This window comes from Paenibacillus sp. FSL R10-2796 (assembly GCF_037965315.1).
In the GTDB taxonomy this organism is placed as follows: Bacteria; Bacillota; Bacilli; order Paenibacillales; family Paenibacillaceae; genus Paenibacillus_AQ; species Paenibacillus_AQ odorifer.
Genome location: NZ_CP150178.1, coordinates 5,128,393 through 5,186,063, shown reverse-complemented (window position 1 = coordinate 5,186,063; position 57,671 = coordinate 5,128,393). Strand labels below are relative to the sequence as shown.

Genomic DNA, 57,671 nt, shown 5'->3' with positions numbered 1-57,671 from the left:
ATGAGCAGGATGGAGAACGCCCGGTTTAATTTTCTTTTCTCAAGGATTCTTACTAACGGACGCAGCAGGTAGTACATGAACCCTGATAACATCATGGGAACAAGTAATAATTTGAAAATGGCACCCAGTGGGGCGAAGAGAAACATTACTTTGGAGCCTAAGTACAAAATCAGTAAAAAGGCGATAATAGCAAGGCTTGTCCGAAAATACTTCTGTTGTGGCAATAAAAACATCCCCCAAAATTCAAATTTATGTCTATGTAGTTTAATAACCCTAATTTACAAGTATTGATTCAAAAGCGGGCAATTCCTTTTAGGTAGTTCTTGGCATACCCATATAGAGGTTCTAGTTACAAAGGTTACGCCAAGTAAAAAGTTCGCAATTTAACAAGGGGATATAACTATTTCTCTGCTTTTTCACAGATTATCTTGACTTTCGTCTATGAGATTTTCTAGTGGATAAAGTGAAGATTTCAGGAACTACATCTTCGCCTCCGGTTTCTTTGGTAACTTGTCTTGCTTTAACAAGAGATAAAAAGGAAAAAATCTCACCTAAGGCTACAAGTCCAGCTGCGATGATCTCATAATCCTCAGCGCTAAGTTCTGCGGATTCCACTGGATTATTGTTATTGGTGGTCCCATTCTTATTAGCATTTCTGTTGCCTTTATTTCTCCCGCTGTTTCTTCCATTGGCCATTTCTGATCACCCGCTTTTCCCGGTATGTATTATTAATATGTTATAAATGCCGCATATGAGATAGGCAATTCGGATGTAATTTTGCACTGTCTCTTTTTAGCACTTTACACAGGATGAAAACGCTGTTAAAATCATAAACGAGCACAAACGATCAATAACGGTCACATATAATCAATTAACGGTCAAGAAAATTCATAGATGAGCGCAAGGAATTGCACAGGTCGCGCTGTCACATAAAGGAGCGAGCCACGATGATGTTTGAGGAAGAGAGAAAACAAAAAATCGTGCTTTTTGTGGAAAAGAACTCCAGAGCTTCTGTACAGGAGCTAAGTCAGGAAATGGGCGTATCTGAGTCTACTGTGCGCCGTGATCTGAAGGAGCTGGAAGAAGCCAAGCTATTAAAGCGTACTCATGGCGGAGCGGTTTCCCTGCAGAGCGTCAATTTTGAAGCGGCTTATCCTGATAAGGAAGACCATTTATTGGATGAGAAGCAACGGATTGCCCGTAAGGCCGTGGAGATGATTCAGGAGGGGGACGCAATACTGCTTGATGCAGGAACAACAACACTGCAGATTGCCAGAGAGCTGAAGAACTTTTCGAATATCAAAGTCATTACGAACTCGATTATGGCGCTGAATGAGCTGCGGGATTGCCGCAATATCGAAGTCTCAATTACAGGCGGTATGCTTCGCCCGGATACGATGGCTTTTGTTGGACCGATGACAGAACGTTCCTTAGATATGGTGAGAGTAGATAAAACTTTTCTTGCCACTAATGGACTGGATTTGCGGGAAGGCATCACAACTCCGAACATGTTAGAGGCAGCTACAAAACGCAAAATGATCGCAGTCGCCAAGCAAGTTATTCTACTGGCAGATCACAGTAAGCTGGGGCAGATATCCTTTAGCAAGGTTGCAGATGTGACGGAAATGGATCATTGCATTATAGATTCAGGAGCGTCTGACAAATTCATCCGTGAGATCACGCAATTGGGTGTGGATTTCACGCTGGTATAAATTTTATATAGGATAAGCAATTATGAATTACCGTGTGATCGTTTGGAGAAATTACAGATGCCGTACTTGTGATCGGTAATCTATGGCTTAGAAAACCAACATAATTGAGGGATAATCATGATCTATACTGTAACGCTTAATCCTTCCATTGATTATATCGTGGAAGTGGAGGATTTGAGACTGGGTGACTTGAACCGGATGAAACGTGATTTGAAGCTTCCGGGAGGGAAGGGAATTAACGTATCCCGAGTGCTTAATCAGCTTGGGGTTCAGAATAAGGCTATGGGATTCCTTGGAGGCTTCACCGGCCGATATATTGAGGATTGGTTACACGAAGAGTCAATTTCAAGCGATTTCGTGTTTGTTTCTGATGATACGCGGATTAATATCAAGCTCAAGCATGGAGAGGAAACGGAGATTAACGGTGTTGGACCCGTCATTCATGATCCTGAAGCCGACGCACTATTGCAAAAGCTGGCTGCTCTGAACGCGGAGGATGTAGTGATTTTGTCGGGAAGCGTTCCCCCATCACTGGGTGCAGATTTCTATGACAAGCTTATAGCTGTGTGCAAACAGAGCGGAGCGGAATTCGTCATTGACACTACTGGTGCTGCACTTCAAAAAGCACTGGCGTATCAGCCATTGCTGGTTAAACCGAACCATCATGAGCTCGCAGAGCTGTTCGGCGTAACCATAGATACGAGGGAAGAGATTATTACTTATGGACGCAAGCTGCTGGATGCAGGAGCGAAAAATGTACTGGTTTCCATGGCGGGTGAAGGGGCTTTGTTCATTACGGAGCAAGGGGTATACCACGCCAACGCACCATCAGGTAAAGTGAAAAATTCTGTAGGTGCAGGAGATTCCATGATCGCTGGTTTTGTAGGGACACTGTCTTTGACAGGAGACTTGTTGGAGGCGTTCCGTGCAGGCGTTGCCTCGGGCAGTGCAACCGCATTCTCTGATGACTTAGCGGACAGAGAATTCATTGAACAGCTGAGACCGCTGATCCAAATCTCAGAAGTGTAAGCCGACAGCATTCAAAGTACTTAAGGGAGTTGAGCATGATGAGAATAACGGATTTAATGATAAAAGAAACGATGATCATGGATCTAAAAGCTACAACTAAGGAAGCTGCAATTGATGAATTGATTGCGAGTCTTGCTGCAAGTGGCCGAATTAATGATCCGATCCTTTTTAAAGAGATGATTCTGAAGCGCGAAGAGCAGTCCAGCACTGGGATTGGCGGCGGCATTGCAATGCCGCACGCTAAGACTAAAGCGGTAAATGAAGCGACGGTTGTATTTGCTAAGAGCGCAAAGGGAGTGGAGTTTGAATCCCTTGATGATGAGCCAGCACGTATCTTCTTTATGATTGCCGCTCCAGAAGGAGCAGGCAATATGCATCTTCGTACACTGGCCTCATTGTCCAGACTACTGATCGATAGCGAGTTCATTGAACAGCTTATGAATACTCAGACTCCTGACGAGGTATCAGCTTTGTTTGATGCCAAGCAGGCGGAAGGTGAAGCTAAGGAGAAAGAGAACGAAGCTGCTGAAACTGCCGCGAAGTCAGAGCCTGAACGTGTAATCGTGGGCAACCCGGATTCCCAAGCTTTTGTCGTAGCTGTAACTGCTTGTCCTACAGGCATTGCACACACTTTTATGGCTGAAGATGCCCTTAAGAAAAAAGCTCTGGAAATGGGAGTTAATATCCGTGTAGAGACGAATGGTTCAGAAGGGGCCAAAAACGTACTTACCCCTGATGAGATTCGGCGTGCAAGCGGTGTAATTGTTGCAGCTGATAAAAAGGTGGAAATGGCCCGTTTTGACGGTAAGCCTGTACTGCAAAGACCTGTAAGTGATGGCATCCGTAAGCCGGAAGAGCTTATTCGTAAAGCTATGAATGGGGAAGCGCCGATTTATCACAATGAAGGTCGCGGTGGCAATGACGAAGGGTCTAAAGAGAAATCTGGCAGTATCGGCAGTAAAATATATAAGGACTTAATGAATGGGATCTCCCACATGCTCCCGTTTGTAGTTGGTGGCGGTATTCTGCTAGCAATCTCCTTCCTGATTGAACAAGTAGGTGGAGCAGATCATCCGCTGTTCCAGTTACTGCAGACAATTGGTGGTGGAGATGGAGCCTTCCATTTCCTAATTCCAGTCCTTGCTGGATTTATAGCGCTTAGCATTGGTGATCGTCCGGCTCTGATGCCAGGTATGGTTGGGGGTTACATGGCCTTGAATTCCAACGCTGGGTTCCTCGGCGGGCTGGCTGCTGGTTTCTTGGCGGGTTATGTAATTATCGGATTACGTAAAGTATTTGCAGGACTGCCTAAAACACTTGACGGACTGAAGCCGATCCTGTTATATCCGGTATTCGGGCTTCTAATTACCGGTGGATTGATGTATTACCTGTTCGATCCGGTCTTTAGCTGGATCAATGTAGGACTGATTGATTGGCTTAATGATCTTGGAACTGTTAATGCTGTTATTCTGGGTCTGGTTCTCGGTGGCATGATGGCCATAGATATGGGTGGACCTTTCAATAAAGCTGCTTATACTTTTGCCATCGGTGTATTCACTACCAGTGGCAATACCAACGGCTTCATGATGGCTGCTGTAATGGCGGGGGGGATGGTGCCTCCACTTGCAATAGCACTGGCTTCTACTTTCTTTAAGAATAAATTCACGGAAGAAGAACGTAAATCAGGCTTAACGAACTATGTGCTGGGCTTGTCGTTCATTACGGAAGGGGCCATTCCATTCGCCGCAGCCGATCCGCTTCGTGTCCTAACCTCTTGTATTCTTGGTTCGGCCGTTGCTGGAGGTCTTACACAGCTTTGGAATATCAACGTGCCGGCTCCGCATGGCGGGATCTTTGTAGCTGCCCTTTCAAGCCACGCGCTGTTGTTCCTCTTAGCTGTTCTGATCGGTTCGGTCATCTCCGGATTGATGCTCGGATTATGGAAGAAACCGCTTGAAGCAAAGTAACTTTATAAATAAATTGAACTGCTGGGTGCCAGAATTTTCATTCTGGCACCCAGCAGTTTTTGCATGGATTTTAATCACCCACCTCCTCGCCCATAGGTAGATTTATCTCCATAAATGAGGTTTAATTTTATATAATTGAAAATATATATAATCAGAAGGAAAAGGAGCGAGCGAGATGATATTACATAAGGGGGAAGTCTTGTTCCGCCAAGGAGACAGCTGTGATTTTTTATTTAAGGTAAAAAGCGGGCTGTTCAAGGTCACAAGACTTCATGAGAATGGGAACATGGTGTTATTCAACATCCTGTATCCCGGTGAGATGGTTCCCCATCATTCACTCATTTCGCCAAAGGAGGCGCATGGAACGGCAGTTGCGATGATGAAGAGCGAGGTGGAGGCAGTTCCATCAGCAGAATGGTATCAACAACTGCGGGATGATTCTGGTCAAGCGATGGAAATCGCCAGACTGCTTCAGGAGAAGGTGCGGTTTATGCAGACACGGCTGGATCATCTTACTGTAGGTACACCTGCAGAACGTATGGAATTGCTAACCCGCTGGTTTAATGACTACTCTCATGGCGCAGCGCTAACAGAGTTATTGACCCAGGAAGAAATAGGACAATTGATCGGTGTAAGACGTGAAACAATCAACCGTTTGCTGCGGAGTACAGAGTGATTCCTGCTTTTTTCTGGCAAACTGTTTAGAGTAGGGTGGCTCCGTGGTATAATGTAAACAGAACTTATCAAATTAGAGAAAGGATCAGGATACCATGTGTCCCCGAAGGACGATTCCCCAAAGGACGATTTGGAAACGTTATGATCTGTCTTATACTTAGCTTCCCTGTAGAAGGTGCGTAAACCGTTGTTACTTGACGAACCGCCTCTGCGAGGGGAAGGAGTATATATATGCGAAGGAGCAATACCTCCGGTTTTACCCGTCGTAGAGGTTGGTGGGACGTCTAGCCGCCATATACGATAAGGGGAGACCTGTATGAGGAACCACAATTACGGAGTGAATGTACTGCTCCGATTGACAGTCATTTTGTTTGGAACATTTTTGCTTGCATTTACTTATTATCACATCAATTTTCAGAATCATTTGTCAGAGGGCGGATTCGTAGGATTATCGCTGCTCGGCAAATACGTATTAGGAATCTCACCTTCGATTTCAACTCTGCTTCTAGACGTTCCAGTACTCTTGATAGCATGGATGTTCAAAGGGAAAGCGTTCGTGTGCAACACCTTTGTTTCTGTAGGAGCTTTTACAATCTTCTATGGTCTCATGGAACGTTATTCCGGTTTGGTCATCAACTTGCAGGACAATTTGGCATTAGCAGCTCTTTTGTCCGGCGTACTGACAGGTTTAGGAGCGGGAATTATCCTGCGGAGTGGCGGGGCTAGCGGTGGAGACGATATTTTGTCGCTGCTGGTTAGTGAATGGAAGGGAATCAAAGTAGGTACGGTATTCATCATGATGGATGTAATCGTTCTGGCACTATCACTCTTTTATATGCCTGTTAAAGAAACGATGTATACAGTGATGGCAGTAGTCGTAGCGGGCTATGTGATCACCTTTACAACCTCTTTAGGCAAACCAAAGCTAGTGAAGGCGCCAAAGATTCAATCTACACTACGTAAACCGCATGATGGTACGGTAATGTGAAGAAGGCTGGTATAAACAGCTTATTCGGGGATATACTACATTTAAGGTCAGCCAGAGTTTCTGGTTGACTTTTTTTTGCTGGATATATCGTAATTTAAAGGGTGCAGTCCTTAGGGGAGTTGCTCGGACGTTTCGCTCATAACAAAAGGTGACGTACAGTGAAAATCCTGTACGCCACCTTTTAGTTAACTTAAGACTCACTAGTGCTCGTCTTTGAATCGTGTAGAAACATTTGCGGCCAGCTTGTCCTTTTATTTAGCCCACGGCATTCGTGATTGCTTCGCATTCGTCCGAGCAATGACCACTGTGCTGTGTTTCACAGTCCTCACAGCAAATATGCTGAAGATGACAAGCATCGTTAGCACAATTGATAAATTGGTCAGCTGGCTGACCGCAGTGATGGCAACGTCCGACAACGATATCCTCGTCGGTATGATTAATCTGTACGGAAATCCGCTCATCGAAGACATAACATTTTCCATCAAACAGTTGGCCCTGTACCTCAGGGTCTTTACCGTAAGTCACAATGCCGCCATCCAGCTGGTACACCTGTCCAAAACCTTCCTTCATCATAAACCCGCTTAATTTCTCGCAGCGGATCCCGCCTGTACAGTAGGTCAGGATTGGTTTATCCTTAAGGTCGCTCATATTCTCGCGAATCCAGTCCGGGAATTCTTTGAAGCTGTCTACTTCGGGGCGGATGGAGCCGCGGAAATGACCAAGATCGAATTCGTAACCGGTACGACCATCCAGAATCACCACATCGTCGCGCTGCATCATTTCATAGAAATCTTTAGGCGCCAGATGCTTTCCGGTAATCACGTTAGGGTCCAGTTCATCCTCGACCCGGAACGTCACGAGTTCTTTTTTATAACGAACGAAGATCTTTTTGAAGGCATGACCCTCAGCCTCATCGATCTTGAAGACGATATCGCTAAACAGAGGGTTTGCGCGCAAATCCTTCATATATTGCTCGGTTTGGGCAACCGTACCTGATAGTGTTCCGTTAATGCCTTCATCTGAGATGAGAATTCGTCCCTTTACATCAAGCTCTTTGCAGTAAGCCAAATGCTCCTGGGCGAATTGTTCTGCATCCGGCACTTTTACAAATTTATAGTATAGCAGAATTGCATATTCCGATTGTGGATTCATTCATTTCACCTTTATCATTAGAATTAGACTACTAAATAAACATTTAAGTATAAAAAGTATTGTAACATATTATCAAGTATTGACAAGAGATGTGGTACAGTAACCTGAAGAAAGCTGGAATAAATAACATTTTTCAGGGATACCGGATTAAGGTCAGCCAGAACCTCTGGTTGATTTTTTTGCTGAATATATGCGGTTTTCATGGATAGTTAGGATTTGCGAAACCGTGAATCGCCACGCACGTATATATTTTCATTCATAAGTCACATGTTGACTTTAATTATAAGGAGGAACTGCGGGATGAGTGCTCATGAGATTGATTATGCCATTATGGGTGAGGAAATACAGTGTGTAGAGGTGCAGCTTGACCCAGGAGAGAGTGTAATTGCCGAAGCCGGGAGCTTCATGATGATGGATCAGGAAATAACAATGGAGACGATATTTGGCGACGGCAGCGGAGGCTCGCGTGGAAGTGGCTTGATGGGGAAGCTGATGGGCGCGGGCAAACGTCTGTTGACAGGTGAAAGCTTGTTTATGACTGTCTTTACACACAGTGGTTCTTATGGACGTAAAAGTGTCACCTTTGCTGCTCCGTACCCAGGCAAAATCATCCCGCTCGACCTGCAGCAATACGGTGGAAAAATCATCTGTCAAAAGGATTCATTCCTTTGCGCGGCAAAGGGCGTTTCAATCGGTATTGAATTTCAGCGTAAGCTGGGTACCGGCTTTTTTGGTGGTGAAGGTTTTATTATGCAAAAGCTGGAGGGTGACGGACTTTCATTTGTACACTCTGGCGGTTATGTTATGGAACGCACACTTCAACCGGGAGAGACGCTTAAGCTGGACACTGGCTGTCTAGTCGCTATGACGTCTTCGGTGGAATATAATATTGAGTTTGTAAAAGGGGTCAAAACCGCGCTGTTCGGCGGCGAAGGCCTGTTCTTCGCAACGTTGCGCGGACCCGGCAAGGTGTGGGTACAGTCGCTGCCATTCAGCCGAATGGCCGATCGCATCCTGTCCGCTGCCGGCAACAGCGGTCGGAAAGAAGAAGGAAGCGTACTTGGCGGGCTCGGCAATCTGCTGGATGGTAGATAAGTCTGCGTGAGCGCATTGCACAGCGTGGAAGTAGAGGATATATAGAATGTGGAGTGAGCGTGTGAAGTGCTGAGTAGATGAGGCAGAGAGCGTGCGAAATATGGAGTGAGCGTGGAAATGCTGAACATATGAAGCAAAGAGCGTGCGAAATGTGGAGTGAGCGTGGAAATGCTGAGTATATGAAGCAAAGAGCGTGCGAAATGTGGAGTGAGCGTGGAAATGCTGAGTATATGAAGCAAAGAGCGTGCGAAATGTGGAGTGAGCGTGGAAATGCTGAGTATATGAAGCAAAGAGCATACGAAATGTGGAGTGAGCGTGGAAATGCTGAGTATATGAAGCAAAGAGCGTGCGAAATGTGGAACATACGAGGTATACAACATTACAAGAGGACGCGTCGTTTCAGCGGTGGCGCTATAGGGTGTGGTGAAACAAGGGCAGAAATGCCCTTGTTTTGCTGTAAAGGTTTAGTATCGTGTGAGACAAGGGCAAAAGTGCCTTTGATTTGTATGTATTGGCTAGTGTGGCGCGAAAGAAGGGCAATAATGCCTTTGATTTGCTCGAATGAGCTAGTGTGGCGCGAAAGAAGGGCAAAAGTGCCTTTGATTTACTCGACACTGTCAAATGTACGGTATAAATCCCGTAGAATAGAGCCGATGAAGCGTATATGGTCAGATGTACGGTATAAATCCCGTAGAATGGAGGCGATCGAGCGTATACGGTCAGATGAGCGGTATAAATCCCGCAGAATGAAGCCGATCGAGCGTATACGTCCAGATGTACGGTATAAATCCCGTAGAATAGAGCCGATGGAGCACATATAGCCAAATGTACGGTATAAATCCTGCAGAATGAAGCCGATCGAGCGTATACGTCCAGATGTACGGTATAAATCCCGTAGAATGGAGCCGTTAGAGCGTATACGGTCAGATGTACGGTATAAATCCCGTAGAATGGAGCCGATCGAGCGTATACGTCCAGATGTACGGTATAAATCCCGTAGAATAGAGCCGATGGAGCACATATAGCCAAATGTACGGTATAAATCCCGTAGAATGGAGCCGATGAAGCGTATATGGTCAGATGTACGGTATAAATCCCGTAGAATGGAGGCGATCGAGCGTATACGGTCAGATGAGCGGTATAAATCCCGCAGAATGAAGCTGGTGGAGCAGTTGCGGCCAGATGTACGGTATAAATCCCGCAGATAGAGCCGATGGAGCACATATAGCCAAATGTACGGTATAAATCCCGCAGAATGAAGCTGGTGGAGCAGTTGCGGCCAGATGTACGGTATAAATCCCGCAGATAGAGCCGATGGAGCACATATAGCCAAATGTACGGGATAAATCCCGCAGAATGAAGCCGATCGAGCGTATACGTCCAGATGTACGGGATAAATCCCGCAGAATGAAGCCGATCGAGCGTATACGTCCAGATGTACGGTATAAATCCCGTAGAATAGAGCCGATCGAGCGTATACGTCCAGATGTACGGTATAAATCCCGTAGAATGGAGCCGATGGAGCGTATACGGTCAGATGTACGGTATAAATCCCGTAGAATGGAGCCGATGGAGCATATATAGCCAAATGTACGGTATAAATCCCGCAGATGAGCTACTCCAACAAGCAATAAGTTACTTATGTTCGATGGGATATCACCGTTCGGCGTCTGCAATATCAACTTTACATTGTCCTCCACTACCGCTATCGCTATCGCTACCACTACTACCGCTACCACTACTACCGCTATCGCTATCGCTATCACTACTACCGCTATCACTACCACTACTACTGCTACCACCACCACTACTACACTATCACCACCACTCCTGTATCTTTAAACCAATTTATAGTTTGTTAGAGCCGTAATGAGCTATGCTCATTTACGGTTTTTTATGTTTTTTAAGTAATGGTTGGCCGAAGTAGATGACCACTCAGGTACAATTGGGATAGTTTAATTGATAACTATATAATACCAGCTCATGAGTAGCTGGTTCAGGTATGATGTGTTCAACACTATTTCGTACTTTGGAGGAATGTATATTGGTAATGGACGTGGAATTTGGCAAGGAAATTGAGAGTGCCATTAGTTGGGCTAAGGAGCGGCTGGGGTCGCAGGAGTATCCGCTGCGTTGTCTTGCTTTTGTTGAAGATGCCTATGAAAGAAGCAATGGAATTGAAATGTGGGGAGGCAGCGATGCACGCGAATCCGCAGAGCTGTACGATGCGCACAAGAATACCGGGGCTCCGCCAGCTGGCGCGTTTGTTTTTTATGCTTGCTCAGGGTTGGTAGACGGTGAGCTTAAGGATTGGGGGCATGTAGCTTTGGCCTTTGGGAATGGCGAGGCCATTCATGCCTGGGATATAGTTAGGATAGATCACTACATGGAAATTTGCCATCTGCAAGCTGCTCCGGGCTGGAGCCAACCAGAACTTATCGGCTGGGCATCTGTAGAGAGAGTTCTTGCCGGGATTCAGAAGAAACAATGGGACTAGTTGATATCCTTAAACCTAACTTATCCAAGAACCTAGAAGGTGCCGTAAACAGGAGCTTCATGGGTTCTTTTTTCTTCCTTCCGATTTGACTAACCCTATGCACGGTGTATATATTATTTGGCAGACCCCCTTATATTGTTAAGGCTGGACCGGAGGCATGATATGTTCAAAATATTTATTATAGAAGATGACCGTGGACTTGTGGCTTTGCTGCAGGATTATTTACATAAGTTTGGATATGAAACGCAGGCGGTGAGTGATTTTGAGCAGGTCCGCACTCAGTTTGAGGCGTTCACGCCACATCTGGTACTCCTTGATGTTAATTTGCCAAAATACGATGGTTATTACTGGTGCCGCCAGATTCGCGGAATTTCAACCTGCCCTATTCTTTTTATATCTGCCCGCGATGGCAAAATGGACCAAGTAATGGCGCTGGAAAATGGAGCGGACGATTATATCACTAAGCCTTTTGATTACGAAATCGCGATGGCCAAAATCAAAAGTCAGCTGCGGCGCGCCTACGGCACCTATGCCGGTGGGAATAATGAACGCACACTAAACGTTGCCGGAATGACGCTGGATGTAGAGCGGCTAATCCTTACCCGAGGCGAAGCTAAAGTGGACTTAAGCCACACGGAAGCCAAGATACTAGATGAGCTAATGCAAAAATCAGGAGTCATCGTTACCCGGGACAGGCTGCTCGAAAAAATCTGGGATGATCAAGCCTTCGTGGATGAAAATACCTTAAATGTATATGTTACACGTGTACGCAAAAAACTTGCCGCTCTCGCTATCACAGATGGACTACAAACCGTGCGCGGTCAAGGCTATCGTTTGATTCCGAATTGGGGGGATGAGGAATGAAGTTGTTATTACGGGAACAGTTCCCCCTGATTGTGGTCTATCTAGCCCAGCTAGTCCTGATCACATTAGTGTACCGGCTGGATGGAGGCAGCGGTCTGAATGTAAGTTTATATGCCGCGCTGCTCAGCACTTGTCTACTGATTGGCTACCTCGCTTACCGTTACGTCACCAATCGCACGTTTTATGAACGTTTGGAGACTACGCCCTCCTCTCTCGATGAGGCAGGTGGCCCTACACAGGATTCTCCGCTAGCCGTAAGCTTGCGAGGTTTACTGGGGTCGCAATTCCGCCTCTACAAAAATGATTTGCACAGCTACCGCCACAAATTAGAAGAACATATTCACTTTATTAATCAATGGGTACATGGCATGAAGACGCCGTTGTCTGTCATTCATCTGATCATTCAGGATAAGGATGGCCCTCCTTTTACGGCAATTGGTGATGAACTGGATCGTCTGAAAAAAGGACTGGATACCGTGCTTTATACGGCCCGTCTGGATACTTTTGAGCACGATTTCTATGTGGAACGGCTGAATCTGGAGACCATCGTACGTGGTGTGACCTCTGAGCAGAAGCGGCTTTTTATTCGAAAAAGAGTATTTCCAGCTATACAAATAGATGAGCAGATTACCGTAACCACGGATGAAAAATGGCTCACTTTTGTCCTTACGCAGCTGATTACGAACGCTGTACGTTATACGACTGAAGAAGGCAAACATGTTTTTTTCCACGGGATGGTCACGGAAGATAAGCAGACTGTGCTTGAGATCCGGGATGAAGGAGTAGGCATACCAGCAGGAGATCTGCCGCGCGTGTTCGATGCATATTTTACCGGGGTGAATGGACGAACCTTTCAGGAATCTACGGGGATGGGTTTATATCTCGTGAAGCAGATCTGCGGCAAGCTTGGACATGAGGTGAGTATCCGTTCCGAAGAAGGAAGCGGGACCACCGTGCGGATTGTATTTAGGGAGCAGGATATAACAAACCTTACAAATGTGTAAGGGCATTGTAAGTTTCAGAAATAGCAGCCAATGTGTACACTTTGTATAATGAAGGCAATCCAGTCGAAAGAAGGAGAGGTAACACTTGCCCATTCTAGATGTTCATAATTTATCAAAAATATATGAGGGTAAAGTGTCCACTCAGGCGCTGAATCATATCCGCTTTTCTGTAGAAAAGGGGGAGTTTGTTGGCATAATGGGTCCATCCGGGAGCGGGAAAACAACGCTGCTCAACACGATTGCCACCATCGACCAACCGACCTCCGGTCAGATTCTGATCAACGGCCGAGATCCTAATCTGCTTAGCAGAAAAGAAAAGGCGCTTTTTCGCCGTCATGAGCTAGGCTTCGTCTTTCAGCATTTTAATCTACTGGATACGCTCACTGTAGAGGAAAACATCGTATTACCTTTGACGCTTGCAGGTGCTCGTGTCCCAGAGATGGAGAGCAGGCTGAAAGAGGTCACTACCTTGCTTGGCATCGAACATTTGCTGAAGAAGCGCACGTACGAGGTCTCAGGCGGACAAATGCAGCGGGCGGCTATCGCCCGGGCGATGATTCATCGTCCATCGTTAATTTTGGCGGATGAGCCCACAGGCAATCTGGACTCCAAAGCCTCAGGGGAAGTCATGAATATGTTGACAGAGGTGAATAAGGAAGAAGGAGCTACGGTGCTGATGGTCACACATGACGCAGTGGCTGCAAGCTTTTGCAACCGGGTCATCTTTATTAAAGACGGACGTTTCTATAGTGAAATGTACAAGGGCAGTAATAGAGGCGCTTTCTTCCAAAGTATTATTGATATGCTGTCTCTGCTTGGGGGAACCAGCCATGACCTTTCGGCAATTCGCTTATAGGAATGTAACACGTAATAAACGCAAATATGCCGCTTATTTTGTCGTCAGTGCTTTTTCGGTGATGATCTTTTTCGTGTGCGCTTTGTTTATTTACCATCCGGATATTTCAAAGAGCTTAATTTATAGTACGGCGGCTCATACGATGATGGTGGCAGAGGCAATTATTTATGTCTTTTGTTCTTTGTTCGTACTCGTATCCGTTGGATCCTTCCTGCAGTCGCGCAAGATGGAGTTCGGAATTTTATTGATGCATGGAATGACGAAGAGACAGCTGAACACCATGGTTTTCCTGGAAAATATGATGATCGGCACCTCTGCCATCCTGACAGGTACCCTTCTCGGGTTACTTCTGGGCAAATTATTTTTGATGATCGGATCTACTTTTTTGGGAATTCCCCTGTTAACCTTTCATCTCCCATGGCAGGCACTTGTGCTTACGATTTGCAGCTTCGTGTTATTGTTTTTTCTGATATCGCTTTGCACCTTTGTTTTTATCGGCAATGAGTCACTGATGCGTCTGTTTCAGGGAGAGCGTAAGGCAGAAGAAGAACCCAAAGTATCCTTTGTATTATCTATTATTTCTGCTGTACTGCTGATCAGTGGTTATTATATGGCGGCTACTGCAAAAGCTGCTTCCGTAGAGAAAGTCATGTTTCCGGTCGTTGCGATTACGGTTATCGGGACGTATCTCTTTTATACCCAGCTAAGTATTTGTTTGGTTAAGCTGCTTAAGGACATTCGGCGCTTGTATTGGCATCGTACGAATATCATCACTTTATCCGGTTTGTCCTACCGCTGGAAAGAGAATGGCCGAATGTTTTTTATGGTGACGATTGTATCCGCAGTCTCCTTCACTTCCGTAGGGGTATTTGCATCGATACATACACTTTCCAGAGAGCTGAAATTGGATTATCCCGCAGCAGTGGGTTATGTAGCCAAAGGAAATCAGACGGGTGTACCCTTTGATCATCATCTGAACGAAATTAAGGAAGAGCTCAAGACGCACGGACTCCCTTATGAAGCGCTTAGTATCCCGATTAAATATGCCGAGGTTGAGGCTCAGACTGGACCCGATCGCACTTTACGCCTTCCCTTGATTGCTTTCAGTGATTATAATCTCGCCCTGCAACGTGCAGGTTTCCCAACAGATGAGCATGCTCTGGTGGGCAACGAAGGTCTGGTGATGATTGGTTCACAGCGGGATCGCAGTTTAACAGAAGGCAGAGTAAAAGCGGTCTATTCCTTGCAGCAAGGACTTGCCATTAAAGAAATAGGTTATACCGAGCAAGTTCCCATCGCCGAATATTTATTGCCGGAGCTGGATGGTAGAGATGGCGGGGATTTTAGTGGTGTCGTGATCAGTGATGAGCTCTACAGCGCTATTGATCCCGTGCAAACGGATCTTTATACAGGTTTTTATGTAGAGGATTTTCCACAGACGGTAGGTATCGCTGCTGATCTTGCCCATAAAGGCAAACAGTCCTATGAAAGTGATTCTCCGTATGCGATTGTGATCAGCGGCACGCTGTTTGAGCTTCAGAAAACATTGTATAACACAATGCTTTTTGCTTCCTTGCTGGTGGGTACTGTCTTTTTTATCGCGGCAGGCAGCTTTCTTTACTTCCGGTTATATACCGATCTTGATCATGATCGCAATCAATATTCCACTTTGTCCAAGATGGGGCTTACGGATAAAGAACTCAATCGAATAGTTACGATTCAGCTGTCTTTGTTGTTTTTTGTGCCGGTCGGAATAGCTATTTTACACAGTGTGTTTGCCTTTATTGCGCTTCAACGGTTGTTCTACTTATCTATCGCAACGGAGACAGGCGCGGTGTTACTCGGATATTTGGCTGTTCAAGGACTATACTTCTTTTTTATTCGCAGCCGCTATTTACGCAACCTGAAGAAGAACTTGATATGAGAAATGGGGGTAACAAGATGCAAGCATGGATTACAGATTTTATGGAGCAGTTTGGTTACTTCGGTATTTTTCTGATGCTGGCCTTTGAAAATATATTTCCACCAATTCCTTCAGAAGTGATCCTGCCCTTTGGGGGATTTATGACGACTACGACGAGCTTAACGATTCCTGGTGTAATCATTGCTGCCACGGCTGGATCACTACTGGGTGCAGTAATTCTCTATTATATTGGCCGATTATTGGATGTGAGCCGGTTAGAGAAACTGGTTGAACGCTGGGGTAGCCTAATTAGGGTCAGTAAAAAAGATATCCACAAGGCTGACGCCTGGTTTGATAAATATGGCTATTGGACTGTATTGTTTTGTCGGATGGTTCCGCTGGTCCGCAGTCTGATTTCGATTCCGGCGGGAATGTCGGGCATGAAATTTGGAGTATTTATGATCTTCACAACGATTGGCACATTGGGATGGAATTTGCTGCTTGTGCTTATTGGCGCGGCATTGGGCGAATCCTGGGAAGACATTGCCATGTACATGGATGTGTACTCCAATGTAGTCTATGTACTAATTGCTGGCGGATTAGTTATTCTTGGGTTTCTGTACTTCCGCAAACGCAGCCGGAGAATGAACACTGAGGGCTAAGCGGGTAATGGACTGATAATAGAAATGACTATTAAAAAGGAGGGAAACACATGGAGCTATTAACGATTATTAAAGCCATTATTTTGGGGCTTGTTGAAGGTTTAACCGAATTTGCTCCAGTATCCTCCACGGGTCATATGATTATTGTTGATGATATGTGGCTGAAATCACAGGAGTTATTTGGACAATATACGGCAAATACCTTCAAAGTAGTTATTCAACTGGGTTCAATATTAGCGGTTGTTGTGATTTTTAGAAATCGGTTCATTGATCTGTTGGGTTTAAAGCGTTTCAGCCGTAAGCAGTTGGATCCTGTAACAGAGGAGCTACCGCAGTTGGAGCAGGGCGGGCACCTCAAGCTGACTCAGGTTCTGGTAGGGTTAGTGCCTGCAGGTGTGTTAGGTGTTCTGTTTAATGATTATATTGATGAGCATTTATTCTCTACCTCAACAGTGTTAATTGGTCTAGTGATTGGGGCTATATTAATGATTATTGCCGATCTGTTTGGGCCGAAGAAGATCAGAACTGAGAGTGTAGATCAGATTACATACAAACAGGCACTTGGTGTAGGTCTTGTACAGTGTTTTTCGTTATGGCCTGGATTTTCACGCTCGGGCTCGACGATTTCTGGTGGCGTACTCCTCGGGATGAGCCATCGTGCCGCTGCTGATTTTACGTTTATTATGGCAGTACCCATCATGGCAGGTGCCAGTCTGTTGTCACTGATGAAAAACTGGCAATATTTCACCATGGACGCGTTGCCGTTTTTTATTGCAGGCTTTATTAGTGCCTTCCTATTTGCGCTGTTATCGATGCGTTTCTTCTTAAAACTGATCAATCGTATCAAGCTCTTACCGTTTGCTATATACCGTATAATTCTTGCTGCTGTAGTATATTTCGTATTTTTCTAAGTCCGTTATAAGGAATCGATATAACAGAAGCCCCAGTAATCTATTGCAGATTGCTGGGGCTTTCACGTATGATGACATCAGATTAAGACACTCAAATGATGAATGATATCGGAGACAGGTGCTGACCGGAAAATAGTAATTCGGTAGGCTTAATAGGGAAATTCGGTTCGAAGCCGATGCGGTCCCGCCACTGTAACGGAAGAATCTCGAGCAACAGAGGTCACTGGCAATTTACTACTGCTGGGAAGACTGCTCAAGATGTTGACGCCGCTAGCCAGGAGACCTGCCTGTTTCAACAGCACTGCTTCACCTACGGAAGATAGGGAGGTGTTAGACGTTAACCATGAGTATATCATGGGCGTCTTTCCCTTTGACTTTTTTAGGGAAGGGCGCTCTTTTTTATAGGAAAGCAAGTAGCTTTGGAGTTTGAAATAAGAGATGGAAGAGGGAGTGTATCGAGATGACGAATAAAGTAAAAGTAAGTAATCTTGGATATCCGAGAATCGGAAAGAACCGCGAGTGGAAAAAGACACTGGAAGCCTACTGGCAGGGGAAAATAAATGAAGAGCAATTCCGCTCCGAAATGGCAGCAATTCAGCTGCAGCATTTGAAGACCCAGCAAGAGGCAGGAATTGAGCTTATTCCGGTGAATGATTTTACTTTTTATGACCATGTGTTGGATACGGCTGTTATGTTTGGAATTGTACCTCCACGGTACACGTATGATGGCGGCGACATCGGGCTTGATCTTTATTTTGCAATGGCCCGTGGTAATGCTGAAGCTACTGCCTGTGAGATGACCAAATGGTTCAATACGAACTATCACTATATCGTTCCAGAGATCGGCACACAAACACCACGCCTGACTGAAAATAAACCTCTAGCGGCTTATCGTTTTGCTAAATCGCAGGCAGGGATTGAAGGTAAACCGGTACTTTTAGGTCTGTATACCTTCCTTAAGCTGTCCAAAGGTTACGCAGCGGCAGATATCGCCAAGATTGCTGCACGTTTTGTTCCAGTCTATGTTCAACTGCTACAGGAACTGAAGCAAGAAGGGGTAAGCTGGGTACAAATCGATGAGCCAGCGATTGTTACAGGCATAAGTAAAGAAGAATTAACACTGCTTAACTCGATATACACAGAAATTGCCGGCTCCGTGCCGGGCTTGAATATTATTTTACAGACGTATTTCGAAGCTGCTGAACCGTTGGAGGCACTTCTAGAGTTGCCTGTTCAAGGCTTGGGTCTTGACTTTGTGCACGATGGTGGAGCGAATCTGGCTTCTATCGAACGTCTTGGTTGGCCGAAGGACAAATGGCTGGGTGCCGGAATTATTGATGGACGGAACATCTGGCGTTCCGATTTAGACGCTAAGCTGCAACTGGTAGAAAAGCTCAGCGTTCATGTGCCGCTTGATCGTCTTATTCTGCAGCCTTCTTGCAGTCTGCTGCATGTCCCAGTCACCGTTCAAGGTGAGGTGAAGCTGAAGGCGACTGTTAAGAATGCGTTAGCGTTTGCCGATGAGAAGCTTGCAGAGCTTAGTCTGCTCGGAGCAGCCCTCGCAGATAAAGGAGAAGCTTCTAAAGCAGCGCTGGCCGCTAGTCGTGAAGCTATTGCAGCATTCCGTGCACTACCTGAGCGTGGCCGTAAGGATGTGGCGGAGCAAGTGCTTGCACTTGCAGCTTTGCCTGACCAACGCAGTTTGCCTTTTGCTGAACGCTTAAAGGTGCAGCAAGAGAAATGGCAGCTTCCACTTCTGCCAACCACTACAATTGGTAGCTTCCCGCAGACAGTAGAAGTGCGTCAGGCGAGATTGAAATGGCGTAAAGGGGTCTGGAATCAGGAGCGTTATGATGGATTTGTTCGTGAGCAGATCGCGGATGCAATTACCTTCCAAGAAAAGCTAGGTTTGGATGTTCTGGTCCACGGTGAGTTCGAGCGTACAGATATGGTGGAGTTTTTCGGAGAAAAGCTGGACGGATACTTGTTTACTAGTAATGGCTGGGTTCAATCCTACGGTTCCCGTTGCGTTAAGCCACCGGTGATCTACGCGGATGTTGCATTTATACAGCCTATGACTGTTAAAGAAAGTGTCTATGCACAATCGTTGACGAAGCTTCCGGTTAAAGGAATGTTGACGGGTCCTGTAACTATCCTCAATTGGTCATTTGTACGTGATGATCTCAGCCGGGAAGAGGTAGCCAATCAAATTGCTCTTGCCCTTCGCCATGAAGTAAAAGCGTTGGAAGATGCAGGCATCGAAATGATTCAAGTGGATGAGCCGGCTATACGTGAAGGACTTCCGCTTAAGGCAGAAGACCGTGAGCATTACCTGAACTGGGCAGTGAAGTCGTTCCGCGTTGCTACGAACCATGTGAAGGCTACGACACAAATTCATACGCATATGTGCTATAGCGAATTCAATGACATGATCGATTCCATATCGGCTATGGATGCTGATGTAATCTCCATTGAGACTTCACGTAGCCATGGGGAGCTGATTATCAGCTTTGAGGAGCAGGCCTATGATAAAGGAATCGGTCTTGGAGTGTATGACATCCATAGTCCGCGGGTTCCGGCTGTAGAAGAAATGACGGCGAATATCGATCGTGCGCTGCGGGTGCTGGACCCTGAACAATTCTGGATTAATCCGGATTGCGGTCTGAAAACACGTGGCTGGCAGGAGACAGAGGATGCACTACGTAACATGGTAAGAGCTGCTGCTATTGCGAGGGAAAAGTCAGGGGTTATTGCATCAAAATAGACATAAATAAATTAGAGCCAGGGTAATTTACCCTGGCTTTTTAGTTCACTTATTTTTTTATAATCAGCTACTTGATAATAATTCTCAATCTTGTTAGAATGAAAAAGAAAAAGAAGGAACCGTGGAGGGTCCCTTCAGGCATTTACTTATTTACTTTCGAAAGTTTTGCAATCTGTTTCTTCTGCGCGTTTTGGTTCTTGGGAGCTGTGGAAAGCTACGAAGATCGATTCAGCGCTGCATTTGTTCTCTTCTGCCCAGTGGGTGCAGGAGTTAACTTCACAAACTACGTCTTTTGCCATGAGGGTTCACCTCCCCTTTTAGTAATTGATAGTATCATTCAATGAACGGCTCTGTTCAGCAAGGTGGAGCTTCTCTCAACAAAGCCGTGTCACGCCCTCATTCATTATGAATAGAGGGTATTTGGCTTTTTTTACTAGGTTAGACGTGGTAATTGTACCAAATAATGAGTTTGTAAGCAAATGAGTTCTTTAACTTTCGGGTCACCCTCCCACATCAAAAATATGTCCAATAAGAGCCGCAGAAATGCGGCTTTTTGTGTATTCAACAAGAAAAACCAAAAGAAATTTACCGAAATTCCATATTCCAGTGCAACCTTCCAAGTTTTGGGGCGTTATAGAAATGAGAGACGGAAGAGATCTGTACAGAACATGACATTCCGTAACGTTACAATGCTAGGGATAACCACTACACTTTTGGAGGAATGAGAATGCGCAAATGGGGTCTGCATTACTTATGTTTATTAATTCTTGCGGTGGTATTGGCAGGTTGTGGCTCGGGTGATAACAATTCGGCGGCAGACAAATTAGCTGGTGACGGCGGAAATACGAGTAATTCTGCTGCAGCAACCACTGAGCAATCTTCGAAAGCTGCATTAGCGGATAAGAGCACCTCAGCAGAAGCTGAGACAGCAGCGGGAGGCAACGAAGCCCCAGTTGAAAAAGGTTTGACATCAGAGAACACGGATCAAGGGAACGCGGGATTCACGGGCAGTGATGTCGTGGAAGGATTGAACAAGAAGCTAATCTATCATGCCAATCTGACTATGGAAGTAGAAGATTACGGTAAAGCTCAGACTGAAATCCGCAACATGGTAACGATGGCTAAAGGATATATTATAGAGTTTAACGAAAACATGTCGCAATATGAGCAAGGAGGGACGTTTATCCTTAAGGTGCCTGCCTCCGGGTTCTCTCCTTTTCTGAATAATTTGGAAAAAGTAAAACACGAATCGCTACAGCGCAGTATTCAAGGTCAGGATGTCTCGGAGGAGTATGTTGATCTGGAGTCGCGTCTAAAGGCAAAGCAGTTAATGGAAGCTCAATACACAGAGTTTATGAAAAAAGCAACGAAATCAAGTGATCTGGTCGCCTTTGCAAACGAGCTTGGTTCGATTCAAGAAACGATTGAGCAGATCAAAGGCAGAATGCGATATATAGATCAGAACGTATCTTTTTCAACGGTAGAGCTTAGAGTGTACCAGACGGATGAGAGCTTAGCCGTGAAGGAAAAGGCAGAGCAAGGTCCATTGCTAGAACGGGCATCGGATGCTTTAAAAGGAAGCCTGAACGCACTATCTGTTATGTTTCAGTGGATTTTTGTAATTCTTGCAGGTGCATTGCCGATTCTAATCGGTGCGGGCATTATTTTAATCATCGTTTGGTTTGCCCGCAAAAATATCCGTGCACGACGGGAGCAGCAGACCCAGCGGATACGGCAGGAAAATCGGGAACTGAACAAGGCGGTACTCCCTGGACCAGCAGAGCCAAAGGTGACAACCTCAATAAAGGATAAGAAAGCTAACGGGGACGAGAATAAAGAATAAGCTCCTATGAATTAAAAAGCCTCCAATTCATGGTATACCGTGAATTGGAGGCTTTTCTATAAGACAGTACAGTATTTCGCTTTTATCGAAGATTAGGCAGGCTGGAAGAGTACACGATACTCGCCATAGCCCTCTTTCTCCAGATCCTCTTTTGGTATAAAGCGCAGTGCCGCTGAATTAATGCAGTAGCGCAGGCCGTTTTCCCCTGGACCATCGTCGAAGACATGACCTAGATGGGAATCTGCTACTTTGCTGCGCACTTCTGTGCGAACCATCAAATGGCTGAGGTCCGTCTTTTCCTTCACGGCGTAATCGCGAATCGGACGTGTAAAGCTGGGCCAGCCACAACCGGAATCGTATTTATCCTGCGAACTGAATAATGCTTCACCAGATACGATATCTACATAAATGCCTTCTCCGTGGTGATCCCAAAAATCATTTCGGAAAGGTGACTCTGTAGCGCTATTCTGAGTGACTTCATATTGAAGTGGCGTCAGACGTTCTTTTAAGCTTAGTTTGTCTTCTTTATGTGTCCAGTGGGTTTCGATAAAATCCTCTCGGCCGGAACCCTTACGGTAACGTTTGTAGTGACCCGGGTTCTTACGATGGTAGCCCTGATGATATTCTTCGGCAGGATAGAAGGTTGCTGCCGGGAGGATCGGGGTAACAATCGGGCTAGCGAATCGGCCGCTTTCTTGCAAAGCTGCCTTGGAAGCCTCTGCTTGTTGCTTCTGTTCTTCAGAATGGGTGAAGATAGCCGTTCCGTAAGAGGTGCCGCGATCATGGAATTGTCCACCCGCATCGGTTGGGTCAATTTGCTGCCAGAATAACTCAAGCAGCTTGCTATAAGGGAAAATTTCTGGATTGAACGTAATTTGTACGGCTTCAACATGTCCTGTAGTTTCGGAGCATACCTCTTCATAGGTAGGATTCACTGTATGCCCGCCAGTATAGCCGGAGACGACACTAATAATGCCTGGCAATTCCTCGAACGGCGAGACCATGCACCAGAAGCATCCACCTGCAAAGGTTGCTTTTTCCGCCTTGGAATTTATATGGTTAGTCTGATGTTCACTCATTAATATCCCTCCATTCATGTAATGCAATTAAATAGATCACAATCTAATTATAAAGCAAATAACCACAGCCTGCCAGCTTCCGCCAAATAAGCTCTCTGTTACCTAGTGTTTTTTACTTCCTGTGAACTGTAACGAAAGCTTAGTCCGGCTATAATAAGCACAATGGCATAAACAATAATGGCTATAATCGCATTACCTGGGTTCTGGAACAGTTGATCCCCAAGGAAGGCATACAAGGCGATGCCTGGGATTTTTCCAATAGCTGAGGCAGCAAGATAACCCCAGAAGGGCAGTCCGGCTGCTCCGGCATAGATGTTAACTGCTGTCTGCGGGATAATCGGCAAGAGACGTGCTAAGACAATAGAAGCAAAGGGCCGCCGTTCTATGCCTTTTGTGAATTTTTCGAGTAGGGGAATAGAAGTCAGATAAGCTCTCGCTTGATCTTGAAATAAGAATTTCACTACGCCAAAAAGGAATGCGGCAGCAAGGGTTGTAGCTACCCAGCAAATTAAAGCACCTGCCAAACTTCCGTATGCATAACCAAAAAATCCGATGACCGCTTTGTACGGTACAACTGGAAAGAGAGCCAGTAAAGTTGCGATCCCTATAGAGCTGAAAAGATTATGATCCTCTTTCATCCAGCTAAGGATGTCATATCTGTAGATAAACGCAAGGATTGTGCCCGAAACATAAAGAATAATCGAGAACCATTTTCTCATAGCTAATATACCCTTTCTTCCACTCATTCATCTCATCATACGGGATAAAAAGTAAATATTGAAGTGTAGATCATTGTCGGCGGACGCCAAGCAGGTATAATAGCATTTATAGAGAACAAAGAGAGAGATAAATTCTTGAATTATAAAGAGGGGAGTTAGATCATTGATTGTTTCTGCACGCAAAAGAGTCGCCATCATCGGGATTGGAAATATCGCCCGCAAAGTATATTTGCCACTGCTCTCTCAGCATGGACAAGTTGAGGTAGTGGGGGTTCTCAGTCACTCATCCACAACAGTAGAGCAAGCTGTTAAAGCCTACCGTTTTCCTAAAGGTACGACAAATTTGGACGAGCTGTTGTCTTGGGATCTGGATGCAGTATTTGTGCATAGCCCAACGACGACCCATTATGATATAGTAACAAAATGTCTCGAACATGGGATTTCGGTGTATGTAGATAAGCCGCTGTCCTATGATCTGGAAGAATCCAGAAGGATGGCAGAACTGGCAGAAAATAAAGGGCTGCTGCTAGGCGTGGGCTTTAATCGGCGTTTTGCCCCAATGTATGTCACTGCCAAGAGTTGGCTCGAGGAAGCCGGAGGCATTAGCCATTGCCACGCGATTAAACATCGCACGAAGCTGCAGTTAGGCAGCAGCCGTGAGACTGTGCATGACGACTTGATTCATATGCTTGATCTGCTGTTATGGTTATGTGGAGATCAGTATGAGCTGCTTCGCAGTAATCTTCAATCCAATGGAGAGGGGCGACTTGTGCAGGCATCTGGAATGCTGGGTTGGGAGCAAGGCTCAGTGGGGATGTATAGCATGCTTCGTGAGGCGGGTGTTGATTTGGAGAAGCTGGAGCTGCACGGTAATGGACGTTCGGTGGAAGTGGCAGATCTGGACCAAGCCATCCTATATGAAAAAAATGCTTTGCCACGGACCCAGAGCTTTGGAAGCTGGGATACGGTGCTGGATAGAAGAGGTTTTGGTGGAGTGGTAGATCATTTCCTGAACAATATAAATACACCAGAGTTATGCAGTATTGCTGCTTCAGCAGTTCTGCCTAGTCATAGATTGGCAGCTCAGCTTGCTGAATGAGGTCTCTAAGAAAGGAGTAAATTATGGAAGACAACCGTAAATTAGTGGAGGAACAAATCATCGAAAGCTATAAGCGTGAGGAAGAGATGATGATCCTTGTATTCGCCCAGTGGTGCGTGAATCAAGGACTCGACCCGCACAGTTTGTATTTGCAGGCTTATCCACAGCAAGAAGGGAATGAAGCCTTGCGAAAAGCGCTTGCCCTAACGGTTTCAGCGGAGGAAGCAGGGGATATTTCTGATGACACAGTTCTGGGCGTACTCTCCTTATTCGGAAATGATGACTTGGCGCAAATCGTGACAGAAGCGATCTCTAAAAGGGAATCTAGAGCACATACAGGGGATTGACAACGAGGATATAATGATAATGTCAGATGAACTTTTTTTAGTAAACGATGTTCATCAGGGATGAAATGTGTTAATATTATATATACTAACTAATAGTAAGTTTCGCTAGTGAGAGGTGAGAACAATGGAAGAACATCAAATTTCGATGTGTCCCAGATTTGAGACAGCCTTCTCTTTCTTAGGCAAACGTTGGAATGGACTTATTATTCAGACATTGATGAGTGGACCGAAGCGGTTTAAAGATATTTCCGGCCTCATTCCTTCAATGAGCGATAAGATGCTGTCCGAGCGGATGAAGGATTTGGAAGGTGAGGGTATTCTGGTTAGACATGTATACCCGGAAACACCTGTGCGTATTGAATATGAACTAACAGACAAAGGCCGTGCGCTGGAGCCTGTTATGCAGCAGATTCAGTCTTGGGCTGAGAGCTGGGTAGAGTAGAAATCAAAGTCGTGTTGTGGCCCTTTTTCCTGAAGAACGGAGGAGGGCTTTTCAATTTTTAAATAAAAACCTTGCACAGATCGAAAAAATCTGTAATATAATAGAAAAAACGTTGTATGTTCCTTGCATGGAAACGCTTGCAATATTGGTTTTTGCTCAAATCTACTCAGCTGGAGTACAGGCATAGCAAAACTATTAGGAGGCGAGGGAGATGAAGACCACCCTGTTTTCCCGGGAAATAACGTATGGAAAAAAGGATGTTGCTGAGCTGGAGAACGCTTCGATCAAAGTACAGCTCATCTATGACAAGACGTTGTTCATGCTGCATAGCCATCTTCCAGATTCCTTATGGGATGCGTGGATTGGCGTGCCTTACAGCATTATCTCTTCACTCTACAAAGGCAACAATGATAGCGGGACTATTTTTCAAAAATGGATTCAAAGTCCTTCTGGCTGGAAATGTATCGGCTGTGAACGGCATTGCCTGGAGTCGACGGAACCTCTTCAAGAAGTGAATGTGGCGAGTAATCAACGACAATATAAGTTCCATAATGGCATTCGCCAAAGCATGGTGCTACAAGCCCTAATTTGGTCCATGTACGAGAATACCGTATTATTCAAACCCTTTTTAGGGGATGAGCCCTTTTTTGATGAAGATGATTTGCATACGATATCCTCTTATTTCGTGCCAACTTACCTTAATGATCTACGTCTTCTGGAGCAGTCTAAGCCTTGTAAAGAGTACAAAGATCAGAATATACAGATTTATCAGGAATGGATAGCCGCCCCTGACCTTGTCCTCAAATGGAACGGAGGCCTAACAGAAGGCAGATGGATGACTGGTGTTTATATGGATCACTCCCGCTTTGCTGGTTTAGGACCTTATTTGAAGGACGCAAAGGGTAAGCGAACGTATATGCAGGCTTATGTTCAATAGAAGATACAGATTTGGTGTGATCAATTGATGCGCCTCTTCAGAAATTGTCTTAGGTATTTCGTACTAGGATATTATTATGAAGAGGCGTATTTTTTCTATATATTAGTAAATTTGGTTGTTGATAGGGAGGTTATAACAAAGAATTAGATGAAAAACGACAAAGTTCACAGTAATGACTATATCCAGTGATTCAGTTATAGGGTATTATTACCAAGCAGAGAATACATTGTAAGTGGAGTATTGAATCTGTTTTCGATTTCCTTTAATAACCATTTGAATTAAAAAGGCAAACCTGCACGAAAGTCAGGGACGCAAAGCCACGGGCCTTATTCGAACATCTAAGGATGCTAACGAATGGTAGCCGGGCCGCTTCTTCTAGTGGTTTTTTTTTGTGTTTTTTTATGGATAGCATTTGAACTTATTCTTAAATCGGAGGACATTATGACAAAAAGAAAGAGATTAATAAGTAAATTATTATGTTTATTGTTGTTAATTCAGCTGTTTGCTCCTTTTCTTGGTGGGAGTTACATGAAAGTCCTTGCGCAAGGAGAGACAATTAAAATTCAATTTCAACCTATGCAATCGCATACTCCAGAGGGGTTTCTCGCTGATTACGGAGAAGTATTCGGTGTTAAAAACAACTATGCCTACGGTTGGACTACAGATCATACAAATTCCACTGTTACAAGAGCTACTTATGATGACTTGCAGAACAAGTTTAATATGAGTCAGAGCTCGTACGGAAATCCTACTCTCGATACATTGACATTAATGCATCCTGACGGGATGTGGGAGATTCAATTAGACAATGGTATCTATGAAGTAGCTGTAACTGTGGGTGATTCAGTATATGGAAGTAAGAATGCACTGGATGTGGAAGGCACTATATTCTGGGATGGTCTATCGTTAGACCCTGGAGAGCATTCTACATTGAAGAAAAGTGTTACTGTAAGGGATGGAAAGCTAAGCTTGAGTCAGATTAATAGTCCTAATGTAGAAACGGCATTAAATAATATCGAAATTTCTATGGTTAACATGTTCACTCCTACTCTTGCACAACCCCGTATCGCTTTGCCAGCAGAAGAAAATAAGATAGCCGGGAACAAGGTATTGATGTCAGGGACGATGGTCAATGTACATAATGCTCCTCCGTTTATAAAAGTGAAGGGACTCCAAGGGGAGATCTCCAGATATATGAACGAACAGACTGACAATATCAAGCTACGGATACAACAATATGAACAAACTGCTTTCACTGTTAGTGGCAGTGATGTTACTGCGATCCATCAAGCTGTTACTTCAAGCCTACATAGTCCAGCAATTATTAAAGCAGGACATCTCAATTTAGAGAAGAGTGTTACTTTTGGAAGTCCGGACAAGCCGGTTATTTTAATATTAGAGGGTATTAATACCAATCAATTCTTGAACATTACTGTCTACGGAACCTTAATCCTGAAGGGAGGGCTAAATGCCAACGCTGCATTGTCTTTAAATATCTTAAACGGCAGTAGTGATGAGTCAAATGGGAATCTATGGGTGCAAGGTGCTTTTCAATTGAATAATAATCTGGATTTTCATGTAGACAATGAACTTTTCGCAGGTGATTTAACTTATAACAGCGGTACGCTCAATATAGAAGCGAAGAGAGTATTGGTTCCTGGAAGTTTGAATATTAATACTAATGTAATTATGAATATTGAAGACGAGATTTCAATAGGAGTGGTTATATCCAATAATCTTGTAGCTGATTTGAAAGTGAAGAAAGGTGACCTGTTCGTCCGCGACAGCATTAGTGTGAATAATCATTTAAACATTACAACCGGAGGATTGTTTGCGGTAGGTGGTGATCTGATCACAAATCAAAGGCCAAACATTCACACTGGATATGGAACGGAAGGGCACACTCTTTTGAAATATGCCGTTTCGGGGTTGAAAGCTGAGTACTTCAGTGGGAGCGATTTTACTGGTCAGAAGGTGACAAAGTTGGATGAATCCATCTTCTTGTCGGGGCAACCAGTTTTGGGGGTACCTGGTATTGCAGATAAACGATTTTCCGTGAGCTGGACAGGTCAGGTACAACCTAATTATTCGGGAGAGTATACGTTCTTTGTTAATACCAATGGTGGAGTTAAGTTATGGGTAAATGATCAACTTCTTGTTGATCAATGGTCAGCTAGGTATAACTCTGCACAGAGAACAATTCAACTTGAGGCAGGAATGAAATATGATCTCAGAATGGAATATGCCAATGACTTGGGAAATCCTCAAGCCAGTTTGCTCTGGGAAAGTGACAAACAGATTAAAGAAGTAGTCCCTTCCATATCATTGAGACCATTTGCTATTCCCTTACCTGTAGCTAGTGCAGTTGATACAGGTATTACTATACAATGGCCGACTCTTTTTAACGCGGATGGATACGAAGTAGAGTTTGATAACAATATTACCAGTATTGGAACAGAACCGTATTTTTCTGCAGATAGTCTTAATTCAGGAACAGAACATATTTATCGCGTTCGAGCCAACAGTGGTGATCTCAAAGGGGAATGGTCACTGGCAACACCACATTGGACATTGCCAACTGTCCCTCAGGATATAAACCTAACCTCTACCAGTAACTCCATAACCCTTACTTGGTCACCTGTTATCGGTGCAACCAGCTATGAGATTGAGGTTAATAATAGTATTCAAGACATTGGAAATGTTTTGACTTACCTAGAAAATGATCTAAACCCAAATATGCAAAAAACCTTTCGTGTCAGAGCTAAGAATAGCAGTGGCGTAGGAGGATGGAGCAAGATTATTGCCAAGTCTACCACTGTGGGGGTTCCTGCTAATCTGTCGGGTCTTGCAGAGGAAAATGGGATAAAAGTGCAGTGGGACGCAGTGTCAGGAGCAATTACTTATGACCTCGAAGTTGATGGCGTTGTTATAAGCAGTATCAAGGAGAACGATTACTCTCATAACGGACTTCTGCCAAATAGTACCCATGAATATAAGGTAAGAGCAAATAATGAGAATGGAACTAGCCTATGGAGCGAGAAAATCACTGTATATACTCCGCCCACTATTCCAGGGAATCTCAAAGCGCAAGTTAAGGGGAACTCAGTCCATGTGTCCTGGGATGCAGTTGATGGAGCCACAGAGTATGAGATTGAAGTTGATGGAGCTCTTGTGAATAATCAATCTAATACGGTGTTTACTCATACAGTTTTATATTTAAACTCTGAGCACACTTACCGTGTTCGAGCAAAAAATACTAATGCGATTGGAAGTTGGTCTAATCTTATAGTTTATACGACACATGCTGGTATACCGAATAATGTTCAGGTTACAGCAACCAGTGATGAAATTATAGTAACCTGGGACGTGGTTGTAGGTGCTATCGGTTACGATATTGAATTGGACGGTGCAATTAACTATTTAGATGTCGATAATATCTACATACACAGCAATCTAAAGCCATTTTCCAATCACAGTTATAGAGTACGGGCTAGAAATGCAGGTGGAGCAGGGGAATGGAGTAGATTGGTATCTGGCAAAACAATCTTCGGTAAACCGCTGCATCTAAAAGCGAATTCTCAAAATACAAGTATTGAAATCTCATGGGATAAGGTTGAGGGCGCGACTGGATACGATATTCTGGTAGACGGTGAAATTCTGGATAATGGCGCTGAAACCTCATATAAGCATATTGGGTTAGAACCATATTCATGGCATGTTTACCGTGTCAGAGGCAAATACGGAGATTTTCTTGGTGAGTGGAGCGACCCTCTTACTAAATCTACGGTTCTTGGGATTCCTGGGAATATTAAGGTTCAATCTCTGAGTGATCAGATTCTTTTATCTTGGGATTCAGTTTCTGGAGCCACTGGGTATGAGATTGAAGCTGATGGTGAAATCATCGATAACGGAGGGAAGATTAACTTCAAACATACAGGACTGTTGGCCAATACGAAGCATGTTTACCGTATACGGGCGAAGAATGCGCAGGTTTTGAGTGAATGGAGTGAATGGACCTCAACCTTTACTGGTGTTACCGCTCCGGATGTGCCCAAGAATTTGAAAGCATCAGCAACGATTAACTCAATCCAATTGACATGGGATTCTGTTGAAGGTGCCACTAGTTACGATCTGGAAGTAGATGGGCAAATTGTAACTGGAAATAATATTACTGTCTATAAACAAAGTGGTTTGGAACCCAATACGATGCACATCTATCGTGTCCGTGCCCGAAATATGGATACATTTAGCGATTGGTCAGTTCAATTGAAGAAGATCACTACACCTGCTTTAAAGATTCAGCCAGAGAAGGATAGTCAATTCAACTTTGTGATGATTATTCCACAGAAAAGCGATTTAGTAGAAAGACTGGTTACCGTAACTTATAACGCGGAAGATTTGGAAGTCATTGATCTTCGTGCAGAAACATCTGATCTTGAGATACAAACCGGACTTATAAAAGGTACTGCTGTCTCAGTAACCAGCTTTGAGCCTGGTCGAATCGTTTATAAGATTCAGAGCAATGGCAAAACAGTAATGAACACTATTAAATTCTCAGCGCTTACCAATGAGTTTACTAAAGTTACCTATGTTATTGAGTAGATCAGTTAAATTGAATATATGGACATACCGCTGTTTGTTGTAATGATGTTACATCAGAAAGGAAATCATGATGCAGAAACTTAAAAAAATGTCCGCTATTTTTATGGCTGTTATATTGTTGTTTAATCTTTCTGGATTTTTTACAGAGGATTTTCGTGCAGCCGCAAGCAGTGCTCCAAATGTAATTGAATTTATGGATATTCGTATCGATGCTTTTCAACGTACAAGTCCTTACGAACAAAGTATGGGAAACATTGCTGAGGTTACTTTTACAATGCCTGGGGTAACACTTAAAAACGTGCGATTTGATAAGATATCCAAGCACCTGGAATATGATTTTGTTCCGGATAGTCCATTCATAATAACGTCGGGTTCTCGAACTACTTGGTGGTATGACATGGAAAGAAGAAGAAATATTGACGTCAGTACATACCTTCAAGGACCGGGTTATGGAAAGACAGTAAGGAATACGACATGGGAAACCGTTGAGTACCCAGGCTCTAATTCTATAAATAAAATATCGTTTGATGTTTCGAGTCCTCCTACTACAGATTGGTATCAAGAATGGAATTATGAGGAAATCCCTAGTGAGATAGAGATATATATGTCCGTAAAGGATATTCAATCTGAGAAGGGTCAGCCAATGAATGGTTGGAGAAATGGCGTCTCTTTTAGTGTGAAAAAGCCACTAGTCGTAAATAATGCTCCCACCCTCGTCGTCACTACACCAAGTGAGCAACAGCTGGGTGTGAATTCACTGTTTATTCCAATTATCCAAGTATCGGATACGAATGGTGATCGGTTAGAACTTAAATATTTCATAGATGGAGAATCGGAGCCTAGAGAAACCAAGTTTATTAGTAATACAGCAACAGCTCAAACTGTTTCCTTTAGTCCTGTAAATATGTCGACTATTTCTGAAGGAAACCACACGATTCGATTTATTGTAAGTGATGGAAAAGTCTCAACACAAGGAAATATCCAAATCATTGTGGACAAATCATTACCTTCACTGGGGGAGGTTAAGGTTACTTCAACAGATTCACAGATTCAAATTTCTGGAACCGCCTCGGATAGTATCTCTGGACTAGATAGTCTACCTTATCGGTATAGCATTGGTGATCGGACAAGCGGATGGACAGCAAATTCCACCTTTAATGTTTCAGGATTGACTTCTAATACAAATTATCACACAAAATTTGAGGCGAAAGACCGGGTGGGAAACATTGCGGTTAAAGAACAAAAAATCTACACTCAAGCCCAAACCCCTGTCTTGTCTGTTCAGCAGAATGGTGAAACATCTTTGAAATTATTACTTATTGAGAACAACTCTTCTCAAACACCTTATTTAATTAAAATGGGTTCTTATTATGTGACTTCAACAGGGGGAGTCACTAGCTCACCCATCTGGTTTACACCAGTGAGCAAAACGATTGTGTTAAATGGGTTAATAGCGAATACTACCTACACCTTTCAGGCTAAATCTAAAAATAATGAGGGACAGGAAACTATTTTTGGTGCTTCTGTCAATGGTACAACCTTGGCTCTTGCACCTGAAGAGGTGACTGCGGAGCCATCCCAAGAGTGGATTAAGCTGGCCTGGCCTGCATCTCCCGGTGCACTCAGTTATGACATTGAAGTAGATGGATCGACCATGAACAATGGAAGCTCCAATACATACACTCATACTGGTCTCTCACCTAATACTCAACACATATACAAAGTTCGGACTAACAACGCAGGAGGAACAAGTAACTGGAGTCAGCCTCTTATCAAGTTGACATTGCCGGACCCGCCATCCACTCCACTTCAGCTGCTTGCAGTCCCCACTCAGAATATAATTACACTAAGCTGGGATCTTGTGCCTAAAGCAAGTCGATATGAGGTGGAGGTAGATGGGCACATCGTTGACAATGGAAATAAGAATTCGTTTGTACATCAAGGTTTGGAGCCTTCCACCGATCACCTCTACCGTGTACGAGCTAGCAACTCAGGAGGAACCAGCGAATGGAGCAAAGCTATCCAGCAGCAAACTTGGCCAAATCCTCCCGATACACCGACTAAATTATCGGCAGTCCCAAGCATCCATACGGTGGCTGTGAAATGGGACGAGATGAAGAGAGCCAGTGGATACGAAATTGAAGTCGATGGTCTTATTATGGATAACAAAAATATGGCGAGTTACAACCATGATGGCCTGGATGCACTTAGTGGACATACCTATCGGGTGCGGGCTAAAAATATAGGTGGAAAAAGTTCCTGGAGCGCTCCTCTCGACGTTACAACCCACCCGGAAATTCCGGGGATACCAACAAATATTATGACAACTTCGGGAGAAACAGAAGTTACAGCTGCGTGGTACGCTGTTCCTCACGCGGACAGTTACGATGTGGAGATTGATAACAAAACTGTGGTAAATGTGACAGACAACTCATTTGTGCATGATCAGCTGACAGCCAGTTCTTCGCACATCTACAGAATACGGGCTAAAAATATTAGTGGAAATAGTGATTGGTCCAAACCAATAACCATGATAACAATGCCAGAAGCAACGAATACCTCGTCATTAACGAACATTGTCGCCGTGGTGACGAATAAAGGGATTACTCTATCGTGGGACACGGTGGCTCCTGACGCTCGCTATGACATTGAAGTAGATGGAAGACTGCTGGATAATGCATCAGATACCATTTATAACCATACTGGACTCAAAGCTGAGGAGTATCATTCGTACAAAATTAGAGTGAAGCAGGGAAATGAAATAGGAGATTGGGTAGCTGTATTATCACTTTCCACACTTCCGAATCTGCCGGATGCACCATCTAGGTTGAATGCGTATGCAAAGGATACATCCATTGAGTTGCATTGGCAAAAGATGAATGGGGCAGGTGGTTATCAGCTTGAAATCGACGGAAAAACAGTAGATCTCGAGAATGGGACCAGTTATATTCACAATAATTTAACTTCGGGTACTGCGCATACCTATCGGGTGCGGGCAAAGAATAGCACCGGAGTAACCGCATGGAGTCCCTCTTTGCAGAAGAGTACAACGAGTCCCGATTACCATATTCTAGTGAAGAAGAATGAAGAATGCAGCTTAACTCTGTTGGCACAGAATGTGCAGGACTTCAGTGAACTGCATTTTGTAGTGACGTATGATCCGAACGAGTTGGAATTAATAGATATGTATGACTTCACGCCTACAGAGGATCTAGTCAATGGCAAAATAGCTAGTTCTAATTTAAGCGCAACGTATACGCCTGGAAAGGTTACATTCGCTATAGATCAGAATATTGTACCGGGAACGTCATGGTCAGGAGAGATTACCACCTTGGTATTTAAATCCAAGAAAACTGGAGAAACGAGTGTTCATGTTGTAGTAGATTGATAGTATTTTTGAAGGAGACCAACTTATGATTCAGAAGAAGCGTAAATACAAATATATATCCCTTGTTATTATAGTAGCTATACTCTCGCAGATGGCGGTTGTCACTTATCCCAAACTGAAGAAAGAGGCTGCTGCAGAGACGGAAGTACAACAGGATAAACAAATCGCGGCGGATCTTTCCAATTTAACTGGAGTGACTGTAAATCGGATTTTGCAGCTCAAGAATACAGGCTCTTCATGGAATGAAGTATCTGAAACTTTGAAAAAGGAAACGCTTGTCAGCAGTGACGGGGATAAATCTAGTCGTATAGCTCTGCTTAATGAGACTGGTTTAGGAGAGGAAGTCCTTCAGCAGCTCCGTCAAGAGGGCTTCCAGGATGATGAGATTATGGAGGCCAAACTGTTGGTGGAAAGAGTTATGCAGCAATTAAATGAAGTGAAGGATAGCAAGTCGTCTACTATAGAAGTGCCATCTGCGGAAATTACCCTTAACCAATCGAATGAAACGGAACTACAGACTGCATACGAGAAAATTAGTGAACAATTCAATGAGAGTCAAGCCGTTGAACTGATTCTTAAGCTGCAGCAAGAGTTTGGGTCCATGGAGTCAGTGCTAGATGAATATATGCTTTCTCTACAGGTGGGTTTGCACCTGGAGGATTACATAACTGATAAGAAGTTGTACCAAGAGAATAAGGAACAGAAAGTCGCAGGACTAAAAGATAGCCAAATTGTCACGGCAGAGAAATTAGAGAAGGTATTGTTGGAGAAATTACAGCAAGCAAATGAAAGAAACTCTGAAATCAGAGAAGTGAAATCACCCACAGCCGCCGTACTACCCGAGAAAGAGGATATAACCGCACTGCCGGATATTAATCCCCCTACAGTTGAAAACTTAATGCCGCAAAATCCAGGCGAAGCTATAAAACAAGAAATTGAGTCTATTAATCCTAACCATAGATAGAGGAGTATAAGAGAATGAACAGACGAAGAGTGCTTCAGATGACAGTCCTCATAATGATTCTGGTACTTATGTTTCAAGCCGGCGTATTTGCTTATACAAATGTAGTCACTACCCAGAAGAACCAGACAGAAAGTACGTCGGTAATTAAGGAGCAGGCGGTTAAACAAACAGCAACGGAAGTTTCAATCAATTCTAAAGTTCCTCATAGCACGTTTGAGCAATTTGTTGTAGCTCTTAACATTCAGGATGATTATCGACAAAAAATAGATCAAATGGTTGCAGCAGGATACAGCATAGCCGATATCTGTGTTGCTTATGATTTCCTGTACCAGAATTTCGGCAGTACAGATGATTTAGACGACTTCCTTACTGCTAAAACCTCAGGAAAGAGCTGGGAGCAAATCTTTCTTCAATATAATGAAAACCATCCGAAGTTTACGCCAAGAGCTTTTAATTCGGAAGAATTGGAAAATATGATGAACTTGAAGAGTATTACATCGGACGACATTATGATTGGTGATAGATTGTCTTTTGTTACTGGGAAATCGTTTAAGGATCTGATTCAAGAACGACTTGAGACAGGGGAATGGAGCAAGATTTTCGTGCGGGAGAAAGTGATTTATAGTGGTAAACCACTTCCAAGAGTTCAGATAACAGAGAATCAAATTCAAAAATATACGCAGTCAGGTAAACTCACAGAGCAGCAGGTGACTTTAGCTTTTGTTTTGGCACAAAAGGTTGGCGAATCTTCTGAGGTTGTTATTGCCAAAATGCAGCAGGGTTTTTCAGAAGAATTAATCATGGCACAAAGCTATGTGGAGAAATATAGTGAATAATTTAGAAGGCAGATGGGGGTAGCTTTGTGAAGGCAATTATACGAATATCATTAGCATCTTTTTTATTTATGATTTTATTTCTTCCGGCAGCACATGCTGAAACCTTACAGGAACAATTAAATAATTTGGTAGGCCCAAAACAAAAATATAATACGATGTTATCACCTGTTTATTTAAGAAACAACGAAACTGTTGATACGATCAACCCGCAAAGCGGATCACTTACGATCACTCAGACGGACTATGTACTACCAGGTCGTAATGGATTAAACCTTGAATTCAAACGCATTTATAAAAACGAAACGGCCAGTGTACAGGAAATGGAAGTTGAATACATAGACGGAGCATGGGTAGATAAGGCAATCTCAAATTCAAGTACCTCATCTTTTTATGAAGACCGGTATAATATGGGGATTGGCATGAGGTTCTCTTTTCCTAATATGGAGATTAAATTAAATTCTGATGGCTCCAGTCATAAATTTCTGCATACGGAAAGTGGTGACGTGTATCGTCTAAAGATAACTAATGTTGATGGTTCTATAGGGTATTTACCAGAGGGACAGACCGTTAAGGATGTTGTTATTAGAGAATCGGCAACATACAAGAATGGTCAGGATGATGGAGGCTCCAAATACGTAATGAAGGGTAAAGATGGAAAAAACACTTATTTTGCTGAAGATGGACGAATTCTGGGCATTGTGGACCGTTATGGGAATGAGATAAAGTTCGAATACAGTAAGCTTAGTTATACAATAGATGGCACTTCCATTACAAAGAAACTAATCTCTCGAATTACCGACTCGGTGGGAAGAGTATCTACCATTGAATATAAAGAGGATCCTAGTTTTACAGTTGAATCAATTAACAAACAACCGACAGTTCGGGCAGATGATTATTATAAGGCTTCGGGTAATCCAAACACTACTGATTCAGGAGATCTGAAAGGAAAGTTTCAGGTGATTCTACATCTCCCTGGAGATAAAAGTATTGTTTATGATAAATCAGCTGTTCTAGTTAGTTCATCTAAACATGTAATCCGAACACGGCTTCAACGGGTAAATGATACAGATTCCAAACCTAAATATTTATTTTGGTATGAACAGCCGGATCTAGGATTTACTTATTTCAACCAAACCAGTTATTCGGCATACAACCGTTATGAGAACTTAGTGCTGGTTGATGATGTAAAGAACAACAGTATGAAACGGTATGTATACAATACCTATACCAAACGCCTTAATGAGGGCAGTATGCAGTATAGGAAAATTTTTGAGAGCAAAGAGCTTGTAAAAAAAGGATTTGATCCTGTTCCATCCAATTTTCTGGACAAAATCTCTGTAGACACCAAGAATAAAAACACTTATACATATACGAATGAGGCTGATGGTTATGGTACAACAGACTATAAGGAAAATGATGAAGCATACCTGAAGGGAACTTATAAATATTACACTCAAATAACTGATGCTAATGGAAGTACAGTTAAATTTACTTATAATGGGAACCAGGAGCTTATTCTTACGGAAAAACAAGGCCGTGATCATAAGGAAGTTATTTCCAGTGAACATGACGAAATGAAGCTGGTAAAAAAACAGGAAACCTTGAAGTATCAAGTAAGCAGTAGTCAAGCAGTAGGTGATCCTATTAAAAAAGTCGAGAATTTCCGGTATGACGAATACGGAAATATGACGAGTTACACTGGACCTGATGCCGAAAGGGATACTGCTGGCTATCCTTTAAATAATGAACGAACGGTTCTTTATACTTACGATGTTAACAAGTTCCACATACTAAGTCAGAAAACCTGGAAGCAGGATATAAGTACTACCTCCCAGATCAACTATCAACTGGACGACAAAGGAAATGTGATTAAAGAGAGTAAATCTAATAACGATACTGACAATCCATGGCTAATTACTGAATACGCATATGACAGTTATGGGAATTTAATACGTAAAACTGCTCACGATAAGTTACAGGATTTTGTTAACTATTATGAGTATGGTATAGATGCAAATGGGGTTGATACGAAGGGTGCGTATCTTACAAAAGAGTACCAACAGGCTGATGGTAAAACCTATGCTCGGACCTTTGCCTATGATTTCCTGACAGGGAATCTTGAGAGTGAGATTGACCAGAAAGGAAATAAAACCTCTTATCAATACGATGCTCTTAATAGAGTAATCAAGAATATAAGACCCGATAACACTGTGCAGGAATATCAATACCAAGAGAACGCCTTTACTAATTTTAAAATACAATATACAGATGCCAATAAGTCTAAATTTCTATACGAGTATGATATTCAAGGGAATATGCTGTACTCCAAGGTTTGGAAGCAGGGAGCTTGGAACAATCTCACTAGTACAGAGTATGACTCATTCGGTAACATGACTAAGCAAATTGATGCTAATGGACATAGTACCCGTTACAGTTATGATAGTCAGCAGCAAATTGTGGAGAAATCATATTTCGAGAATGACAAAACAGCTAAAGGTACTATGAAGGTAGAATATCAAATGGGTTCCAGCCTCCAGATGCCTTTAACCCTTACTATCACTAATGAGGAAGGATTTAACCAGAAATTTCATTACAATATATCAGATCAGTTGGTGAAAAAGGAAATTACTCCTGATCACAAGCAATATTACACCTCAACAACTAATTATGATTATATAGGTAACATCCTTACAGAGATGAATGAAAAAGAGCAGACTAGGAGATTTACTTATAATTCACAAGGTCAAAAGACAAGTGAGACGGATGCTATAGGTAATACTACGGAGTATGTATATAACGTATTGGGCCAGACTGTGATTGAAAAGGCTCCAGGCGGTAAAATTACCGAGTGGACTTACGATGAACTTGGTAGGAATACTTCCCAAAAAATCTATCAATCGGGCGTATCAGATTATTATTATACGTTGAATGAATTTGATTCAACGAATAACTTGGTTAAAAGGACTGCAGGAGTCAGTATCAATGGAGTGCATCAGGATTCATTAAGTGAATCTTACATCTATGATTCTCTTAAACGAATTACAGATCATTACTCCAGGCTGGATACTGATTCGACAACCCATATTCATTATGAATATGATGCTATGGGCTACAAAGTGAAAAAGATAGAGTATGGAGACTCTGCTGGGACTAAGCTTATCGTTCATACCTACGAAAATGATTTTGCAGGACGTGTGACCCTTGAGAACGCTTCAGCCAAGGAAAAATTAACTAACGGTACAATCATAGAAAGAGGTCAGTATGAATCTAAAAATGAATATGATCTTTTGGGAAATCTGTTAAAAAAGCAGATTTTTAATGGTACAGGTTATGATACGGAGGAGAATACTTACAACTATAGAAATCTAGTAGTTTCTACGTCTTCTCCATTTAATGCCAAAGGGTCCAAGCTAAAACGGCTCCAATATGACAAAGTAGGAAATCTGGTTTCAGAGACAACTGTTAATTCTGGAACAGATCGTACAACATCTTACACTTATGACGGTTTGGGACTCAAAACAAGTGTTATTGATCCACTTGGAAACAAATTTCGATACCAATATGATAGTATGGGCAATGTTGTAAAAACTGTAGATCCTAGATATTATAGTGCATCCTTAGAACAAGCACCTGGTATTGTGAAGGAATATGATTCACTCAATCGTTTAGTGAAAACGATAGCTTTTAACGGAACGGATAAAGAGGTTATCGATTATAGAGAATACGATGGAAGAGGTAATGTAGTTAAGCAGACAGATGGCGAAGGCTATAATGATAGTCAGCCAGGTCAATCTATTGGGACAGTGTATCGTTACAATGTGATAGATAAACCAACAGAAGTGATTTCTGCGCAAACCGCTTATGAAAATCAGAAGCAGGGGACAAGCCATTTCACCAAGCGTCTTACCTATGACGGCTCAGGAAATGTGCTTAGTGAAAAGGACGGACTTGGACGAACGACCTTCTATAACTATGATCTTGGCAGTCGGTTAAAGCAGATAACCTATCCCGACGGAACAAGTACTTCTACAGAGTATGATTTAACTGGCAAGTGGATTATCACTAATAAAGATCAAGCAGGATATCTAACGAAAACATATAACAATGTTTTTGGTTCTCCATACCTGATTGAATACCCTGACGGAACCCATGAAACCTTCAGATATTCCACCAAAGGGGAACTTTTGGAGCGTGTAAATAAAGATGGAAACTCGATTTATTATACGTATGATATGGCAGGCAATCAGATATCAGAGAAAGCATATGTAAGCACGAATGATTCAAGTACTAATTATCGACTCACTCGTGTGGAATTTGATGAAGCATCAAGTATTCTTGCTAAAGAAACCTTTTTGTTTAAAGTATCCAAATCTAGTGGTACTGCTAACGAGTCTAGCACTGGTGATCGGATAGAGCAGAGTTATGACATGGTGGGTAGATTAGTTAAGACCACAGGGCCTTATGGTAAGGAGACTAAACAAGAATATGATCGAGCGGGAAATATAATTACTTCCTATCAAAAGATCAGTGACGGAAACTATGACATAACGAGAAGTAACTATGACTCAAGGTCTCGGTTAACCAAAAAGGTCTTGCTCGTAAAAACCTCGGATATCAGTTCCGCTTATTTGTCAGGTGCTGTGTTTGATAATGAGTATATTGACCGTCTGCAAGCAGCCGTAAGTTATTCGTACTATAAGAATGATCAAGTGAAAAGTCAAACGGATGCAAAAGGTAATATTAGCCAATTTGTCTATGATTATGACAAGAGATGCATTGAGAAAACGGATGCGTTAAAGGGATTAACGGTATACAAATATGACATTAATAATAACTTGATTGCTGAAACTAATACGAGAGGGACTCTTTCCAAATATACGTATGATGCTTTAAATCGTCTTCAAAGTAAAGATCTTCCGTCTGGAGATGGAGAACGAGCGATTACTCGTTATGTTTATGATGAAAGAGGCAATTTACGTAAAGAAATCTCACCTAATCAATATAAACAGGAGATAGACAGTGCCGGACAGGTGCTGAAACTACCAGGTATCTCTTATACGTATGACTCAATGAATCGAAGAATTACCACAGTATCACCAGAAGGCAGCGGCTTGGAATACATTCAATATGATGCTATGGGCCAGGTTTCTAAGTTAGTAGACGGTTTAAGATATTCTGGAAATATGGGAACGTCAAAAGGAACGTCATACCTCTATGATGGACTGGGCCGACTGGTTAAGGAAATCAATGCTCTGGGGAATGCAAAACTGTATGAATACAATATGTTGGGATATTTGCTGAAACAGACTGACGGTCGAGGATATGTGACCACTTATGAACTGAATCCGGATGGAACACCTAGTAAGATAGTTAATGCGGATGGTGGTGTGGTCCGTTATACCTTTGATAAGTTGGGACGGAAAACTTCTGAGACAGATCCGCTTGGGGCAATAACAACATATAGTTATAATGCTTTTGGGAAAGAGAAAACAGTTAAAGATCCTTATGGGTATACAGTAGATAACAAGTATGATCCTAATGGGAATATCGTTTCTGTAAAGGATAAACGTGGCAATATAACATTATATTCTTATAATGCTGTGAACCAGCTTACAGAGAAGAGAAGTCCACTAGAATTAGACAACAGTAAGAACATTGTATATTCTTTGGAAAGCTATACTTATGATTCAGCGGGAAATTTGCTTAAAAAAACTTTGACAGGATCTAAAGATGATTCATCTAAACGCGAGACAACATATGTGTATTATGAGAATAATCTTCAGAAAACAGTGGGGGATAATAGCGGGGCCAGTACATCCTATCAATATGACAAGAACGGAAATCTAAGCCGCTCGGAAAAATTGAGAGATGTCGACCAGTTGGATGTGGAGCAATATGAATATGACTCCCAAAACCGAATGGTGAAGAAAACAGTTTGGCTAGATGAAGCAAGTATTACTGATGTTTTAAATATGCCAAATTTGGCCAGTTTGAAAGACGCAAGTTATCCAGGGAAAATTCGCCAAAGTTTCACTTACAGCTATGATGTATTAGGAAATAAAACGCAAGAAGTGAATCCTAGAGCATATCAATATTTGTCTATAGATTCAGCCAACCAAAAGATTTACACGACAGAGTACACTTATGATGCCTTGAACCGTCTGGATAAGATTATTCGCAGACAAGGTACAACCGATGTATTCAGACAATATAGCTATGATGCGGTCGGAAATAAAATCTCAGACAGGAATGAACGGGGTTATATAACCGGGTATAGCTATGATGAAATGAATAGATTAGTGATAACTACTGATCCGGATGGTAAAAAATTGACCACTGAGTATGATACTGCCGGGAATAAGACAGCAGTTACTAACGCTAAAGGGAATACGATGTCGTATACCTATGATAAGCTGAATCGTTTGGTATTAACTATCGATCCTAATAACATTGTAATCGGGAAAAATAAATATGATGCCAATAGTAATATTATCAAAAAGATAGATGGCAAAGGATATGCTGCTGGAAATACAGATGATTTGCAGTACGGGAATAGCTATTCATATGATTTAGCCAATCGCATGGTGGCGTTTATTGACCCTGAACTGGCTTCCAAGTCGGGATCAACCCGTACTACAACTGCCTACAAATACAATGTTCTAGGTAATCTGATACAGCAAACAGATGCACTAGGTAACTCAATCCAATATGAGTATGATAATGCGGACCACTTAACCAAGGTTATAGATGGACAAGGTGTAGAAGTCAGCTATGGTTATGACCGTGTAGGAAACAAGTTGTTTATGAAAGATGGTAGGGGCAAAGTGACCCAGTATGCCTATGGTTCATTTGGACTTTTACAATCTGTATTGGATGCATCGAGTCGATCTATCAGATACACTTATGACTTGGCGCTTAACAAAACTCTTATGTTGGATCGTATGGGTACCCATACGTTGTATTCTTACGATAACCGCAATCTTTTGACCAAAATGAAGGTTGCAGAAACTGGGGATCTGATCACTTATAGTTATGATGAAATAGGTAACCGTATCAGTATGGCTGACGAGAGTGGGGTATCCGTTTATTCTTATAACTCGAAGAACCAGTTACTGAAGGTAGTGAGAGATGGAAAAGCTCGTATCATTTACACCTATGACAATATCGGAAACATCGAGACATTGAGAGATGCTTCAGGATTTGTAACCACTTATCAATATGACAAATCTAGTAGGATGGACCGAGTTTCTTATGATAATAAAGAGACCAATTACTCCTATGATAAAAGTGGAAATCGAATCGCAGTACAATATGAAGATGGTGTAAAAGAAGTATATAGCTTCGATCAGAATAATCGTCTGATAAGCTTAATTAATAAGCGTAGCAATGGTTCTGAGATATCGAGTTATCGGTATAAGTATGATGATGCAGGTAGACAAGTATCAAAGACCGATAGTTATGGTACAACAAAATATAGTTATGATAAAGCGGGTCGTATTGATAGAGTAGAGTCACCAGGGAAGACAACTGCTTATTCCTATGATGGAGCGGGTAATCGGAAGTCCATGTTAGAGACATATACCTCTCTTCAGCCGAGCAGTTATGTTAATCCAGATACTAAAAAAGCTATAGAATACAAATTGAAGAAAAGTGAGTATCTGTATTCTTCCAGCAACCAGTTAATGAAGCTGGAAGAACGAATGAGCGAGGTAGATGGAAAAGAGATACTATTCAAAGCTGTTGATTATCTCTACGACGGCAATGGGAATGAAGTAAGTCAGCGAACGGGCTACATTCAGCCTCATAAGAGTGACATGCACCAATCTATTACGGGAGAAGTCTACGGAACGGGTGCTACACAGGAGATTAATAGTTTACTCGAAAAAGTGACCCAAACCTATGACGGCTTCAACCGTTTGAAAAAGTCTATTAAAGTCAGTGCTGGTGATCGTGCCACTGTTAATTATGTCTATAATGGCGACGGTCTTCGGACAAAGAAAAGAGTGCAAAGTACTAAGACAGGAAATGTTATTAAAGAAACGAATTATGATTATGACCACCAACATGTCATTTTAGAAACGGACAGTACAGATAAGGTCAGCACTCGCTACATTCGGGGTATCAATTATATTGCCAGAATGGATGAAGCTAATCAATATGCCTATTATCTTTACAATGGTCATGGCGATGTCGTTCAGACTGTAACATCAGTTGGAAAAATACTGAATCAGTATGATTACGATGCCTTTGGTAATTCTACGCTGACGATAGAAGTCTACACAGAATCAATTCATTATGGGGGCGAATTTTACGATGCAGAGACAAGTCTTTATTATCTGAGAGCCCGCTATTATGATCCGTACATCGGACGGTTTGTATCGGAGGATAGCTATTGGGGTGAGGATAACAACCCATTAAGCCTGAATCTATATACGTATGCAAATAATGATCCGATACAATTTTTAGATCCGACAGGACATTGGGCCAAAGGCGATGAGGGCCTAAATATACAAGCGCAAGCGCAAATTATTGCTCTGACAAATGCGTATTATAAAGCTTCTACAGCAGTAGAACGTGAGGCTATAGCTGCCCAGGCTAACATAGTTAGAAAGGCACCAGCCCCACCAGCTACTCCTTTGCAGTTCCAAAGCAAAGAAATTACTAAAATCGTAGTTCAAGGAGTCTCCACTAGAGGTTTTGCGACAGAGAAAGAGTGGAACCAAGCCCTTAAAAAAGTAGGAATCCAAACCTATACATCTAATTCACATACTGATACACTTCAGTCAGGAAAAAGTATAGAAACCGATTATAATCAGGTTAAAACAGTTATCGGCCGTACTAATATAGCTGTAACAACAAATTATTCATTAACGATCAACACAAAAACACAAAAAGGCACGGAAACGGCCAAAGCATCGCTGCAGATGAATTATAATGTGACAGCTGATGAGTATAGGTTTCTTACAAGCGTAGGTATACCTAGTTTGGAGCAGGCATTATATGTTTTGGACGCTGTGAAGGAGAACAAAGGAAAAGTAACAGCAGGTATATTGAAAGATGCTGGTCTCAAAGTGCATAAAGGTTTCTTGTGGACTAAAATAGGTGGCTCCGTGGATGGGGTCGCAATGGTCTATGATTTAAGTACTAAAGGCCTGTCCCTTGCCGAAGCCCAAGAAATGTACAGACAAGAAGTGATAAATCCCAATATGCAACAGGCATTAGGCTTGGCTGCAATGGGGTTCACAAACGGCATGTTTAGTTTATCAAAAAAGAGCTCAACACCGAGTACTGTTAGTAAGGTAAAAGAGCCAGTTAAACCGAAGCAGTCAAATACTGCTAATAGTAATAAGATAGAGGTTAAGGCGAAAGAGGGCACGGGTAATGGTGCAGATAACATTGCTCAATATGCTAAGTACAAGGAGTTATTAAAAACAGAAGAAGCCGCAAACCCAGTAGTTGATAGTTTAAGGCAAACAGGTCAATTGCCTTCTAACTATATTACAAAATCTGTAGCTGAACAGAGTGGTTATAGACAAGGGAAAGCATTAAATAACTACGTTCAGGGTGGTCAAATTGGTGGAGACGTATTTGAAAATAAATCCAAAATACTACCTGAAGCACCTGGAAGGGTTTGGTACGAGGCGGATATTGGTTTAAGTAATACCATGTCTAGAAGTAAACAACCTGGAACAAGACTGGTGTATTCTAACGATGGACAAATGTATATTACAACTGACCATTATGAATCAGTTAACTTCATCGGAACTTATAAGTAAAGGAGTGAAGCAAATGAGCACACACGAAGATGATTTAAGAAAAGAAAATGTGACCTTACAAGTTAGCAATATTCAGGATTCAAGGGAACTTCATTTGCTCTTGAAAAGAGAACTTGATTTTCCTGATTTTTACGGAATGAATTGGGATGCTTTTTGGGATGCGATTACAGGGCTAGTTGAATTACCAGAAACTCTGAGTTTTAATGGGTGGGACAAGCTTACAACCGTCCTTCCTGATGACTCTCAAACCCTGAGTGATTTATTACGCAAATTCAATGAAAAACATCCTTCTTGGCACTGTAAGGTAGTTTATAAATAAGCTTCACTGAGCCTTGAGTTTTTTCTCAAGGCTCTTGTTTCGGAGGGGCTACCCAGTGCCGAATGAACCCATCATTCAACCAATAACACACTTAACCTATCCAACTTCGTTCAACAAAGAGATACAATTTTCGTGAGTACAATCACAAGTCAAAAGTCCTTTCAGGGTTAAGGTGAACAGGTGGAAAAGATTTTTTCAGAACCTGATCACATATCCCGAGGAGGAACTATTATGGAAACTAAAAAACCTAATGATAGAATTTCGGATTTACAGCATAAGCAATCGGTGCAACCTGGATTTACTCCAGATGCCCTGGTAAAAGATATTGTGCTGCAATTCCCAAAAGCTGCGGATTATTTCAAGTCCAAACGGATTGATTTCTGCTGTGGAGGCGCCAAACCTCTTACTGAAGCAGCGGTAGAGCGTGGACTAGATCAAGAGATGATCATTAGTGATCTCAACAAGCTGTTCGAGGAATATCCGGTACCTCAAGAAGAACTCGCATGGAATACAGCACCTTCTGCAGAGTTAATCGAGCATATCGTGAGTAAACATCACCATTACCTGCGGGAAGAGCTGCCCCTGATTAGCCAAAATGTAACTAAGGTATACCGGGTTCATGGCGGAGATTCCCCTCATTTAGAAGAGGTATATAGTTTGTTTAATGCACTCAAGGAAGATCTTCTTCAGCATACAGCTAAAGAAGAGGAAGACGAGTTTCCAAAATTATTAGCATATGATGCCAATCCAAGTGAAGAAGGGCTGACCATACTTCGCGAGGCATTAATTGAACTCGAGAGTGAACATGACACAGCAGGCGATATATTGAGACAAATACGCAAAATAACAGCTGATTTCACCCCACCGGCTCATGCTTGTACAACCTATCGTTTGACTTATGCCCGGCTAGAGGAGCTGGAGAGCATGACTTTTGAACATGTTCATCTGGAGAATAATATATTGTTCCCTAGATTCCAGTAGAAAAAATGAGTTTCATAGAGTCCCTTAGGGGACTTTTTTTATATTTGAGAACAAAGCTTATTTACGTTATTCTTAAATAGACAGTATGCATAACTTACTACAAGCCTGAGACGCTGTGTGGTCATTAGGCGGGACAAGGCGGTGTCACTATGCCCACGAAATATATGTGGAGGTTGTTACTAGGATTAGTCATCGTATTCATAATAGGTGGGTGTTCCACTCTTGCTGACATTAATAATGAAGGGAATAATGGCTTAGCAGGATCAGACGGGCCTACGCTTTCGCTTATCGTTGCGGGAAATGACTTGCTTACCAACCCTTTGGACAAGCAGCTTAGCGAGAGCTACAGAAAAGGGATAACGATCTTTGACCTACTGAAAGGTAGTGGGAAGGCCACCTTTTCTGAGGATAACACAAGCATTCTAACGGTAAATAATATTTCACTCGGTCCAGGAATGAATTGGGAGCTGCAAATGGATGGGGGGACCATTGGACCTGAGGATTGGGGTCGAACAGTCGGGCATGAATCAAAATTAGTAATTACGGCGATGTCTAAGGAACAAGAAGAACCCCTTCAAATTGTGTTGTTGACCGTGAATGGTGGAAGTGAGCAAGTGAATTTGAATCATTCATATGTTATGGGATTTACTGAAGATTTAACAGTGAGAGGTTTGTTGAAGAACAGCAGTGTGGTGCAGTTAACCGAAGACAACAAAAAGGTGTTATCCATTGGTGATTATACTCCTCTTAGCAATGAAGTTTGGAAGATGAAGGTGAATGGGAAGCAGCTGCTTGAGAATGGAATGGACATGAAGCTTAGAGTGCAGGATGAATTGGAGATTTTATTGGCTATACGTTAAAAAAAAGTACATAAATGCCAGATCTACGGTTGCTCAGAACCCGTGATCTGGCTTTTTTTATTGGAAGTTATAACCTAATAAAGTTGCCTTACTTTTATGTGAAAACATTCACATTTAATGTGACTGTAATCACAATCTCTCTTAAATTTTGAAATGTATAATTCCATTATGTAGAAGAGAAGTTGAAGCAAAGTTCAACAAACGGATAAGAATGAGGAGGCACCTAACCATGGCAGCGAAGAGAGAAAAATTAGTATTAGTCGGCAACGGTATGGCAGGCATAGGTACGCTAGAGCAAATATTGAAGCTAGGTGGAGCTTATGACATTACGGTCTTTGGAAGCGAACCTCATCCCAATTATAATCGGATCATGTTGTCCTATGTTCTCGAAGGGAGCAAAACCATCAACGATATCATCCTAAACGACTGGAATTGGTATGAAGATAACAACATTACCTTGCATACAGCAACAACAGTTACACGAATTGACGAGCATTCTAAGCAAGTAATTGCGGATAACGGTATGGCTGTTTCTTACGATAAAGTGATTATTGCAACGGGTTCGAATTCATTTATTTTACCTGTACCTGGTTGTGATAAGGAAGGCGTTGTGGGTTTCCGGGATATTGCAGATTGTGATGCAATGCTGGCTGCGGCTAAACAATACAACAAAGCGGCGGTAATCGGCGGGGGTTTACTTGGCTTGGAAGCGGCAAAGGGTCTTGTGAACCTTGGCATGGACGTTACTGTAGTGCATCTGATGGAAGATCTAATGGAGCGCCAGCTGGATCGTAATGCCTCCTCTATGTTGCAAGCTGAGCTAGAGCGTCAAGGCGTGAAATTTGCCATGGGCAAACAAACAGTAGAATTGACCGGGGAACAGAGAGTAAGTGGATTACAATTTAGTGATGGCACTTCACTTGCGGCTGATTTTGTAGTTATGGCTGTAGGCATCAAACCGAATATAACTGTGGCAAAAGAAAGCGGAATTGCTGTTAATCGTGGGATTGTAGTGGACGATTATCTGCAGACCTCTATGCAAAATGTATATTCCATTGGCGAATGTGCCGAACATCGCGGAGTTTGTTACGGATTAGTAGCTCCGCTATTCGAGCAGGGGATGGTTCTAGCTAAACATCTCTGTGGAAGCGATACAAACCCATATGAAGGTTCTGTTGTCTCCACCAAATTAAAAATTTCCGGTGTGGATGTATTTTCTGCAGGTGAGTTTATGGATTCCCCTGGACATACTGTAATCTCAAGCAAAGATGAATGGAAGCGAACCTATAAGAAAATTCTGCTCAAAGACAATGTCATTGTTGGTGCAGTCCTGTTCGGCGATGTGACAGAGTCGGCTAACCTGCAAAAGTTAGTAAAACAAGGCGCTGTAATGACCGATGAAATTTATACAGAGGTTATGAGTACGGGCTGCTGCGGAAGTGGAGCCAAAAAGAGTACATCCGTAGAAGCGATGGCGGACGAAGAAATCGTTTGTGGCTGTAACGGGGTTACGAAAAAAGCGATTGTGGATGCGGTCATAGAAAATGGTTTTACTACTGTGGACGAAATAAAAGCATGTACAGGAGCGACGCGCTCTTGCGGAGGTTGTAAACCGGTTGTAGAACAAATTTTACAATTTGTCCTGGGTGATAGTTTTGAGCAGTCTGCCAAGCAAGGAATTTGTAGTTGCACAACGCTTAGCCGGGATGAGATTGTTGCTGAGATTACAGCTAAAGGTCTTAGTACTACTAAAGAGGTTATGCATGTACTGGGTTGGAAACAAGAGGAAGGCTGCTCTAAATGCCGTCCGGCGATTAACTATTATCTGGGGATGATAAATCCGGATACACATCAAGACGAGAAGGAATCACGCTTTGTTAATGAACGTATGGGAGCCAATATTCAGAAAGACGGAACCTATACCGTTATTCCACGCATGTACGGCGGGGTAACGACACCGGAGGATTTGAAGAAAATCGCTGATGTCTCCCTTAAATATGATGTGAAAGTTGTTAAGGTGACTGGTGGGCAACGCCTGGATCTAATCGGGGTGAAAAAAGAGGATCTGCCGAAAGTATGGGAAGAGCTCGATATGCCATCAGGTTATGGTTATGCTAAGTCGCTACGTACCGTTAAGACTTGTGTGGGTTCACAGTTCTGCCGTTTCGGCACACAGGATTCGCTGGGAATGGGCGCGCTCATAGAACGTAAGTATGAACGTCTTGATTTTCCTGCCAAGTTTAAAATAGCTGTCAACGGCTGCCCGCGTAACTGTGCGGAATCCTGTACGAAGGATATTGGCATCGTCGGTAATGATGGCGGTTGGGAAGTGTTTATCGGTGGTAACGGTGGGATCAAGCCACGGATCGCTGACTCCTTCTGCAAAATAAAGACCGATGAAGAGTTGATCGAAGTGTGCTCCGCTGTGATGCAATATTACCGTGAGACCGGCAATTATTTGGAGAGAACCTCCGAGTGGGTTGAGCGTATGGGACTTGAGCAGATTCAAATGGTCATTTTGAATAATGAAGATAACCGCAAAGAGCTGGCCGCACGGATTGACTTTGCTCTGACTCAGGTTACGGATCCTTGGAAAAAAATGCTCAATGACAGCAGCACTCGTACTGCGCTTTTTGAAGAAACAAGAGTCTAGCGGATATAACGCACACAGAAGGGGAGAGACCAATGAATAAGACCACACAAACGTATGCAATAGGATCAGTACAGGATTTCCTGCTGCAAATTGGCCGCGTAGTGATTGCTGGAAATGTTGAACTGGCTGTGTTCCGTGCCTCTGACGGAGCCATCTATGCAGTAGAGAATCGCAGTCCTCATCCTAAGGGGGGCCCGCTTGCTGAAGGGATCGTGTCAGGTCACTATCTGTACGATCCACTGTACGATTGGAAAATCGATCTGCGCACGGGTGAGGTGCAGGCACCAGACCAAGGTAGTGTGGTGACTTATCCAGTCACACTGGACGGAGAGAAAGTTACAGTGAGCGTGTAGACACCGAAGAGTGTAGTAATAGATTTAATAGAAAACGGTGGGGTGGAGTATTATGTTTACGCAAAGTGTGGAGAGCATCGTAGAGACGGCAGTCAGTAAGCGGGACAAAATGAATGAAAGCTTGCCAAGATATTTTCTAGCAGCCCTATTGGCAGGTGCTTATGTAGGCATTGGGATTATCCTTATTTTCTCCCTAGGAGCACCGCTAGCGGCTGCCAAATCTCCTTTCCAACCGCTTATTATGGGCACATCCTTCGGCATCGCCCTGACGCTTGTAGTATTTGCAGGCTCAGAGCTGTTTACCGGGAATAATATGTTTTTTACTGTAAGTACACTGGCAGGCAGAACCAGTATCTGGGATACCGTTAAGAACTGGATTCTTGTATTCATCGGGAATGTGGTAGGTGCAGTGATTTTAGCACTTTTAATTCGTGGGACTGGGTTGTTCAGTGCTGCGCCGCCGGAGCATTTGATTTTTACAGCTGCTGCTAAAAAAATGAGTCTCCCGTTCTCTGAGCTGTTTTTTCGTGGAATCCTATGTAACTGGCTGGTCTGTTTAGCGCTATGGATGTCCTCACGCGCTAAAAGTGAATCTGCTAAGCTAATCTTAATCTGGTGGTGTCTGTTTGCCTTTATCGCAAGCGGATATGAGCATAGTGTGGCTAATATGACTCTGCTTAGTGTTGCTGTGTTGCTTCCAAATCATCCGGAAACCATTACGATAGCTGGATGGCTGCATAATATGATCCCTGTAACTTTGGGGAATATCATTGGTGGAGGCGTATTCGTCGGTATGGCCTATTGGGTGATCTCACCAGTGCGTGGTGCTCGCAACAACCGTTAAGATCCATTTTTAATTAACTATATTAGAGCTGAACCGATCTTGGGTTTAGCTCTTTTTTTGTTGAATATAAAAAAAGACACCTGCATTAGGCGCCTTGGACCACTCTATTTTATATTATGCAGAATAATTGGGTCATGTATGTTTCATTGAGGTGAATAGAGGGTATATTATAACGGAATTAGATCCGGCAGATTTCGTTCGGACACAATTCGCAGTGGCAAATTTCTTGCAGCATGCCAAGGTCCTTGATGACAATCATACCGTTCTCATACTCAACAGCATCTTTTTTACGCAGGTCGCTCAGCATCCTGTTAACACTTTCACGAGTGGCACCGATCATGTTGGACAAATCTGTATGCGTAATTTTTTTGTTGATAAGGATATTCTCACCGTCGCTGCTCTTCTCACCGTAGGTGTTGCCAAGACGAATGAGCGTGGAGCAGAGTGCACCTGGTTTGCCGTACATCATTAGATCACGGAATTTAGTTTGGGTGAGACGGTGATGAATACCCATCCATTTCATAAAGTCGATAGCAAAGTCACAATGTTGGCAGATGAGAATTTCTAGATCCTTTTGTTCGATGACGCCAACTTCACTTTCTTCAATCACTTCGGCTGTAAAGCTATGCTTAGTGCTGAAGAATGGATCTGCTTGACCTACCATATCACCAGCTTGATACATATAAAGAATGAGTTCTTTACCTTCATCAGTAGATTTAGTTAATTTCACACGTCCACGTTTGATATAAAACAATTTATCCGAGTAGTCGCCTTCCCAGAATAGATGTGAACCCTCTGGAACTATGCGCTCTTTCATTGTAACTAGAAGTCTGTTGAAATTCTGTTCGGAGAAACAGTTTGTATTTCCGTGGGCTTCGATAACATTGTAATGTTCTTTTAGCATAATCGACATCCCCTTTATTCCCTCAGTTTTTCAGTAAATTTTAAATTAATTATACCTTGAAAATCCCTCGAATTGGTTATAAAAAATCGTTTAAAAGTGTCGAATTTTCAACATTGTGATAAATTTCACTTCTAAAGTGTTCGATGTAATATTCTTTTTAACTAAAAAAGAGTAAGTGATCTCACGTTTATGATATATGAACAGCGGCTATCCATTATTCTCAAATACTGGGTTAATCGCTGTTTTTTTGCGTCCCCGTTAGATTGTAACATATAACACAGTTGAAATTCATGTTCAAGAAATTAGTTTTATCTCAACTCCGTATAAATGCACACATCTTCATTACGGTCGGACATTGGCTCTACTGCTATGCAGCGATATCCTGAAATTGGAGCAAAAATCAGGAGAAGGAGAAATCATAAATGGCTAAAGTAGCAGACAAATATCTTAAGGTTGATCCGTGGGCAATTATTGAAGAAGGCTTTGATCCAGAGCGAAATCGGACTTCGGAATCTATTTTTTCATTGGGTAATGAATATATGGGTGTACGGGGATATGCAGAGGAAGGGTATTCAGGTGACACCCTGCAAGGAAGTTATTTTAATGGATTAAATGAACAATTGGATATTGGCAATCACTACAAAGGGATTATTCGCTCGCTGAGATATATGGTGAATGCAGTGGACTGGCTGTATACACGTCTATCTGTAGATGGTGAACAGCTTGATTTAGCAAAAAGTAACGTAACGGATTATGTGCGTAGGTTGGATCTTCGTAAGGGTACGTATCGGAGAGAGCTAATCTGGCATCTAAACGATGGCAAGTCACTAAAAGTAGTCTTTACACGTCTGGTCAGCATGACTATGTCTCATTTGGGGTTGCAGCGGGTGGAATTTGAACCCCTTAATTTCTCGGGGAGCGTGGACATTTGTGCAGGTCTTGATTTCGGCATTATTCATGAAGAACGCGGCGAATGTATGTGGAACAGTCTCCGCAGCGGAGTAAGTGGAGCGTCCTCTGCTATTATGGCGAGTACAGTGAATACTGGGAATAAGCTGTTCTCAAGCTTTACCTTACAATCCTCGCAGCCGTTACAGCTCACTGCTACTGAGAGTGATAAGTTTATTGGACAAAATTTCACCCTCAACCTTACGAAAGGAGAAGTCTCCTATTTTACCAAACTGGTTATGAACTATTCGGATAGTGATTCTGCCCATACAGATGAAGAGCTGTGGAGCAAAGGTCTGTCTCTTGCTGAAACCGCAAGCCAATTGACGGATACTCAAATAATCGCTGATCAGACAGCTTATTGGAAGGGCATCTGGGAGACAAGTGATATCCGAATAGAGGGCGATCCTGAGAATCAACAGGGTATTCGTTTCTGTATCTTCCAGCTTTATCAGACCTATCATGGCGATCATCCCGGTTTTAATATTGGTGCCAAAGGGCTGACGGGGGAAGTATATCGTGGGTTGGCTTTTTGGGATACAGAATCCTATTGCTTACCGTTCTATATGTTCAATAATCCAAAGGCTGCCCGAAGCTTATTGGAATTCAGATATAAAACATTGCCACAGGCTATGCAGCGCGCTAAAGAGGTGGATTGTGAGGGAGCTTGCTATCCTATTGCTACTATAGATGGAACAGAAAGCTGTGATCTCTGGCAGCACTCTAATCTTCAGCTTCATGTAGGGACTGCTGTTTCTTATGGCATTTGGCATTATGTCAAAAATACCGGTGATAAAAGCTTCCTGCATAGTAAAGGGGCTGAGATGCTGATTCAGATCAGCAGATTCTATGCTACACGTGGTCAATGGGGGCAACGCAGCGGGGAATATGGTTATTTTGGCGTAATGGGTCCTGATGAGTTCCAATTGATGGTCAATAACAACTGTTACATTAATCTGATGGCTCAACAATCTTTTGAATACACCCTAGAGACTCTTCGGGAGATGAAAGAACAGGCTCCTGCTGCTTTTGCAGCTGTGGTAGAGAAAACAGAACTTCATGACGAGGAACTCACCGATTGGGAAAATAAGGCGCAGCATATGCGGATTCCGGTTGACGAAGTGACAGGAGTTTATGAAGAGCATGATGGGTTCTTCGATATGCCACATATTGATATTCATTCGATTCCGGTAACAGAATTCCCATTATATTCGAACTGGTCATATGATCGTTTGTATCGCTATGACATGATTAAGCAGCCGGATGTACTTATGTTTATGTTCTTGTACAGCGGACAATTCTCTAAAGAAGCGAAGCTGGCGAACTACGAATACTACGAGCCTAGATGTATTCATGAGTCTTCGCTGTCACCTTCGATCCACTCCATTTTGGCAAGTGAAATCGGCAAACCCGAGGAAGCATATTCGTTTTTTGAATTTGCTACTCGACTGGATTTAGACAACTATAACCGCAATACCCGTGAAGGGCTGCATACTACCTCAATTGCTGCTGCTTGGATGAATATTGTTTACGGCTTTGGCGGAATGCGTTCGGATGGAGCGCGTCTGTCCTTTCAGCCAACCCTGCCAGAACGCTGGGATGAATATAGCTTCCAAGTGTTGTATGAAGGAGTGCTTCTGAGAATTGTGGTGGACAAAAATTCAGTAACAATCACTGCGGTTAATGGTGGAAGTACCGAAATTATAGTGTACGGACAGTCGATTAAAGTGGATGCTTCCGGGAAGACGCTTCCGCTAGGCGAAGGGATGCTGGCAGGATGAATTGGACCGCAAAGGATAGTTGTTTTGATAAACAGCTGGTGACGACAAACGGTAACAAATATATGTTAGGCAACGGCTACATGGGATATCGCGGCACACTGGAGGAATTCAGCAAAACCGAGCTAGTAGCTGTCACCCTCGCAGGTCTATATGACAGAGCAGGAGACAAATGGAGAGAACCCGTTAATGCCCCTAATGGATTGTTGACCAAGATTTTCTGTAATGATCAGCTCTTAAGTGTGCTTGACCGTGAACCGGCCGCTCATACTCAGGAGCTAAATATCCGAAATGCCATTCATCATCGGAGCACTGAATATGCTGTATCTGACGGAGGGACGTTGACGTTTACCGCAGATCGATTCGTAAGCCAGGATAATCTTCACTTGCTCGTTAGTAAATACTCTATTCGCAGCACACAAGACTGCCGAGTAGTCATTGAGACGGGAATTGACTTAGATGTGTGGGATATCAATGGACCTCATCTCTACGGACAAACGGTGCAATTGAAGGACGAGGTGCTGATCTCTTCATCTGTCAGCGGAGAATTGAAGATTCCGGTTGTTGTGGCGGAGAGGGCGGTATTCAGTTTTGGTGAGGAGCTACTGGAAGATGGGGCTGCTGTTCGCCGGATTTCTTTTCATGCCCGTGCGGGTGAGACGTATGAATGGTTTAAGTGTGTAGCAGTCTATACTGGACTTGATGCTGATCAGCCGGAGACGGAAGCTGTTAAATCTGTCCATGCTGCTGAGGCGCTGGGTTATGAGGCGTTATTTAAGTCTCACCGTCTGATATGGGATGAGAGATGGTCACACAGTGATGTAATCATCGAAGGTGATGAAGCTGCCCAATTTGCCTTGAGATATAGTATCTATCAGCTGTTAATCATTGCGCCTACAGTTTCGGAGAAGGTGTCTATTCCAGCCCGGGGATTATCGGGTCAGGTATATAAGGGAGCTGTATTTTGGGATACGGAAATGTTTATGTTGCCGTTTTTCCTGCACAGTGATCCTAAGGTAGCGCGGAACTTGATGATGTACCGGATTCATACATTGGATGGTGCACGCCGTAAGGCAGCGGAATATGGATTTTTGGGCGCATTTTATGCTTGGGAAAGTCAGGATACGGGAGACGATGCCTGTACTTTGTTTAATGTGAATGATGTATTTACAGGCCGGCCGATGCGCACCTATTTCCGCGATAAGCAGGTTCATATCAGTGGTGACGTTGTGCATGGGATCTGGAAATATGTTCAATTCACAGGCGATGAAAGTCTGCTTACTAGTGGAGGAGCAGAGGTGATCTGGGAATGCGCTCGCTTTTTCTACTCTTACGCTTACTATAATTCGGTTAAACAGCGGTTTGAGATTCTGGATGTTACAGGTCCGGATGAATATCATGAACGTGTGAACAATAATGCTTTTACGAATGCACTGGTTAAAGAGACGCTTGAGATTGCCTTGCGTACGGCAGCTTTGCTGCAAGAGAAGTATCCTGAGGATTACAGTCAATTGTCCGCTCAGTTTAGCTCAGGGCCATTCCTAGAGGAGTTCAAAACGATGCTGGATAGCTTTTATGTTCCACAGCCTGATCCTGCCAGTCTTGTTATTGAACAATTCGACCGGTACCTCACCTTGGAGGATGTAGAACTAACAGAACTGAAATCACGTGTGCTTAATAAAAATGAGTATTTTGGCGGCGGCAATGGCTTAGCTACCACCACAACCATACTTAAACAAGCAGACGTTGTGTTGATGCTGAATTTGTTCAAGCACTCCTTTAGCAAGGAAGTGAAACAAGCGAACTGGGAATTTTACGAACCGCGTACGGAACACGGATCAAGCTTAAGCCCTTGTATCTACGCTTTGGTAGCTGCTGATATTGGTTCACCGGATTGGGGCTATCCGTATTTTATGCGTA

The 57,671-nt window shown here is 43.0% G+C and carries 41 protein-coding genes and 2 riboswitches (2 of these 43 only partly in view); of the genes, 32 read left to right on the top strand and 9 right to left on the bottom strand.

Going from position 1 to position 57,671, the window contains the following annotated elements; all coding sequences use genetic code 11:
- Positions 1–233, bottom strand: the beginning of a protein-coding gene (locus NST58_RS23460) for an AI-2E family transporter (protein WP_076130245.1). The gene continues 877 nt to the left of window position 1, outside the view; the window shows 233 of its 1,110 coding nt (coding positions 1–233); its start codon is at positions 231–233; its stop codon lies off the left edge, out of view.
- A gap of 190 nt (positions 234–423) precedes the next feature.
- A complete protein-coding gene (locus NST58_RS23455) occupies positions 424–696 on the bottom strand; it encodes a hypothetical protein (RefSeq protein WP_339244352.1) in 273 nt (90 codons plus the stop codon).
- A 251-nt stretch (positions 697–947) separates the two neighbouring features.
- Between NST58_RS23455 and NST58_RS23450 the strand changes: the two genes are divergently transcribed.
- The 5 genes from NST58_RS23450 to NST58_RS23430 all read left to right on the top strand — a co-directional run bounded on the left by NST58_RS23450 (position 948) and on the right by NST58_RS23430 (position 6,371).
- Positions 948–1,712, top strand: coding sequence for a DeoR/GlpR family DNA-binding transcription regulator (locus tag NST58_RS23450; protein WP_339244350.1), 765 nt, complete (start codon positions 948–950; stop codon positions 1,710–1,712).
- Between the two features lie 117 nt (positions 1,713–1,829).
- Positions 1,830–2,741: a 1-phosphofructokinase gene (pfkB, locus tag NST58_RS23445; protein ID WP_076279191.1), complete on the top strand. Its 912-nt coding sequence runs from the start codon at positions 1,830–1,832 to the stop codon at positions 2,739–2,741.
- A gap of 38 nt (positions 2,742–2,779) precedes the next feature.
- Entirely contained in the window at positions 2,780–4,708 is a 1,929-nt protein-coding gene (locus tag NST58_RS23440) for a fructose-specific PTS transporter subunit EIIC (RefSeq protein WP_076277387.1), read from the top strand.
- Positions 4,709–4,883: 175 nt separating this feature from the next.
- Complete coding sequence (locus NST58_RS23435) at positions 4,884–5,384, top strand: Crp/Fnr family transcriptional regulator (RefSeq protein ID WP_076134543.1); 501 nt, start codon at positions 4,884–4,886, stop codon at positions 5,382–5,384.
- Between the two features lie 315 nt (positions 5,385–5,699).
- Positions 5,700–6,371: a YitT family protein gene (locus NST58_RS23430; RefSeq protein ID WP_076130250.1), complete on the top strand. Its 672-nt coding sequence runs from the start codon at positions 5,700–5,702 to the stop codon at positions 6,369–6,371.
- A gap of 255 nt (positions 6,372–6,626) precedes the next feature.
- Here NST58_RS23430 and NST58_RS23425 read toward each other — a convergent pair whose 3' ends face one another.
- Positions 6,627–7,523, bottom strand: a complete 897-nt coding sequence (locus tag NST58_RS23425; RefSeq protein WP_076302702.1) for a rhodanese-related sulfurtransferase — start codon at positions 7,521–7,523, stop codon at positions 6,627–6,629.
- Positions 7,524–7,823: 300 nt separating this feature from the next.
- Between NST58_RS23425 and NST58_RS23420 the strand changes: the two genes are divergently transcribed.
- Positions 7,824–8,618, top strand: a complete 795-nt coding sequence (locus NST58_RS23420; RefSeq protein ID WP_076130252.1) for a TIGR00266 family protein — start codon at positions 7,824–7,826, stop codon at positions 8,616–8,618.
- 411 nt (positions 8,619–9,029) lie between these two features.
- Here the strand turns inward: NST58_RS23420 and NST58_RS23415 are convergent, their stop codons facing one another.
- Positions 9,030–9,842 (bottom strand): hypothetical protein, encoded by an 813-nt coding sequence (locus tag NST58_RS23415; RefSeq protein ID WP_339244346.1) that lies wholly within the window; start codon positions 9,840–9,842, stop codon positions 9,030–9,032.
- On the bottom strand, positions 9,746–10,426 hold the full coding sequence (locus NST58_RS23410; RefSeq protein WP_339244345.1) for a hypothetical protein: 681 nt from the start codon (positions 10,424–10,426) through the stop codon (positions 9,746–9,748). Before NST58_RS23410 ends, NST58_RS23415 begins: the two co-directional genes overlap by 97 nt.
- 236 nt (positions 10,427–10,662) lie before the next feature.
- Between NST58_RS23410 and NST58_RS23405 the strand changes: the two genes are divergently transcribed.
- The 8 genes from NST58_RS23405 to metE all read left to right on the top strand — a co-directional run bounded on the left by NST58_RS23405 (position 10,663) and on the right by metE (position 20,079).
- Complete coding sequence (locus NST58_RS23405) at positions 10,663–11,115, top strand: C40 family peptidase (RefSeq protein ID WP_218640451.1); 453 nt, start codon at positions 10,663–10,665, stop codon at positions 11,113–11,115.
- A 162-nt stretch (positions 11,116–11,277) separates the two neighbouring features.
- Entirely contained in the window at positions 11,278–11,979 is a 702-nt protein-coding gene (locus NST58_RS23400) for a response regulator transcription factor (protein ID WP_076218901.1), read from the top strand.
- Complete coding sequence (locus tag NST58_RS23395; RefSeq protein ID WP_076218900.1) at positions 11,976–12,983, top strand: sensor histidine kinase; 1,008 nt, start codon at positions 11,976–11,978, stop codon at positions 12,981–12,983. Before NST58_RS23400 ends, NST58_RS23395 begins: the two co-directional genes overlap by 4 nt.
- 85 nt (positions 12,984–13,068) lie before the next feature.
- Positions 13,069–13,839, top strand: coding sequence for an ABC transporter ATP-binding protein (locus NST58_RS23390; protein WP_076184196.1), 771 nt, complete (start codon positions 13,069–13,071; stop codon positions 13,837–13,839).
- Positions 13,814–15,763 carry an FtsX-like permease family protein gene (locus NST58_RS23385; RefSeq protein WP_076278125.1) on the top strand — a complete coding sequence of 650 codons (1,950 nt, stop codon included), beginning with the start codon at positions 13,814–13,816 and terminating at the stop codon, positions 15,761–15,763. Before NST58_RS23390 ends, NST58_RS23385 begins: the two co-directional genes overlap by 26 nt.
- A gap of 17 nt (positions 15,764–15,780) precedes the next feature.
- Positions 15,781–16,404 carry a DedA family protein gene (locus tag NST58_RS23380; protein ID WP_076218903.1) on the top strand — a complete coding sequence of 208 codons (624 nt, stop codon included), beginning with the start codon at positions 15,781–15,783 and terminating at the stop codon, positions 16,402–16,404.
- A gap of 50 nt (positions 16,405–16,454) precedes the next feature.
- On the top strand, positions 16,455–17,315 hold the full coding sequence (locus NST58_RS23375; RefSeq protein WP_076130699.1) for an undecaprenyl-diphosphate phosphatase: 861 nt from the start codon (positions 16,455–16,457) through the stop codon (positions 17,313–17,315).
- Between the two features lie 99 nt (positions 17,316–17,414).
- Positions 17,415–17,621, top strand: a riboswitch (cobalamin riboswitch).
- 154 nt (positions 17,622–17,775) lie between these two features.
- Complete coding sequence (gene metE, locus NST58_RS23370) at positions 17,776–20,079, top strand: 5-methyltetrahydropteroyltriglutamate--homocysteine S-methyltransferase (RefSeq protein WP_076218898.1); 2,304 nt, start codon at positions 17,776–17,778, stop codon at positions 20,077–20,079.
- 146 nt (positions 20,080–20,225) lie between these two features.
- On the opposite strand, the gene NST58_RS23365 is transcribed toward metE, so the two are convergent.
- Positions 20,226–20,378: a DUF1540 domain-containing protein gene (locus tag NST58_RS23365; RefSeq protein ID WP_076098619.1), complete on the bottom strand. Its 153-nt coding sequence runs from the start codon at positions 20,376–20,378 to the stop codon at positions 20,226–20,228.
- Between the two features lie 428 nt (positions 20,379–20,806).
- Between NST58_RS23365 and NST58_RS23360 the strand changes: the two genes are divergently transcribed.
- Entirely contained in the window at positions 20,807–21,922 is a 1,116-nt protein-coding gene (locus NST58_RS23360; protein WP_179087063.1) for a DUF4349 domain-containing protein, read from the top strand.
- 92 nt (positions 21,923–22,014) lie between these two features.
- On the opposite strand, the gene msrA is transcribed toward NST58_RS23360, so the two are convergent.
- Both msrA and NST58_RS23350 read right to left on the bottom strand, forming a co-directional pair.
- Positions 22,015–23,001, bottom strand: coding sequence for a peptide-methionine (S)-S-oxide reductase MsrA (msrA, locus tag NST58_RS23355; RefSeq protein ID WP_038572566.1), 987 nt, complete (start codon positions 22,999–23,001; stop codon positions 22,015–22,017).
- Positions 23,002–23,099: 98 nt separating this feature from the next.
- Complete coding sequence (locus NST58_RS23350) at positions 23,100–23,720, bottom strand: VTT domain-containing protein (protein ID WP_076193058.1); 621 nt, start codon at positions 23,718–23,720, stop codon at positions 23,100–23,102.
- A gap of 163 nt (positions 23,721–23,883) precedes the next feature.
- Here NST58_RS23350 and NST58_RS23345 point away from each other — a divergent pair, with 163 nt between their 5' ends.
- From NST58_RS23345 to NST58_RS23275, 15 genes are all read left to right on the top strand, one after another.
- Entirely contained in the window at positions 23,884–24,819 is a 936-nt protein-coding gene (locus tag NST58_RS23345) for a Gfo/Idh/MocA family oxidoreductase (RefSeq protein ID WP_076184189.1), read from the top strand.
- A gap of 23 nt (positions 24,820–24,842) precedes the next feature.
- A complete protein-coding gene (locus tag NST58_RS23340) occupies positions 24,843–25,166 on the top strand; it encodes a hypothetical protein (protein ID WP_339244336.1) in 324 nt (107 codons plus the stop codon).
- A gap of 124 nt (positions 25,167–25,290) precedes the next feature.
- Positions 25,291–25,608, top strand: coding sequence for a helix-turn-helix domain-containing protein (locus NST58_RS23335; protein ID WP_036682958.1), 318 nt, complete (start codon positions 25,291–25,293; stop codon positions 25,606–25,608).
- A 211-nt stretch (positions 25,609–25,819) separates the two neighbouring features.
- Positions 25,820–26,545 carry a hypothetical protein gene (locus NST58_RS23330; protein WP_076204958.1) on the top strand — a complete coding sequence of 242 codons (726 nt, stop codon included), beginning with the start codon at positions 25,820–25,822 and terminating at the stop codon, positions 26,543–26,545.
- 275 nt (positions 26,546–26,820) lie between these two features.
- A riboswitch (cyclic di-GMP riboswitch) is annotated at positions 26,821–26,919 on the top strand.
- Between the two features lie 154 nt (positions 26,920–27,073).
- Positions 27,074–31,147, top strand: coding sequence for a PA14 domain-containing protein (locus tag NST58_RS23325; RefSeq protein WP_339244333.1), 4,074 nt, complete (start codon positions 27,074–27,076; stop codon positions 31,145–31,147).
- 67 nt (positions 31,148–31,214) lie between these two features.
- A complete protein-coding gene (locus tag NST58_RS23320) occupies positions 31,215–34,535 on the top strand; it encodes a hypothetical protein (RefSeq protein ID WP_339244331.1) in 3,321 nt (1,106 codons plus the stop codon).
- 25 nt (positions 34,536–34,560) lie between these two features.
- Positions 34,561–35,499, top strand: a complete 939-nt coding sequence (locus tag NST58_RS23315) for a hypothetical protein (protein WP_339244330.1) — start codon at positions 34,561–34,563, stop codon at positions 35,497–35,499.
- A 14-nt stretch (positions 35,500–35,513) separates the two neighbouring features.
- A complete protein-coding gene (locus NST58_RS23310) occupies positions 35,514–36,335 on the top strand; it encodes a hypothetical protein (protein ID WP_339244329.1) in 822 nt (273 codons plus the stop codon).
- Positions 36,336–36,361: 26 nt separating this feature from the next.
- Positions 36,362–46,111: an RHS repeat-associated core domain-containing protein gene (locus NST58_RS23305; protein WP_339244327.1), complete on the top strand. Its 9,750-nt coding sequence runs from the start codon at positions 36,362–36,364 to the stop codon at positions 46,109–46,111.
- A gap of 13 nt (positions 46,112–46,124) precedes the next feature.
- Positions 46,125–46,430: a barstar family protein gene (locus NST58_RS23300; RefSeq protein ID WP_076130687.1), complete on the top strand. Its 306-nt coding sequence runs from the start codon at positions 46,125–46,127 to the stop codon at positions 46,428–46,430.
- A gap of 285 nt (positions 46,431–46,715) precedes the next feature.
- A complete protein-coding gene (gene ric / locus NST58_RS23295; RefSeq protein WP_339248794.1) occupies positions 46,716–47,411 on the top strand; it encodes an iron-sulfur cluster repair di-iron protein in 696 nt (231 codons plus the stop codon).
- Positions 47,412–47,560: 149 nt separating this feature from the next.
- Positions 47,561–48,271, top strand: a complete 711-nt coding sequence (locus tag NST58_RS23290; RefSeq protein ID WP_076218893.1) for a hypothetical protein — start codon at positions 47,561–47,563, stop codon at positions 48,269–48,271.
- A 229-nt stretch (positions 48,272–48,500) separates the two neighbouring features.
- Positions 48,501–50,924 (top strand): nitrite reductase large subunit NirB, encoded by a 2,424-nt coding sequence (gene nirB, locus NST58_RS23285; RefSeq protein ID WP_076218892.1) that lies wholly within the window; start codon positions 48,501–48,503, stop codon positions 50,922–50,924.
- A gap of 32 nt (positions 50,925–50,956) precedes the next feature.
- On the top strand, positions 50,957–51,277 hold the full coding sequence (gene nirD, locus NST58_RS23280; protein ID WP_076130684.1) for a nitrite reductase small subunit NirD: 321 nt from the start codon (positions 50,957–50,959) through the stop codon (positions 51,275–51,277).
- 52 nt (positions 51,278–51,329) lie between these two features.
- On the top strand, positions 51,330–52,121 hold the full coding sequence (locus NST58_RS23275; RefSeq protein ID WP_076130683.1) for a formate/nitrite transporter family protein: 792 nt from the start codon (positions 51,330–51,332) through the stop codon (positions 52,119–52,121).
- Between the two features lie 178 nt (positions 52,122–52,299).
- Here NST58_RS23275 and NST58_RS23270 read toward each other — a convergent pair whose 3' ends face one another.
- Positions 52,300–53,025, bottom strand: a complete 726-nt coding sequence (locus NST58_RS23270) for a Crp/Fnr family transcriptional regulator (RefSeq protein WP_036682945.1) — start codon at positions 53,023–53,025, stop codon at positions 52,300–52,302.
- A 422-nt stretch (positions 53,026–53,447) separates the two neighbouring features.
- Between NST58_RS23270 and NST58_RS23265 the strand changes: the two genes are divergently transcribed.
- Both NST58_RS23265 and NST58_RS23260 read left to right on the top strand, forming a co-directional pair.
- Positions 53,448–55,754 (top strand): glycosyl hydrolase family 65 protein, encoded by a 2,307-nt coding sequence (locus tag NST58_RS23265; RefSeq protein WP_076278119.1) that lies wholly within the window; start codon positions 53,448–53,450, stop codon positions 55,752–55,754.
- Positions 55,751–57,671, top strand: partial view of a glycosyl hydrolase family 65 protein gene (locus NST58_RS23260; RefSeq protein WP_339244323.1) — the 5' portion only. Its footprint extends 362 nt past the window's final position; 1,921 of the gene's 2,283 nt are visible here — the first part of the coding sequence; its start codon is at positions 55,751–55,753; its stop codon lies off the right edge, out of view. Before NST58_RS23265 ends, NST58_RS23260 begins: the two co-directional genes overlap by 4 nt.

Excerpts from the sequence above, each read along its gene's own strand:
- NST58_RS23315 (WP_339244330.1), top strand. The coding sequence starts at position 34,561 with ATGATTCAGAAGAAGCGTAAATACAAATATATATCCCTTGTTATTATA.
- NST58_RS23330 (WP_076204958.1), top strand. The coding sequence starts at position 25,820 with ATGAAGACCACCCTGTTTTCCCGGGAAATAACGTATGGAAAAAAGGAT.
- NST58_RS23360 (WP_179087063.1), top strand. The coding sequence starts at position 20,807 with ATGCGCAAATGGGGTCTGCATTACTTATGTTTATTAATTCTTGCGGTG.
- NST58_RS23430 (WP_076130250.1), top strand. The coding sequence starts at position 5,700 with ATGAGGAACCACAATTACGGAGTGAATGTACTGCTCCGATTGACAGTC.
- NST58_RS23420 (WP_076130252.1), top strand. The coding sequence starts at position 7,824 with ATGAGTGCTCATGAGATTGATTATGCCATTATGGGTGAGGAAATACAG.
- NST58_RS23400 (WP_076218901.1), top strand. The coding sequence starts at position 11,278 with ATGTTCAAAATATTTATTATAGAAGATGACCGTGGACTTGTGGCTTTG.
- NST58_RS23300 (WP_076130687.1), top strand. The coding sequence starts at position 46,125 with ATGAGCACACACGAAGATGATTTAAGAAAAGAAAATGTGACCTTACAA.
- NST58_RS23375 (WP_076130699.1), top strand. The coding sequence starts at position 16,455 with ATGGAGCTATTAACGATTATTAAAGCCATTATTTTGGGGCTTGTTGAA.
- NST58_RS23265 (WP_076278119.1), top strand. The coding sequence starts at position 53,448 with ATGGCTAAAGTAGCAGACAAATATCTTAAGGTTGATCCGTGGGCAATT.
- NST58_RS23290 (WP_076218893.1), top strand. The coding sequence starts at position 47,561 with ATGCCCACGAAATATATGTGGAGGTTGTTACTAGGATTAGTCATCGTA.
- NST58_RS23380 (WP_076218903.1), top strand. The coding sequence starts at position 15,781 with ATGCAAGCATGGATTACAGATTTTATGGAGCAGTTTGGTTACTTCGGT.
- NST58_RS23435 (WP_076134543.1), top strand. The coding sequence starts at position 4,884 with ATGATATTACATAAGGGGGAAGTCTTGTTCCGCCAAGGAGACAGCTGT.
- NST58_RS23425 (WP_076302702.1), bottom strand. The coding sequence starts at position 7,523 with ATGAATCCACAATCGGAATATGCAATTCTGCTATACTATAAATTTGTA.
- NST58_RS23310 (WP_339244329.1), top strand. The coding sequence starts at position 35,514 with ATGAACAGACGAAGAGTGCTTCAGATGACAGTCCTCATAATGATTCTG.
- NST58_RS23340 (WP_339244336.1), top strand. The coding sequence starts at position 24,843 with ATGGAAGACAACCGTAAATTAGTGGAGGAACAAATCATCGAAAGCTAT.
- NST58_RS23385 (WP_076278125.1), top strand. The coding sequence starts at position 13,814 with ATGACCTTTCGGCAATTCGCTTATAGGAATGTAACACGTAATAAACGC.
- NST58_RS23350 (WP_076193058.1), bottom strand. The coding sequence starts at position 23,720 with ATGAGAAAATGGTTCTCGATTATTCTTTATGTTTCGGGCACAATCCTT.
- NST58_RS23275 (WP_076130683.1), top strand. The coding sequence starts at position 51,330 with ATGTTTACGCAAAGTGTGGAGAGCATCGTAGAGACGGCAGTCAGTAAG.
- NST58_RS23395 (WP_076218900.1), top strand. The coding sequence starts at position 11,976 with ATGAAGTTGTTATTACGGGAACAGTTCCCCCTGATTGTGGTCTATCTA.
- NST58_RS23335 (WP_036682958.1), top strand. The coding sequence starts at position 25,291 with ATGGAAGAACATCAAATTTCGATGTGTCCCAGATTTGAGACAGCCTTC.
- nirD (WP_076130684.1), top strand. The coding sequence starts at position 50,957 with ATGAATAAGACCACACAAACGTATGCAATAGGATCAGTACAGGATTTC.
- NST58_RS23450 (WP_339244350.1), top strand. The coding sequence starts at position 948 with ATGATGTTTGAGGAAGAGAGAAAACAAAAAATCGTGCTTTTTGTGGAA.
- NST58_RS23455 (WP_339244352.1), bottom strand. The coding sequence starts at position 696 with ATGGCCAATGGAAGAAACAGCGGGAGAAATAAAGGCAACAGAAATGCT.
- NST58_RS23320 (WP_339244331.1), top strand. The coding sequence starts at position 31,215 with ATGATGCAGAAACTTAAAAAAATGTCCGCTATTTTTATGGCTGTTATA.
- msrA (WP_038572566.1), bottom strand. The coding sequence starts at position 23,001 with ATGAGTGAACATCAGACTAACCATATAAATTCCAAGGCGGAAAAAGCA.
- NST58_RS23365 (WP_076098619.1), bottom strand. The coding sequence starts at position 20,378 with ATGGCAAAAGACGTAGTTTGTGAAGTTAACTCCTGCACCCACTGGGCA.
- metE (WP_076218898.1), top strand. The coding sequence starts at position 17,776 with ATGACGAATAAAGTAAAAGTAAGTAATCTTGGATATCCGAGAATCGGA.
- NST58_RS23270 (WP_036682945.1), bottom strand. The coding sequence starts at position 53,025 with ATGCTAAAAGAACATTACAATGTTATCGAAGCCCACGGAAATACAAAC.
- NST58_RS23415 (WP_339244346.1), bottom strand. The coding sequence starts at position 9,842 with ATGTGCTCCATCGGCTCTATCTGCGGGATTTATACCGTACATCTGGCC.
- nirB (WP_076218892.1), top strand. The coding sequence starts at position 48,501 with ATGGCAGCGAAGAGAGAAAAATTAGTATTAGTCGGCAACGGTATGGCA.
- NST58_RS23440 (WP_076277387.1), top strand. The coding sequence starts at position 2,780 with ATGAGAATAACGGATTTAATGATAAAAGAAACGATGATCATGGATCTA.
- pfkB (WP_076279191.1), top strand. The coding sequence starts at position 1,830 with ATGATCTATACTGTAACGCTTAATCCTTCCATTGATTATATCGTGGAA.
- NST58_RS23325 (WP_339244333.1), top strand. The coding sequence starts at position 27,074 with ATGAAAGTCCTTGCGCAAGGAGAGACAATTAAAATTCAATTTCAACCT.